Genomic DNA, 56206 nt, shown 5'->3' on the forward strand with positions numbered 1-56206 from the left:
GCCCGCCCCAGCAGACGCAGACGCAGGGGTGTTCCAGCCCAGGCGGCGCAGGGCCATCCAGCCCTTGGACGGCAGCGCCTCGCCCCGCTCGTCCATCCCGGCGGCCAGCACATCCAGCGACGTCTCGTCCCACCGGTCCGCGACCAGCCGGGTCGTCAGGTCCTGGCACAAGGCGGCCAGGAAACCCACTCGTTCGTACAGCACCCGCTGCCCGACAGGCAGGCCGTTGTCCTCCAGGACGGCCCGGAAAGCGGTGCACGTCGCCGTCGCCATCAACGGCAGCACCAAGGTGTTCAGACAGACCGCCCGGCACTTCCTCGACGTCGCTCGCAATGGGCCCGGCTACGTCGGCGACGCGCGAGAGATCCACATCGAGTACTGCGATGAGTGGGACTCATGAACCGACCGACAGGACCACGCCGCCCATGACGTTCCACGACCACCTCCGGCATCTCGCTGAGAGTGCCCTCGCATCCATCCTGGCTGCCCAGGCCCACGACATCCATGTCGTCTCCTTCTTCAGGGAGGGGTGATCCGGCCGGAGGCCGGGGTGGCTCAGAGCTGAGCGAGGGCGGCGGTGGCCACCGGCAGGGCGACGCCCGTGCGGGTCGCGAGAGGGCGTCTGGCTCTGCGCCAGTCGACCGAGCCTGACGGGCCCGCGCTGATCTGCGAGCAAGGGGAGATCGAGGCCTTCATCATCGGGGCCAAGGCAGGGGAGGTAGATTTCCTCCTGGCCTCAGCTCTGGCGGCGCCCGCCATCCAAAGTCACCATAACGACACGAAAAGGACGAAGAAGAGGCGATGACATTAAAGCCCATTGACACCAGTCGGCCGCATCCGGCCCGCATGTACGACTACTACCTCGGCGGCAAGGACAGTTACCTGGTCGATGAGGAGGCTGCCGAGCGGGTCATATCGTTCCTGCCGGCCATTAGGGTTGCCGCCCGAACCAACAGAAGCTTTATGTATCGGGCTTCCCGGCTCCTGGCTGACCGTGGTGTCGATCAGTTCCTCGACATCGGAACCGGAATCCCGACGGAACCCAACCTCCACCAGGTCGTCCAAGCGGTCAACCCGCGATCACGCGTGGTCTACGTGGATAATGACCCCGTCGTTCTCCGTCACGCAGAGGCTCTCCTGCGGAGCACGCCCGAGGGCAGGACGAAGTACATTGAGGCGGATGTCCGCGAGCCTGAGGGGATCATCGAGGGTGCGAAGGAGATCCTCAACTTCGAGGAGCCGATCGCCCTTTCACTCGTCGCCCTGCTGCACTTCGTCTCCGACGAGTACAAGCCCTACGAGCTTGTGAGTAAGCTCTTGGCTCCCCTCCCCTCCGGTAGCTTCCTCATGCTCTCGCACGTGACGGGAGACTTTGATCCTGCTGCCTGGGACAAGGCCGTGGAGATCTACCGCAAGAGCGGCGTGCCCGCGCAAGTGCGCTCACGAGACGAATTTGCCCGGTTCTTCACGGGGCTTGATCTGATCGACCCGGGCATTCAGGTTGTCACCAACTGGCACCCGGAGCCTGATCAGGAGTTCAACGACGAACAGGTTCCCCTCTACGTCGGTGTCGCGCAGAAACCGTAGGTGCTCCGCGGAGCAGCAGGTGATTCGGCTCGGGCTGGAAGCCGTCATGTGCTGCGACTCGACGGCCGAAAGGTCGGTTCGACCCGTCGTGGAACCGGTCTGAGGATCTGCCGAGCGGGTGTGACGGTAGCTGTCGAACGAGATCGCCGGCGCTGGTGGACCTCGTTCCGATAGAGCACAGCGGTGCCCGGGTGGAGGAGCCTTCAGCGGCGAGCGATCGTGGAGAATCCGTCCGCTTTGTCCGCCGTGCTGCGCCGGGTCACCTACGAGTGGCGGACGGTGAGGACGTCACCCGGGAGGGCATCGCCGACCCCCGCTCCGGCGGCGGTCGGCGTCATCCCGGTGCGGCATGAGGGGGAACGGCGGCATAGGCCCTCGTCGGCTGGTTGCTCAGAGCCAGTCCTTCCGCTTGAAGATGAGGTACAAACTGGCGCATACGACCCCCATCAGGGCGACCGCGAAGGGGTATCCGAGTGCCCAGTGCAACTCCGGCATCTTCCTGAAGTTCATGCCGTAGATCGTCCCCACCAGCGTCGGAGCGAACAGGATCGCCGCCCAAGAAGAGATCTTCTTGATCTCCTCGTTCTGTTCGAAGCCGGCCTCCGCCAGCGCCCGCATCTCCGCGTTCTGCTGTTGGGTGACGAGCGTCGCGTTGACCGTCAGGATGTCCGCCAGGGCCTGGCGGAAACCGTCGACGCGTTCACTGGTGTGGGTGACGTGGTCCGCGACATCCCGCAGATAGCGTTGGAGCTCATCGTCCGTGCCGTACTTCGTGAAGCCCGCCATCAGGCCGTGCAGCATGCCCACCAGGGGGCGGGTGGCGCGCTGGAACTCCACCATCTCGCGGGAGAGTTCGTAGATGCGGCGGGAGACCTCGGGGTCGCCGCGGAAGACCTCGGTCTCGATCTCGTCGATGTCGTTCTGCACACCGGTGACCACGGGGGCGTATCCGTCCACGACCGCGTCCAGGATTGCGTACAGCACCGCTTCGGGGCCCAGCTTGAGCAGCTCGGGCGACTCCTCCATGCGGCGACGGACCGCCGACAGGTCCGGGGCCGCGCCATGGCGGACCGTGATCACGAAGTCCGGGCCCACGAACACATGCAGCTCGCCGAAGTCGACCTCCTCCGGCGCGTCCAGATAGCGGGCGGCGTGCAGCACGACGAACAGCGTGTCGCCGTACCGTTCCAGTTTCGGCCGCTGGTGCGCCTCCAGCGCGTCCTCCACCGCGAGCGGGTGCAGATCGAACTCGGCCGCCAGGGAGAGCAGCTCGGACTCGGTCGGACGGGCCATACCGATCCACGCCATGCCGTCCGGGTCGTCGCGCAGCTCGCGGAAGGTGTCGGCCAGCGACGCGGGAGCGGAGATGCGGACGCCGTCCCGGTACAGGACCGCCTGGACGACACTGTCCGTCTCCACGGGTTCCTCGGGCGCCGGGTCGGGCGGCGGCGCCGGGGGGCTCGCGGGCGGTGTCGTCGCCTGGTTCAGGGCGCGGCGCCATACCGGCGTGCGGCCGTTCCTGGCGGCTGGGCGGGCGCGGCTCTCGGACATCGCGGCTGCCTCCCGTGTCGAACGTACGTCTGTGTGATCACGGAGCAGGATATACCGGGCAAACGGAGCGCGGTTGACGAGTGTCCCAGGATCCGGTGAGAGCTGCGGACGGAAGCTGTCCGCAAACCGAACCGATATGCGCGTCATCACGCAGAGGGCGAGCCCCACGTCACGGAAGGTGCCTCTCGGGGCTCATGGCCGGCCGCAGGCCGCGGACGCAGAAAGAGACCGTGGGCCGGGCCCGCTCGGGGCCCGGCCCACGGCCGGAGGGGTGGACAGGGGGCGTTGCGAGCCGCTCGTGGAGGCCCGCAACGCCCCCTGGTATCTACCTGAGTGATACTCAGGAGCCTTCTGGGGCTAGGAGTTGACCTGAGCGGTCACCAGCGAGGAGAAGGTGGTCAACCGGGTGTAGACACCCGGGTAACCGGCCTCGGCACAGCCGTTGCCCCAGGAAGTGATCCCTGCCAGGACGCCCCCGATGAGCAGGGGACCGCCGCTGTCGCCCTGGCAGGTGTCCACGCCGCCGGACGGGTATCCGGCGCACACCATGTCGGACTGGACGAAGTCCGAACCGTAGGAACTCCCGCAGCTGGAGTCCGACACGATCGGAACCGTGGCGGTGCGCAGCTGGTTGGAGGAATTGCCGTTCTCGGAGGTGGTGCCCCAGCCGACGATCCGCGCGGTGGTGCCGGCCGCGTACACGCCCGTCTGGGAGGAGGGGACGTACGACGCCGTCGTGTACGGCATCGAGCTGGACAGGGTCAGCACCGCCACGTCGTCGCCGTTGCTGGTGTCCGTGTAGTCCGGGTTGACCCAGATCTTGCTGACCTTGCTGACCGTCCCGTTCGTGCCGTTGAGATAGGTGCGGCCACCGACCACGCGGACGCTGCCGGCGGTCTCACCGGCCATGCAGTGCGCGGCCGTGACGACCTTCTTGGCCGCGACCAGTGTGCCGCCGCAGAACTGGTTACCGGACGCGTCCGTGATCTGCATCATGAACGGGTACGCGGTCGTCGTGGTCGTCGTGCCGCCGACGATCGGCTGGGGCGCGGCGACCGCGGCGGTGGCGCCGAGCAGCGCGGTCGTGGTGGCGGCGGCGGTCGCGAGGGCGGCGGCGACGGTCTTTCTCGCGCGGGTGAGCCCGAACATGAGTCTCCTCAGGGGGTTGCCGGTGGGGGATCGCGCGGACGGGGGTGATGCACGGCGGCGTCGGCCCGTCCCGCTCGAGTGGGCTTCGAGAGGAGCGGGGGCCGGCCCCGGTGTCCGGCGAGCGGCACGCCCTTACGCTAGAAGGCGGCCCGGTCCCTCCCCAATGAGGGAACCCCCTAAGGGAGTTGGGCAGGGATAACCCTCGGTCTGCGCGCGTAAACGGGCGGCGTCGGCCGGATCCGGTCGAGCGATGGCCCGGGGCGTCGGCGGAATCCGGTCGGCGGTGGCCCGGGTCAGCCGGTTCGGGTCGGGCCGGGCGGTGGTCCCGTGCCTGGCGGGTTCGGGTCGGGCCGGGCGGTGGTCTTGTGCGTGGCCCGGTCCGGCGGGCCACGCGGTCGCCGGCCCCCGGTCAGGCCGAGCGGTGCCCCGCCGCCAGACGCACGATGTCCACGCGCGACCGGATGCCCAGCTTGCGGTACACCCGGGTGAGCGTGGCCTCCACGGTCTTCACGCTGATGAACAGCCGGGCCGCGATCTCGCGGTTGGTCGCGCCCTCCATGACCAGCGAGGCGACCTGCCGCTCCGTCGCGGCCAGGGTGTCCAGGGCCGCCGCGGCCAGGGGCGGCTCGGCGGCTCCCGTGACCGCGGCCGTCTCCACCTGGCGCTGCCACGGCATCGCGCGGCAGCGGCGGAAGAGCCGGGCCGCCTCGTCGTACGACGTGGGCCCGGGCTTCTGGGTGCGCAGACCCGCCAGCGCGAAGGCGGCCCGCGCCTCCTCCAGCCCGTACCCCAGTTTCGCGAGACGGCTCTGAGCCGACGTCAACTGCCGTACGGCCGAATCCGTTTCTCCTCGTGCGGCACGCACCAGCGCCTCTGCCCGGTCCAGCACCGCCAGTACGCTCTCCCGCCCGAGCCGCAGCGCACGGGTGCGGGTGGCGTCGATGACGTCCTGGGCCTCGGCCAGTTCCCCGCTGCGCACCAGCGCCTCGGCGAGGTCGCCCTGCCAGCGCCCCCGGGCCGGATCGGTGACCCCGAGCCCCTCCTCCAGCTCCCGGACCCGGCGCAGCGATCCCACCGTCCCCGCCGCGTCCCCGGCCACCAGCTGGGCATGCCCGAGGGCGGCCAGTGCCCGCGACAGATACAGCACGTCGCCGTCCTCCTCGGCGCGTCTGACGGCCTCCCGGGCCAGTGTCAGCGCCCGCTCCACCTCGCCGCCCGCGGCCTCCGCGAGCGAGGTGAGCATGGCGCTCGCCCCCTCCCCGATGCCCGTGTCACGGGCGAGCCGCAGGCTCTCGCGCGCCAGGTCGAGGGCCCGTCCGCAGTGCCCGGCCCGCAGTTCGGTCTCGGCGAGTCCGCGCAGGAAGTGCACCTCGGCCTCGGCCATCCCGCGCCGACGCACCTCGCGCAGCAGACCGCTGATCGTCTGGCGCGCCTCGGCGAGCTGGTCGCTCATGATCAGCCAGCGGAACCGCGCGGAGCCCGCGCCGTTGTGGTCGCACGCCACCCGCGGGTCCTGCGGCTCCCGCAGGGCGCGTTTGATGGTCACGGGTGCGTCCGGATGCCCCATCAGGGTCTCGGCCTGCGCCTGGAAGGCCAGGGCCAGCAGTTCGCTGCGCCGGTCACCGGCGCGCGCCGCCAGCTCCGCGGCGAGCGCGCCCTCCTCGCGGGCCCGGTCGAAGTCGCCCTCCACGAGCAGTGCCCGCCAGGCGAGCTGGTAGTGCACGAGGGTGAGCAGCCGTGGATCGTCGCCCGCGTCCGTGAGCGCCTGCGGGAAGACCGCGTCGACCTCGGCCATCGCGTGCCCGGCGGCGTCGATCACGACCATCCACGCCCGCACCCGGTCAGCCGGTTCGGTCGCCCGTGCCAGCACCTCGTGGGCGATGTCCCGCGCGAAGTCAGTCTCACCCGCCGTCAACGCGTCCTCGGCCGCCTGCAACCGCCGTTCGTCCGCGGCCGGCACCGTCCCGGCCGGGGTGTGGCGGGCCGCGAGCAGCCCGAGTTCCGCCGCCACCGACGGCGCGCCCCGGTCCCGGGCGGCGGCCGCCGCCTCGCCGAGGCGACCGGCCACCGCGGGGTCGGTGCCGGTGCTCGCGAGCGCGAGGTGCCGGGCCCGCTCGATCGGGTCGCCGGCCGCCGTCGACAGGGCCGCGTGCGCGGCCCGCCGCTCCTGCGCGCTCGCCTGCGCGTACAGCGCGGCCGATATCAGCGGATGCGTGAACCGTACGTACGGCGCGTCCCGCTCCGTCAGCAGCAGCCCGAGCGCGGCGGCCTGCGCCGTCTCCGCCTCCGCGTGGGGCCGTCCCGCGGCGCGCAGCAGGGTCAGCGTGGGCCGGGCCCCGGCGCTCGCCACCAGCAGGGTGCGGCGGGCCTCCGCGGACAGTGCCTCCAGCCGGTTGAGCACCAGCGCGCGCAGCGAGGTCGGCACCGGCAGCGGTTCGCCGGGACTCGGCGGTGTCGAGCTCTCGAACAGGGCGCGGCCGAGCTCCAGCGCGAACAGCGGATTGCCGCCGCTGGTGCGGTGGATGTCCCGCACGGTGGAGCGGGGCAGGCCGCTGTAGCCGCGGTGGTCGAGGAGTTCGGCGACCTGGGCGCGGGGGAGCGGGTCGACCCGGACGGTGAGAGTGTCCGGCGGAGCCGCGCTCAGATAGCGGTCGTGCTCCTGGCCCTGCGGCTCGGTGTGGGTGCGCACCGCGCACAGCATCTGCACCGGCGTGCCGCCGAGGCGCCGCGCGGCGAAGCCGAGGAGTTCGGCGCTGGCCGGATCCAGCCACTGCAGATCGTCGGCGACGATCAGCACCGGGCCGCGAGCCGCCAGCGCCCGCAGGGTGGACAGCACCGCGAGCCGCAGCGCGAGACCGTCCCGTTGCAGCGTGGACTCGCCGCGGCCGGTGAGCGCGGACTCCAGGGCGGTGCGCTGCGGGGCGGGCAGCCGGTCGGCGACCTCGTCCACGACGAGGCCGAGCAGGTCCGCGAGGGCGAGGAAGGGGAGATGGGATTCGGACTCGGTCGCCGAGCAGCGCAACACGGTGCGCACCGCCTCCCCGTAATCCGCGGCCAGCGAGCGCAGGATGGTCGACTTTCCTATTCCGGCCGGGCCGTGCACCAGCACACTTCCCCCGCCGGCGAGTTGCTCGCGCGCTCCCGCGAACAGCTCGTCCCGGCCGATGACCAGGTCGGAGCGGGGTCTGGCAGGCTCCTTGAAGTCCCGTCGCACGGTCACCGCTCCCTCCGTGTGTCGTGTCCCGACCAATATTAGGCAACGGGCCTTTGAATTTCGGACAACCGGTGAGGTGGTGAGGGTCATAACAAGACGTCGGCACAAGGGAATTCACCGGAGTGCCGAATGCATGGGAACCGACAATCGGAGGGTGCGCACAAGGTGCGGGTGGCTGGCAATGCACCCGGAAGCCGTGCAGAGACGGACAGATGGCCGCCACGGCAGCACCCGATACGCCACGGGAGCACCCCCGGCGCGCTACGGCAGCACCCCCACGCGCCGCGCGGCGACCACCGCCTCCCAGCGCGTGTGCGCACCCAACTTCCGCATGGCCGACCGCAGATATCCCTTCACGGTCTCCGGGCGCAGCCCCAGCCGCTCCGCCGCCGCCGCGTTGGTGGAGCCGACCGCCACACACGACAGGACGTCCACCTCCCGTGGCGACAGACCCGCGCTCTGTGCCGGGGAAGCCGGGGGAAGCGAGGACGCCGCGCCCGCGAGACGCCCGCACACGGCGAGCAGCTCCGCCCGCAGCGCCGGGTCCTCCACCCGCTGGGCCAGCGACCGCAGCGTGCCGTGCGCCTCGCGGACCCGCTCCCAGGCCGCGCCGGACGGCGGTCCGGCGGGTTGCCGCACAGCCGCCAGCACCGCCCGCGCCTCGTCCCGCGCGACCAGTTCCTGCTCCACGTCCCGCGCCGCCGCCACGGCCGCGCTCAGCGTGCGGTCGCCCAGCGGCTGGGCCATGCGCAGGGCGCCGTAGAGCACACCGCGCACCCTGCGCCGTACGACGAGCGGCACCGCGAGCACGGACCTGAGGCCCTCCGCCGCCACCGCGCCGTCGTACTCGTGGCTGATCTGCCGCGAGGCCGAGTAGTCGGTCACCGCGCACGGCCGGGCCAGCGCCACCACCTTGCCGCCCAGGCCGTTGCCGGAGACGACGGCGAGCGAGCTGAGCGCCGTCGTCGCGGTCCCGCTGAGTTCGCTGATACGGATCTGCGGCCGTCCGGACTCCACCAGGCCGCCGAAGGCGATCGGCAGCCCCGTGGCGCGCCGCAGCCGCACCAGCGCGCCACGCACCTGAACCGCCTCGGCCGCGTCTGCTGTCACGTGCCCGCCTCCTCGTCGCGGCGTACCCCCGTTCGGGGGTGGTGAGACCTCTATCACGGATTACAGGATGTGAGATGGCTGTCCGGCAATGAGGAGGACACGTGACGGCGAACACCGACCCGACGGACGCGTTCCGGACCGCGCGGGACTTCCTGCTCGCGCACCGGAAGGACTACGCCACGGCGTACGCGGGCTTCCACTGGCCGCGCATGACGCACTTCAACTGGGCGCTCGACTGGTTCGACGTCATCGCGGACGGCAACGGCCGCACCGCGCTGCACATCGTCGAGGAGGACGGCAGCGAGACCCGGCTGTCCTTCGCCGAGCTGTCCGTACGCTCCCACCAGGCCGCGAACTGGCTGCGCGGGCGTGGCGTCCGCGCCGCGGACCGCATCCTCGTCATGCTCGGCAACCAGGCCGAACTGTGGGTCACGGCGCTGGCCGCGATGAAGCTGCGCGCCGTGGTCATCCCGGCCACCCCGCTGCTCGGCCCCGCCGACCTGCGCGACCGCGTCGACCGCGGCCGGGTCCGGCATGTGATCGCGCGCGCCGAGGACACCGGCAAGTTCGACGAGGTGCCCGGCGACTACACCCGTATCGCGACCGGCGGCGCGGGCGCGGGCTGGCAGCCGTTCGAGGACCTGTACGGCGCCTCCGCGCTGTTCGCGCCCGACGGGCCCACACCGGCGGACCACCCGCTGATGCTGTACTTCACCTCGGGCACCACGGCACGCCCCAAGCTGGTGGAGCACACCCATGTCTCGTACCCCGTCGGCCACCTGGCGACCATGTACTGGATCGGGCTGAGGCCCGGGGACGTCCACCTCAACATCTCCTCGCCGGGCTGGGCCAAGCACGCCTGGTCCAACCTGTTCGCCCCGTGGAACGCGGAGGCGACCGTCTACCTCCACAACTACGCGCGCTTCGACGCGGCCCGGCTGATGGCCGAGATGGACCGGGGCGGCGTGACCACCTTCTGCGCCCCGCCGACCGTGTGGCGCATGCTGATCCAGGCCGACCTCACCCAGCTGCGCACCCCGCCGCGCGAGGTCGTCGCCGCCGGTGAGCCCCTCAACCCCGAGGTCATCGAGCAGGTGCGGCGGGCCTGGGGCGTCACCATCCGGGACGGCTTCGGACAGACCGAGACGGCCGTGCAGGTCTCCAACAGTCCCGGCCAGCCCCTGAAGACCGGCTCGATGGGCCGTCCCAGCCCGGGCTTCCGTATCGAACTGCTCGACCCGGTGAGCGGCGCGCCGGGGGCGGCCGAGGGCGAGATCGCCCTGGACCTCTCGGTCCGGCCCGTCGGCCTGATGACCGGCTACCACGGCGACGCCGACCGTACCGCGGAGGTCATGGCGGGCGGCTACTACCGCACCGGGGACATCGGCACCCGGGACGAGGACGGATACATCACCTATGTCGGACGGGCCGACGACGTCTTCAAGGCCTCCGACTACAAGATCTCCCCCTTCGAGCTGGAGAGCGCGCTCCTCGAACACGAGGCGGTCGCGGAGGCGGCCGTGGTGCCCGCGCCGGACGAGCTGCGCCTGGCCGTCCCCAAGGCGTACATCGTGCTCGCCGCGGGCTGGGAGCCCGGGCCGGACACGGCCAAGATCCTCTTCGAACACTCCCGGAACGTCCTCGCCCCCTACAAGCGGATCCGCCGCCTGGAGTTCGGCGACCTGCCCAAGACCGTCTCCGGCAAGATCCGCCGCATCGAACTGCGCGAGGCCACGGCCGCCGGGTCCGGGAGCGAGTACCGCGAGGAGGACTTCCGGTGACCGCGCCGTCGTACGCACACGGGACCAGCACCACGCCGCTGCTCGGCGACACCATCGGCGCCAGCCTCGACCGGGCGGTCGCCGCCCACCCCGAACGCGACGCCCTGGTCGACGTGGCGTCCGGACGCCGCTGGACGTACGCGCGGTTCGGCGCCGCCGTCGACGAGGTGGCGCTCGGGCTGCTCGCCAAGGGGGTGCGCCAGGGCGACCGGGTCGGGATCTGGGCGGTCAACTGCCCGGAGTGGGTGCTGATCCAGTACGCCACCGCCCGCATCGGCGCGATCATGGTGAACATCAACCCGGCCTACCGTGCTCACGAGCTGGAGTACGTGCTCCGGCAGTCCGGGGTCTCGCTCCTGGTCGCCTCCCTCTCCCACCGGACGAGTGACTACCGCGCCCTCGTCGACCAGGTCCGCGGGGCCTGCCCCGAGCTGCGTGAGACCGTCTACATCGGCGACCCCGGCTGGGACGCGCTCATCGAGGGCGGGGCCGCGGTGCCGTACGCACGACTGGCCGCCGCGGCGGCCGAGTTGAGCTGCGACGACCCGGTCAACATCCAGTACACCTCGGGCACCACCGGATTCCCCAAGGGGGCCACGCTCTCCCACCACAACATCCTCAACAACGGCTACTGGGTGGGCCGTACGGTCGGCTACACCGAGCAGGACCGGGTGTGTCTGCCCGTGCCGTTCTACCACTGCTTCGGCATGGTCATGGGAAACCTGGGGGCCACCGCGCACGGCGCCTGCATCGTGATCCCGGCGCCGTCCTTCGATCCCCGGGCGACGCTGGAGGCGGTCCAGCGGGAACGCTGCACCTCCCTGTACGGCGTCCCGACGATGTTCATCGCCGAGCTGAACCTCCCCGACTTCGCCGCGTTCGACCTCTCCTCCTTGCGGACCGGCATCATGGCGGGTTCGCCGTGCCCCGTCGAGGTGATGAAGCGGGTGGTCACCGAGATGCACATGGAGGAGGTGTCCATCTGCTACGGCATGACCGAGACCTCCCCGGTGTCGCTGCAGACCCGCAGGGACGACGACCTGGAACACCGCACCGCGACCGTCGGCCGGGTGCTGCCGCACATCGAGGTGAAGGTCGTCGACCCGGCGACCGGTGTGACCCTGCCGCGCGGCAGGGCCGGTGAGCTGCGCACCCGCGGCTACAGTGTGATGCTCGGCTACTGGAACGAACCGGACAGGACCGCCGAGGCCGTCGACCCCGGCCGCTGGATGCACACCGGCGACCTGGCGGTGATGCGTGAGGACGGCTACGTCGAGATCGTCGGCCGCATCAAGGACATGATCATCCGCGGTGGCGAGAACATCTACCCGCGTGAGATCGAGGAGTTCCTCCACGCGCACCCGAAGATCGCCGATGTCCAGGTGGTCGGGATCCCCCACGAGGGCTACGGCGAGGAGGTCCTCGCCTGCGTGATCCCGCGGGACGCGGCCGATCCGCCGACGCTCGACGAACTCCGGGGCTTCTGCGAGGAGCAGCTCGCGCGCTACAAGATCCCGAGCAGCCTGCGGATCCTCGACTCCTTCCCGATGACGGTCTCGGGGAAGGTGCGCAAGGTGGAGCTGCGGGAGGCCTACGCGGAACGGCCGTAGGGGGTGGATGGCCGGGGGCCGGGAGAGGGGTCAGGCCCGGCCCGCGGCCAGTTCGTCGGCGAGGCTGTCGTGCCCGCCGTCTCCCGCCGTGACCCGGGGCTGTCCGGGTCCTGGCCCGGGCTCCGCGGTGCCGCGGGACCCGGCTGGGGCGGCACCCCGGCCACCGGGACGCGCAGCACCGTCCCGCACGCACAGCCCAGTTCCGGGTGCGGCCACTCGTCCTCGCGCCCGCACGTGCCGCAGCGGACCGTGACCCAGTCGTCGGCCCAGGTGCGGTGGGTGACGACGGAGGGTTCGTCGTGGCGGTCCAGTGGTGGGGCGACCGGGGCGCCGCACACACAGGGATAGCGCGGCGCCACGTAGAGATGTTCGCGCCGGCAGACCGGGCAGCGCATGAGGACGCTCTCGGACATGGCCCTCTCCCCCCTACGTCGGGCACCGGTCCCATCCTGCTCCCGTGGGCCCCTGCCTGTCCTCGGCTTCGCGCGCCGCGCGGCCCGGCGGCGCACTGTCTTGACGGCCTTCTCCACCCCGCCTACATTGCTTCCAGATAGTAGAAATGATTTTCTGTAATGCGGAAATCGAAGAGAGAAGTGCTCTCCGCGGGGCGCGACGGGAGCGCGAGTCCGACAGCCGAAGCAGGAGTACTCCATGGCTCGTATGACCGCTGCCCGCGCGGCAGTCGAGATCCTCAAGCGGGAGGGCGTCAGCCACGCGTTCGGGGTGCCGGGTGCGGCGATCAACCCCTTCTACGCGGCCCTGAAGGCCTCCGGCGGGATCCACCACACCCTCGCCCGCCATGTCGAGGGCGCGTCCCACATGGCGGAGGGCTACACCCGCACCCGTCCCGGGGCCATCGGCGTGTGCGTCGGCACCTCCGGTCCGGCCGGCACCGACATGATCACCGGGCTCTACTCGGCGACCGGTGACTCCATTCCGATCCTCTGCATCACCGGCCAGGCCCCGACCGCGGTGATCCACAAGGAGGACTTCCAGGCCGTCGACATCGCCTCCATCGCGAGGCCGGTCACGAAGATGGCCGTCACCGTGCTGGAGGCCGCCCAGGTCCCGGGCGTCTTCCAGAAGGCCTTCCATCTCATGCGCTCGGGCCGGCCCGGACCGGTCCTCGTCGACCTGCCCGTCGACGTCCAGCTCACCGAGATCGAGTTCGACCCGGAGACATACGCACCGCTGCCCGTCCACCGGCCCGCCGCCACCCGCGCCCAGATCGAGAAGGCGATGGCGCTGCTCAACGCCTCGCAGCGGCCGCTGATCGTCGCCGGCGGCGGAGTCATCACCGCGGACGCCGCCGAACTCCTCGTGGAATTCGCCGAACTGACGGGCATTCCGGTCGTGCCGACCCTGATGGGCTGGGGTGTCATCCCGGACGACCACGAACTGAACGCCGGCATGGTCGGCCTGCAGACCTCGCACCGCTACGGCAACGCGACCTTCCTGGAGTCCGACTTCGTCCTCGGCATCGGCAACCGCTGGGCCAACCGCCACACCGGCAGGCTCGACGTCTACACGGCCGGCCGGACCTTCGTCCACGTCGACATCGAGCCCACCCAGATCGGCAGGATCTTCGCCCCCGACTACGGCATCACCTCCGACGCCAAGGCCGCGCTCGAACTGTTCGTGGAGGTGGCACGGGAGTCGAAGGCGGCCGGACGGCTGCCCGGCCGGGACGACTGGGCCGCCGCCGCCCGGGAGCGAAAGGCCCGCCTCCGGCGCCGTACACACTTCGACGACATCCCGATCAAGCCGCAGCGGGTCTACGAGGAGATGAACAAGGCCTTCGGTCCCGAGACCCGGTATGTCTCCACCATCGGCCTCTCCCAGATCGCCGGCGCCCAGATGCTGCACGTCTTCCGGCCCCGCCACTGGATCAACTGCGGTCAGGCCGGTCCCCTCGGCTGGACCGTCCCGGCCGCACTGGGCGTTGCCACGGCCGATCCGGAGGCGTCCGTCGTCGCCCTCTCCGGCGACTACGACTTCCAGTTCATGATCGAGGAGCTGGCCGTCGGAGCCCAGCACCGGATCCCGTACATCCACGTCCTGGTGAACAACGCCTATCTGGGCCTGATCCGTCAGGCGCAGCGGGCGTTCGACATCGACTTCCAGGTCAATCTGGAGTTCGAGAACATCAACTCGCCCGAGCTGGGCGTCTACGGCGTCGACCACGTCAAGGTCGCCGAGGGCCTCGGCTGCAAGGCGATCCGGGTGACCGACCCGGCCGAGCTGGGCGCCGCCTTCGAGCAGGCCGGGAAGCTCGCCGCCGAGCACCGGGTGCCGGTCGTCGTCGAGGCGATCCTGGAGCGCGTCACCAACATCTCCATGTCGGCCACCAACGACATCAGCGCCGTGGTCGAGTTCGAGGGGAACGATTAGCGGCCGCGCCGGCAGTGGCGTAGTGATCTGGCAAAGGAGCAGGTCAGCGGGGGCCGGCCCCACTCGGGGCCGGCCCCGTCGCGCTCTGCGCGAAGAGTGACGTCGAAGCTCATATGACGCGAGATCAGACGTCGGGTGCTGCTCCGGCGCCCTTGACGCGAATGCCGCTCTCAAGACTGCGCAGCACCGAGTTCAGGGCCTCGTGCCGTGGGAGTCGCCCTTTGTTCACGGCGTCGCAGCCGGCGTAGACGAGGGCCCAGAACACGCTCTCGATCCAGGCGCTGCTCACCTTGGAGTCGAAGACCCCCGCGGCGCAGCCTCGTTCGATCAGCCGGGCCACGGCGTCGGCTCTCGCTCCCGGCTCGCTCAGGTTCTCGAAGGTGGTGCGCACGCCCGGATCGCTGAACAGGAAGAGGAGGTGGTCGCCGACGTCGAACATCGTCGCGACGAGCCGGCGCAGGGTCTGCACCGGCTCGTCGTCGTCCAGCCGGGCCTCCTGGATCGCCTGACTCATCACGCTGGCCGAGTCCTTGATGACCGCGTTGATCAGCGATTCACGGTCCGGGAAGTAGCGGTGCAGGCTCGTCCGTCCCACGTCGGCGGCTTCAGCGATCTCCGCAAGCGTCGCGCCACGGTTCCTGGCCAGAAGCGACGCGGCGGCCGTCAGGATGGCGCGGCGTGTGCGTGCGCGGACTCGTGACTCCGCGGGTGCCGCGTGTGGGGGCACGGTGCTCGGCATGTAGGGCAGCCTAACCAGAGTCTGTGGGAGAGGCCAGCGCTTACCAAAATAGGCCATTGATGTTCCATAATGGAACTCGCAGTACTATTTTGGCGTGGACAGTCCCAGGGAAGGTGCTGCGATGTCCACGTTCGCTCTGACCGCAGAGCTGCTGTGCAAGCGCTTTGGCAAGGTCAACGCCCTCGACGGGTTCTCGCTGGAGGTACCGGAGGGGACCGTGTGCGGTCTGCTCGGACCGAACGGCGCGGGCAAGACCACAGCGGTACGGGTGCTGAGCACCTTGTTACGGGCTGACAGCGGCAGGGCCACCGTCGCCGGGTTCGATGTCCTGGCGCAGCCCGCGCAGGTGCGCTACCGGATCGGGTTGGCCGGGCAGCGGTCGACCGTCGACGAGATCCTCACCGGCCGGGAAAACCTGGAGATGTGGGGCCGGCTGAACCACCTCGGTCCCAGGGGTGCGCGCGAGAGAGCGGGTCAACTGCTCGACCAGTTCGGGCTCGTCGAGGCCGCCGACCGGCGGGCCGGAGGCTACTCGGGCGGCATGCGCCGGCGGCTCGACCTCGCCGCCGCCTTCATGCTGGCGCCTGCGGTCATGTTCCTCGACGAGCCCACGACAGGCCTCGATCCGGCCGGCCGCAACGAGGTCTGGCGATCCGTCCGCGCCCTCGCCGCAGGCGGGACGACCGTCCTGCTGACCACGCAGTACCTGGAGGAGGCGGATCAGTTGGCGTACCAGATCGCCGTGATCGCGCGAGGCAGGGTGATCGCCGACGACACTCCGGAGCGCCTGAAGTCGCTCGTCGGCGGGGACCGGATCGATCTGGTGCTCCGGGACGCCCGGTCGTTACCGGTGGCGACGGCCTTGCTCGACCGGATCGCCGGAACCGAGCCCGAGGTCGACGGGGAGTCCAGGCGGATCAACATCCCGGTGTCCGACCGTACCGCCGCCCTCCTCGAAGTGGTCGGTGCTCTGAACCAGGCCGGGATCGAGATCGAGGACATCTCGCTCCGCCGTCCCACACTCGACGAGGCCTTTCTGCATCTGACGGCCCGTCCCCAGTCCGAGGAGACCCTGGCGTGACGTCCCTGACCGCACTCCCCGCTCCGGCCATCCCCAAGAACCGGATCGCATCGCTCCGCTGGATCGTGACCGATGCCGGCGTCCTGCTCCGGCGGAACCTCGTCCACTGGACCCGCAAGCCCTTCGTCCTGGTGTACAGCCTCTTCTGGCCGATCATGGTCGTGCTGATCTTCGGCTTCATCTTCGGCAGCGCCATGAAGGTGCCGGGGGGCGGCGATTACCGCCAGTTCCTGATGCCGGGCCTGTTCGGACAGACGATGCTCTTCGGCGCGGTGACCACGTTGACGATCGTCACCAACGACGTGGCCAGAGGAGTCACCGACCGGTTCCGCTCCATGCCCATGTCCTCGGCGGCGGTGGTGCTCGGGCGCAACTTCGCCGACATGTTCCACTCGGCGGTGGAACTGTTCCTCCTCGTGCTGTGCGGGCTTGCCATCGGGTGGCGCTGGCACCATGGTCTCGCGCAGGCCCTGGCGGCGGTCGGCCTGCTGCTTCTGCTGCGTTTCTCGCTCATCTGGGTGGGGATCTACCTGGGCCTGCTGGTCCCGCAGGAGGCGGCGGGTGCCGCGTTCATCCCGCTCTACCCGATCTCACTGCTGGCCAACACCTTCGTCTCGCCGTCCCAGATGCCCGTGTGGCTGCGGGTGATCGCCGAGTGGAACCCCCTGTCGGCCACGGTCGGGGCGTGCGGCCGGCTGTTCGGCGATCCCGGGCGCGCGGAGGGTTCGTGGCCGGCGCACCACTCCCTCCTGCTGGCGATCGCCTGGCCGCTGCTGATCATCGTCGTCTTCCTGCCGCTCTCCGTCAGGCGCTGGCGCAACCTCGGCGGCTGACTCCTCGGGGTCCGGCTCCGTCCTCGCGGCGGAGCCGGACCCCGGCGGGTCAGCGGAAGTCGTGGGCGTGATCGCGCGCCCACTGTGCGAACGTCCTGGCCGGCCTGCCGGTGACCGGCTCGGCGGTCGGCATCTCCACGGGCGCCTCGGGCTCCCCCTTCTCGTGTGCGTCGGAGGGGTCCGTCTCGACCCCCGAGTAGTCCTCGAAGCCGAGCAGGAAGTCGGCATTGGCCGCCGCGAATCCACCCTGCTTCCGGTAGATCTCGCGGGCCTGGTCGGGCGTGACCTGCTCGAAGCGGATCTCCTCGCCGATGGCCTCCGCGATGGTGCGCACCTGTTCCCGGGCGTCGATCAGAGCGGGACCGCAGAGCGTGTAGGCCCGGGCCGCGTGCCCGTCCTCCAGCAGGGCGATGGTGGCCACATCGGCGATGTCCCTCTCGTGCGTTAGGTACCCGGCCGCGCTCGGGTAGGGGTCACGCACCACACGTTCCGCCCGGATCGACGGGCCCCACAGCCAGAGCTTGTTGAGCGCGAACTCGCCGGGCCGCACATGGGTCCACTCCAGTCCGGAGGCCTCCACGGCCTGCTCCACCGGGAGGTGGAAGTCGGTGTCGTATCCGGTGGTCACGGCACCGGACGACAGCACGACGATCCGCCGCACTCCGGCGCGCTTGGCCAGGTCGACGACCTCCCGCGCGGTCTCCGCCACGGGGAAGAGGTACATGCGGTCCACGCCGTCGAGCGCCTCCGTCAGACTCGAGGGCCGGGTGAGGTCCCCGGCGGCCACCTCGACGTCCGTGGGGAGGGCCGCGGCGCCGGGATCACGGGTCAGCGCCCGTACGCTCGCCCCCGCCTTGACGAGCTGATCGACCACCAGGCGTCCGACGTTGCCTGTCGCTCCTGTCACGAGGATGGTCACGCCATCCGTCCCTTCCTGGGTCCGGTGGAGCCTCCGCGGAGGAGCGGAGCTCCCAAGGCCAACACTGCCGACATTCTGCTCTCCATAATGGAGTTCCAGTGCTCGATTTTGGAGTTTCGACGTTCCAAAGAGCCGGAACCGACGTTGGTCAAGCGAGGTTTGACCAAGCTGCGAGAGGCCCCGCGCACTGTCGAGAACAGATACTTCGGCACCGTGTCAAGTGCCTTGCTGCGAAAGGGTCTGAGATGCTCGAGGGGCAGCCGCAGGTCAAGGAAGGCGGCAGCGAGGGGCGTCCCCGCGTGATGCGGGTCGCCCCTCGCTCTGTCGGCCCCGGAGGGGTCCGGCGCGTCGCGGTACCCCCGTCCCTCGCCGCGCCCGGGTCGTCGCCGAAGCGCCGTCCCGACCCCTCCGGCGGGGCCCGCCGCCCCCGTTTCGGCGGGCCCCGTGTGTCGATAATCTGCCCGCCAGGCAGGGGAGTTGAAGCCTCTCGGCCGGTGTTCAGAGGATGACTTGAGGGTTGCGTAGACCGCCTACGCATATCGGTGCAGGCGGTCTTTTCGATCGCGTGGTTCTCTTGGTTCTGTTCGGCCCCTGCGGCCTGTGCTCTCTTCGGTCTCTTCGGCTTGCGGTCTCCGCCGTCCGTAGGTCTCTTCGGCTTGCGGTCTCCGCCGCCCGTTAGGCCCGTTCGGCCTGTCCGGCCCGCGAGGTCTATTCCGTCTCTTCGAGGTCGTGCTCCGACAGCCCCGGCCACTCGTCCGGCCCGCCGCCCTGCCACTCGATGAGGTCGCTCTCCTCGACCTCGATCCGGTCCAGGTCGGCCAGGCGAAGGATCTCGACGACGTCGTCGAGGTGGCTGGCGAGTCCGAGGGTGACGTCGCCCTCGGTGACCCGCCGGGATCCGTCCAGGGCCGGGGCGTGCACCACGATGTGCGGATGCTGCGATGACTGTTCCATGTCTTCAGCCTCCTGCCCCCGGGCGCGATCCGCACCCCGGACACGGGGAAAGCGCCGGACGCGGAACGATCCGCGCCCGGCGCCTCCCGGCGTGGGGGACTTCCGGCGCTCTCGGTCTGGGGGCGGGGACCGCGGCGGGTGCGACGGTTCCGGAACGCTCCCCCTCACCTGACGGAATGTCAATATGCGGACACGCGCAGGGGTTGGGTGCAAGAGGAGGTTTCCGGGTGGTGCCGGCGCCTGGGCGCGACAGGACAGGTGTCGGCGACGGCACCACCCGGAGGTCTGGGGTGCGAGGGCTCAGATCCGGGTGCCCGAGAGGCGTTCCACGCCCCGCAGCAGGGCCGAGTGGTCCAGGCCGCCGTCGCCCTGCGCGCGCAGGGAGGTGACCAGTTGGGCGACCACGGCACCGACCGGCAGAGCGGCACCCACGGTGCGGGCGGCGTCCGTGACGATGCCCATGTCCTTGTGGTGCAGATCGATGCGGAATCCGGGGGTGAAGTCGCGGTTCAGGAAGTTGTCCTTCTTGCGGGCCAGCACGGTCGAGCCCGCCAGCCCGCCGCCCAGCACCTCCAGGGCCGCCTTCAGATCCACTCCGGACCTCTCCAGGAAGACCACGGCCTCGGCGCACGCCTGGATGTTCACGGCGACGATGAGCTGGTTCGCGGCCTTCACGGTCTGACCCGAACCGTGCGGGCCGCACAGCACGATGGTCCTGCCCAGTGCCGTCAAGAGCGGCTTCGCCGTCTCGAAATCGGCCTGTTCGCCGCCGACCATGATGGACAGCACGGCCTCGATCGCGCCTGCCTCGCCGCCGGACACCGGCGCGTCGAGGACGCGGATGCCCTTCCTCCGCGCGTTCTCGGCCAGGTCGATCGAGGTCTGCGGGGTGATCGACGACATGTCGATCAGCAGGGCGCCGGACCGCGCGTTCTCCAGGATGCCGTCGGGGCCGTAGGCGACCGCCTCGACCTGGGGGGACGCCGGCACCATGGTGATGATCACGTCGGCGTCGCGTACGGCCTCGGCGACCGAGGCGGCCGCCGTGCCGCCGGCGGCGGTCAGCCGGTCCAGCTTCTCCCGCTCCAGGGTGTATCCGGTGACGTCGTATCCCGCTTTGATCAGGTTCTCGGCCATGGGGGAGCCCATGATGCCGAGGCCGATCCAGGCGACCGCCGGACGGGCCGGGCGGGAGGTGTCTGGGGGCGTGATGCTCATGAGGGTGCCTCTCTGACTGCTCTGCTGCGTCTGCGGGTCGAAGCTCAGCGGGCCGCGCGGGCGGTTGCCGGCAGCCAGGCGAAGGTCTCCTCGCCGGTCCTGTCGCCGGGCTTGTACTCCAGGCCGGTCCAGCCGTCGTAGCCCGCCTTCGCTAGCCGGTCGAGGAGGTCCGCCAGCGGGAGCGAACCCGTCCCCGGCGCTCCGCGTCCCGGGTTGTCGGCGATCTGGACGTGCCCGGTCTTCGGCGTGTACCGCTCGATCACCGACGGCACATCCTCGCCGTTCATCGACAGGTGGTAGAGGTCCATCAGGAACTTCGCGTTGCCGAGGCCGGTCGCCTCGTTCACCTTGTCGACGATGGCTACGGCGGCCGGGGCCGACACCAGCGGGTAGCGCGGGGACTCCGGCCTGTTCAGCGCCTCGACGAGGAGCATCGCGCCGATACGGTCGGCGGCGCGGGCCGCGAGTGCCAGGTTCTGAAGGGCCAGCGCGTCCTGCTCGGCCGGGTCCACGCCGTCGACGCGGTTGCCGTACAGGGCGTTCAGGGCGGTGCAGCCCAGCGACCCGGCGAAGTCCGCCGCCACCTCGATGTTGGCGCGGAACCTCGCCGACTCCTCGCCGGGGACGGACAGGGCGCCGCGGTCCGGGCCCGGCAGCCGGCCGGCGTAGAAGTTCAGTCCCGTCAGCCGCACCCCCGCGGTTTCGACCGCCTTCGCCAGTGCGTCCAGCTCGGACCGCTCCGGGGTGGGCGAGTCGACCCAGGGCCACCACAGCTCGACCGCGGAGAAGCCCGCCGCGGCGGCGGCCGCGGGGCGTTCCAGCAGCGGGAGCTCCGTGAAGAGGATCGACAGATTGACGGTGAAGCGCTGGCCGGCGAATCCCATCGGCGACACCCCTTCTCCTTTCCTTCCGTATTATGGAATTACTTTTTTGCTTAACGGAAGGCTGTCGCGCTGTGGTGCCGCTTGTCAAGGGGGCGGAAGCCGCTTGTCGCACGGAGCTGGAGGGGAGCGGGCGCAACCTCGTGCCGATTGGGGTCACCTCGTGATGGACCGGGCGGCACCGTCCCGGTGGAGGCCTTCGATGTGCCCTCGTACAGGCGTGTAATGCCAGGTCAGGGCCTCACCCGCACAGGTCGCGTCGTGCGGCGCACGTCCCGCCCCTCAAGGGCAGCGAACAGTGCCGGCGTGGGTGGTTGGTGACGTGGGCGGCCCGCGGAGTCGGCGTCCGCAGGGGTGTCCAGGCGTTCCTGGTGAGGGCGGCTCCCGGCGTGCTGAAGGCGGACGACGGCGTCGAGCCCACCGCCGGGGGCTGTCTCCAGCGTGACCTCGCCACCGCCGGCACGGGAGAGTTGCCGGACCATCGGCAGGCCGAGGCCCGTGCCGTCGTGGTCGGCATCAGCGGCCCGCCAGAACCGGTCGAAGGCTCTGTGCCGTTCGGCTTCGGACATGCCGGGCCCTTGGTCGATCACATGGAGTTCGGCCACGGGTGGGATGCGGCTGCCTGCTCTCGGGGCGGTGGCGGTTGCCAGCGTGATGGCGGTTCCCGGCGGGGACACGCGCAGCGCGTTGGACAGCAGATTGTCGATGATCTGCTCCAGTGCCCCCGGGACCGCCCACACGTGTACGGCTGTGGCCCCGGAGACGATGATGTCGACCTGCTGCTCGTCGGCGAATGCCGCCCAGATGGCCGCGCGATCGGCGACGACGGCGTTGAGATCGACCGCCTCCGGCCTGATCGCGGAGTTCTCCAGTCGGGCGAGCGCGAGCAGCCCCTGCACCATACGACTGAGCCGCTCCAGCTCCCCCACGGCCTCCTCGAGGCTGTCGTGGGCACAGGGGGCGAGGTACGGCTCGAAATTCTCCAGGCGCAGGCGCAGTGAGGTCAGGGGAGTCTTCAACTGGTGGGATGCCTCGGAGGCGAACGCCTGCTGAGCTTGGAGCAGGTGCTGGAGCCGGGTCGCGGTTCTCGTGAACGACGCGGCGAGCCGGCGTAGTTCCGGCGGCCCGTGATCCGCGGCCGGCGGATCGGTGATCCGGCCTTCGGCGAGTTGTGCCGTGGCGCGTTCCAGGGCTCGGACGGGACGGGTGATCGAGCGGGCGAGCACGAAGCCGATCAGGGAGACGGCGGCCAGCACCCCGAGCCCTACCGCGGCGAGGACCAGCCAGGTGGCGTGGACCTTTGCCCTGAGCGTGCCCAGCGCATACACCGTTCGCACCACACAGGCGACGGTGGCGTTGGAGCCACCCGGCACGGTGACGGTGAGGACTTCGCCGCCTGTGGACGGGTCGCTGCGGGTGCCGACGGCGGGCTGATCGCGCAGTGCGGTAGAGATGTCCGGCTCGGCGGACAGGTCCCTGCCGACCGGGGCACGGGCAGCGGTGTCGGTGAGGACGGTGCCCTTGTGGCCGGCGACGAGCACGCGACTGCCGGTGCGCTGCCCGTACGCGCGGGCCAGTTCGGGCAGGTCGGCCGTCAGCCCGTGCTCCATCTTGTCCTCGCAGACCTCGGCGAGCGTCATCGCCCCCTGCTGCGCCGCATCGGAGAAGCGGGACAGCTCGCTGCGGGCGTAGAGGATGCCGAACGGCACTTCGAGCGCGAGCAGGACGAACAGCATCAGGCTCAGATGGCTGAGCAGAAGGCGACGCGTCACCGGGGCCCTCCGCCGTGCCCCGAATCCGCGCCGGCCGTGGTGTCGATGTGCGCCGGGGGGACCAGGCGGAAGCCGATTCCGCGGATGTTCTCGATCCAGGAGGAGTCACCGAGTTTGCGGCGCAACGCGGCGATGTGGACGTCCAGGGTCTTGGTGGGGCCGAAGAAGTTCGGTTCCCAGGCCGTGTCGAGAATCTGCCGGCGGGGGCAGACGGCTCCGGGGTCTTCGGCGAGACAGACGAGGAGGTCGAACTCCTTGGGCGCGAGGGTGATGGGCATCCGGTGCAGGTGTACCTGCCGGGTGCGATGGTCGATGGTCAGCGGGCCGATCCGCTGGAGGTGGGACGTACCGGGTTGTTGTGCCAGGTCATCCGAGGTCTGCGGCTCTTCATGGCGGGTGTCCGGCACGGGAGGGCGGGCGCGGCGGGTGACGGCACGGATCCGGGCGACGAGCTCCCGCACCCCGAACGGTTTGGAGACGTAGTCGTCCGCGCCCAGCTCAAGACCGAGCACCCGGTCCACCTCGTCGTCTCTGGCAGTGATCATGATGATCGGCACGGACGAGCGGGAGCGGAGGGCACGGCAGACGTCGATACCGTCCATGTCGGGCAGCCCCAGGTCCAGCAGCACCATCTCCGCCTCCGGCGCGGCGAGGCCGTCGGCCCCGTTTCCGGCGTGTTCGACGGTGAATCCGAAACGGCGCAGTCCCTCCGTCAACGGTCCGGCCACCCGGTCGTCGTCCTCGATCAGCAAGACACGCATGCAGAAAGGCTCACAGACCTCGGCCGAAAGGTGTGGCGCAAACGCCGTAACCTCCCCCGAGCCGGTGATCCTCCACGGTCGGCGTAGCCGCTCAAGCGCGGCGCGATGACGACATCCAGGACATGGACAGCGGGGAGTAAGCCGCGGGTTAAGGTCGCGGACGGCGGTGTCCGATCCCGCAGGTGACAGCCGAAAACCGAGGTGAGGCCGGACCGCGTGACATGAAGGCCCTCTCGGTGGAATCGGCCGGAGGTGAGGAAGGAAAAGCGCTTCATCGGAGGAATTCGGGATCCACGCTGTATGTGCTCTGGCATTCCGCTTGATCGTCTTCCCGTAGCGTCGGTTGCCCGGCCGGTGCCGCTGGAGCACCGCGCGGTAAGCGCCCCCAACGAGCACCTGGGATGCCCCATGCCCATTGATGAACTACGCCGCACGCGCCCGGACCTGGCGGAGCCCTTCACGACCGCGCTGCCGGGAGCACGCGCCACCGTGCTGGGCCGGCTGTGGGGCGCTCTGGTACGAGAACCCCTGCCCGGCGTGACCGGGCATCGCCGGGAGTCCGACGCCGTGGTGGTCGAGTTGCGGCGGGGCGGTTCACTCGCGGCGGCCGAGTCCAGTGCGCGGCCGTTCGCCGAGGTGCCCGACGACTTCGCCGTGTCCGGGCCAAAGGGGCCGATCAGGGGGCCGGCGGAGCTGCTGGCTCAGTTGGGCCTGCGTACCCCTGCGGCGGAGCGACTGGCGGCCGAGCTGGACAACAGCGTGGTCAACCTGGCCCTGGCCCGGGCCGCGAACGCCGGCGCAAGGGTCCCGCCGAAGGACTCGGCAGATGCCGAGCAGGCGGTCGTCGACGGTCACCCGCAGCATCCCTGCTGCCGGACACGTACCGGCATGTCGATCGCCGACGTGCTCGCGTACGCCCCCGAGCACCACCCCGTCGTCCGGCTGGCGCTGCTCCGTGTCCCGGCCGACCGCTGGCAGGGCGCCGGCACGTGGCCGCGAGTACTGCGTGACGGCGACACGATCCTCCTCCCGCTGCACCCCTGGCAGCGGAACCACATGCTCGTGCACCAGCCCGACCTGGCCGTCGTGGAGGAGACGATCCCGGCCCGGCCGCTGCTGTCGCTGCGCACCCTCGCCCCGCTGGACGTCCTGCCGGGCTGCCACTTCAAGACGGCGCTCGACGTGCAGGTCACCAATTACCGACGCACCATCTCCCCGGCCGAGGTCGCCGACGGGCCCCCTCTGTCCGACCTGGTCGCGGCCGTCATCGACAAGGCCGGGTACGGCGGCAGCCTGCGCATCCTGCGGGAGCTGGGCGGCGGCGCGGTGCGCGTGGACGGGCTGCCCTCCGAGAGCCTGGCGGCAATGATCCGGGAGTCGACCGAGCGCCACCTCGACGCCGGAGAGATCGCGGTTCCGCTCACGGCCGTCCACGCGACCGGGGCCGCCATGGTGTCGGGTGACCCGGTGCGCTGGCTGGCGGACTTCGCCGGGCTCGTGCTGCCGCCCGCTCTGACGCTGCTGTCCATGGGGGTGGCGCTGGAGGCGCACGGCCAGAACACCCTGGTCGTGCTGCGAGACGGGCGGCCGGTGCGGGTGCTGTACCGGGATCTGGACGGCGTACGGGTCAGCCCACGCCGCCTGGCCCGGTGTGGTTTCACGCTGCCGCCGCTGCTCGGCACCCGCGCGGGCGATGACGCGGCCGCGCTGCACACCAAGCTGTTCGGCGGCCTGATCAGCGGAGTCTTCAGCGAGCTGGTCGCCGTCCTCAGCCGGACGCGGGCGGCCGATCCCCGGGCGCTGTGGGGCGCGGTGGCCGAGGCCGGCCGCCGGGTGTACGCCGGTCTGCCGGACCAGGAGGATGCGGCGGCGTTCTTCGGCGACACGATGCCGCTGAAGGCGACCATCGCCATGCGCCTGGCCGAGAACCCGGGCAAGGCGCAGTGGACGTCCGTCCCCAACCCCCTGGCGCTGTGCCGTTGATGCCCTGCACCGACCGCTGTCCCCCTGGAGCGACCGTATGAACACCGGAACTGCCACCCACGCCACCACGACCGGCGCCAGCACGCCCGTGACGACAGCCGACACCGTCACCGCCCACACGCTGCTCAACTGCCTGATGCGCGAGGTGTCAGCCCCCGAACATCAGGTGACGGTCGACGACGACGACCACCTCCTGCTGCGTCTGCCCCGCCGGGGCATCCTGCTGCGTTCCCCGCTGCGCAGGGTCTCACTGATCGGAGCCCACCGCTTCCAGGGCCCGGTGCAGCGGCTCGACGACGACTCCTGGGTGACGGTCGGCTGGAAAGAGCTGGCCGGATACATCCAGGACGAACTGGAACTGCGCACGGGGGCCGCCAACGAGGAGTTCCTGAGCCAGGTCGCCGACAGCCGCGAGACGATCCGTACCGCGCTGGAGGAGCGGGCGGGCGCCTCGCCGCACCCCGATCCGTACGTCGCGTCGGAGCAGTCCCTCGTGTTCGGCCATCGCTTCCACCCCACTCCCAAGTCTCGCACCGGTGACCCGGCGGACTGGCTGGCGTACGGCCCGGAGACCGGCGCGCGCTTCCGCCTGCGCTACCTGGCCGTGCGCCGCCATCTCGTACGTGAGGAGGGTGAGTTGCGGGAGATGGACGCGCTGCACCCGGCGTGCGATCCGGGATTCGTGATACTGCCGGTGCATCCCTGGCAGTACCGGCTGCTTCAGGGCCACGACCGGCTACGGGAGGCAGCGGCCGTCGGCGATGTCGTCGACACCGGAGTGAGCGGACCGGAGCTGGTGCCGACCGCATCGGTGCGCACGCTGTACGACCCCGACAGCGACACCTTCCTCAAGTTCAGCCTGAACGTCCGCCTGACCAACTGCGTCCGCAAGCACGCCAGTTACGAGCTGTCCGGTGCCGTGACCCTCAACCGCCTGCTCCAGCCCGTCTTCGCCGAACTCGCCGGCCGATTCCCCGGGTGTGCGCTCCTGGCCGAGCCCGGCTACCGCACCCTCGACACCGCCGGCGACACCGCTCTCCTGGAGGGCCTCGGCGTCATCGTCCGCTCCGGCCTGCGCCACCATCTGCGTCCCGGGGTGACACCCCTGCTCGCCGCCGCGGTGGCGGACGAGTACCCGATCAGTACAGCCCACGTCTCCCATCTGCTCGCCCGCGGCGACGGGGACGTCCTGGCCTGGTGGGACGCGTACCTACGACTGCTGCTGCCACCGGTGCTGGCCGCTTACTTCGAACACGGCGTCGTCCTGGAACCCCACCTGCAGAACGTCGTCGTCGGGGTGAACGCCGACGGCACTCCGGCGCAGATGCTCTTCCGCGACCTGGAAGGCACAAAGCTCCTGCCCGGCCATCACCGGCTCAGCCTCGCCGACCTGCCGAAGGACGTGCGGGGTCCCCTCACCTACGACCCCGAACGCGGCTGGAACCGGGTCGCCTACTGCCTCCTGGTCAACCATGCCGCCGAAGTGCTCGGCGCCCTGGCCGACCTCGACCCGACGCTGGAACCCGTCCTCTGGGGCCTGGTCCGCGACCACCTCGACGCCTACGCCCGCACCGCCGCCGAACCGCCACGCCTGCGCGCCCTGCTGTCCGGCGTACCGCTGCCCGCCAAGGCCAACCTGCTGCTGCGCTGGGGCCGCCAGGCCGACCGGCATGCCACCTACGTCCCGCTACCCAGCCCGCTCGGCGCGGACTTTCCCCGGGAGGTGATCCGGTGAGGCCCGCGCTGCTCGACCACTTCGGCCGGCTGACCGACGACGACCTGCCCGCGTACGTCTACGACCTCCCGGCCCTGCGCGAGCACGTTCACGCGATCCGGGCCGCACTGCCGGAACGCGTCGAGCTGCTGTACGCGGCCAAGGCCAACTCCGATCCCCGAATCCTGCAGACCCTGGCCGCGCACATCGACGGACTCGAGGTGGCCTCCGGCGGCGAACTGAACCACGTCCGCGGGCTCGTCCCCGCTATGCCGCTCGCCTTCGGAGGCCCCGGCAAGACGCGGGCAGAGCTGGTCCAGGCACTGGAAGCCGGAGTGGAACGTCTGCACATCGAGAGCGCACACGAACTACGTCTCCTCACCACCCTGCTGGGCGACCGGAGCGCCGACATCGTCCTGCGCGTCAACCTACCTGTCGACTTGGGCCATGTCGCCCTCGCCATGGGCGGTCACCCGAGCCCCTTCGGCATGGATCCGGCGCACCTGGACGGCTGCCTGGAGCTGATCGCCTCCGACCCGCGCATCCGTCTGCGCGGCCTGCATCTCCACCTGGCCAGCGGATTTCAGGCCCAGGCCCAACTGGCCCTGATCGACAAGATCCTGACCTGGGCCGAGGGCTGGGCTCACGAACGCGCGGTAGACCTGGCCGAGGTGAACGTCGGAGGGGGAATGGGCGTCGACTACACCCACCCCCACGAGGTGTTCGACTGGTCCGCGTTCGGCGCGGGACTGGTCCGGATCCTGACCCGCCATCCGCGCCTCACGCTGCGGATCGAACCCGGCCGCTCGGTCACCGCGTACTGCGGCTGGTACGTCGCCCAGGTCCTGGACGTCAAGTTCAGCCGCGGGGAGGCGTTCGCCGTGCTGCGCGGAGGCACCCACCATCTGCGCACCCCTGCCGCGAAACAGCACGACCAGCCCTTCGAGGTGATCCCCGACGATGTCTGGCTCCGGCCCTGGGACCGACCGGAGGTCCGTAACGAGCCGGTGACGCTGGTCGGACAGCTGTGCACGCCCAAGGACGTCCTTGCCCGCCGTGTCACGGTCGAACGGCTGCGCGTCGGCGACCGCGTCGCCTTCGCCCTGGCCGGCGCCTACGCCTGGAACATCTCCCACCACGCGTTCCTCATGCACCCGCACCCGACCTTCCATCACGTCGACGATGTGGAGGTGTCCGTCCCGGGCGCATACGCCCATCAGATGTCATGAGCGCGGGCTCCCGCACGCCGGTGACGGCCACACTCGCCGTCCGGAACTTCCGTCGCTACCTGCTCGGGCAGCTGACCTCCACCATCGGTACGTGGATGCAGCGCGCCGCCCAGGACCTGCTCGTCCTCCACCTCACCGGCAACAGCGGAAGTGCGGTCGGCGTCCTGACCGCACTGCAGTTCCTGCCGCAGACCCTGTTCGGCCTGACCGGAGGCATCCTCGCCGACCGGTACCCCAAACGACGGATCCTGTTTCTGACCCAGACGGCCATGGGAGTGCAGTCACTCCTGCTCGGACTGCTGACCGTCACCGGCGCGGTGAACCTGCTGTCCGTCTACGTGCTGGCCTTCGTCCTCGGCACCGCCACCGCCGTGGACAGTCCTGCCCGCAACGCCTACATCTCCGAACTGGTCGACCGGGAGTGCGTGGCCACCGCGGTCAGCCTGAACTCCGCTCAGTTCAACGTGGCCCGCACTCTCGGCCCCGCCCTCGCCGGCCTGACCGTCGCCGCCTTCGGCACGGGCTCGGTGTTCCTCGTGAACGCGGCCTCGTACCTGGCCGTCCTCTACGGCCTGGTCACCATCCGTACGGACGACCCGCCGGGCCCCGGCCGCCCCCGACCACCCGGCCGTACCCGACTGCGTGACGCCTTCCGCCACATCACCTCGACCCCGGAACTGCTCCTGCCGATCAGTCTCATCGCCTTCGTCGGCACCTTCGGCCTCAACTTCCAGGTCACCCTCTCGCTCGTCGCCGTCGCGGCCTTCCATACGGGACCAGCCGCGTTCGGTTGCCTCTCCGCCGCATACGCCGTGGGCAGCCTCATCGGCGCGATCTACGGGGCACGCTGCTCCAACCCCCCCACCGCACGCCGTCTCATCTCCACCACGATCGTCTTCGGGGTACTGGAAGCAGCGCAGTGCCTGATGCCGGACTACGGCTCGTTCATGGTCCTGCTGATCCCCACTGGTATCGCCGCGGTGACCGTGACCACCACCGCCAACGCACTGATCCAGCTCCACGCCGACCCACATCTGCGGGGCCGCGTCATGTCCGTCTACTTCCTCGTCCTCCTCGGCGGCACCCCCATCGGCGCCCCGCTGGTCGGCCTGGTGTCGGACTCCCTGGGCGTCCGCTCCACCCTGGTCCTGGGCGGCGTCATCTCGGCGTCCTCGGCGCTCGCGCTCTCCGCCCTGATCACAGGCCGAATTCAACGGCGGATCCGCATCACAGGAACGGCCTCCGTCACCAGCTCACCCTTCGCCTCAGCCCAGCCGACAGGGGACCGGCAGCCCGACGCCTGACGCATCCACGGGGGCCGGTGTCAGTCATCTGTCGAGACCCTGCCCGTTCTCCCCTCCCCACGCCGCCGACTCGGACGAGGCCGGCGTCGCGGCGGCCCGATATGGGATGTATGTGGCTGTATGGCGCCATGGCGCCATGGCGCCCGTACGGGACGGGCGGGGTGGGTGAAGCGCGCCAGTAGTCAGGATGCGTTCAGGTGCCCCGTGGCATGGTCGGGCGGTATGACCGATGAAACGTCTGGGAGCCCTGTGGTTCCAGAGGCGGACACCCGGCCACGAGACCAGCAGCGAGCCGACGAGCAACTCGAATTGGTTCCACGCATCCTTTGGGCTGGCTGGGGGCGAGGAAAGAGCAAAAGCGGAGGCAATTCCGAGAATGTGAATCGTGTCACGGATATCGCCCCGGCGGCGCGGCCCGAATGGGCTCGACGGGCAATTGAAGTCGTCCCGCCGCCCTGCGGATCCGAGGTCACATTTGTCTACACATGTGTAGACAGTTACCGTTCCGCAGACGTGAGGGGCGCCCCTCTGTGCTGCCGCCCGTTCTATGTGAGGCTTACATGACAACTACGACGACAACCGAGAGTCTTCGGACGCCTGCCAAGCAGATGCTGAACAAGGTTCCCGAGGTCACGATCTGGTTCTGGATCATCAAGATCCTGTGCACCACGGTCGGCGAAAGCTTCGCCGACTGGATCAACATGAACCTCGGCGTCGGCCTGATCAACACCGCCTTGATCTTCACCGTCGTTCTGGCTGGCGTCCTGGGCTGGCAACTCACCACCAAGCGCTATGTCCCGTTCGTGTACTGGCTCACCGTCGTGGTGGTGAGCGTGACCGGTACCCTCTACACCGACATCCTCACCGACAGCCAGGGCGTTCCCCTCGCGCTGAGCAGTAGCGTGTTCGCCGCTGTCCTCGCCGTTGTCTTCGGGATCTGGTACGCCCGCGAGCGGACCCTGTCGGTGCACACCATCACCACCCGTCCCCGTGAACTCTTCTACTGGCTCGCGGTCCTGGTCACTTTTGCCCTCGGCACCGCGACCGGCGACTGGACCCTGGACCTGACCGGCTGGACCCCGGGCGTCTCCGTGCTCCTGCCTCTCGGGTTGATCGTCGCGATCGTCCTCGCATGGCGCCTCGGCGCCAACGCGGTGCTCTCCTTCTGGCTGGCCTACATCCTCACTCGCCCGCTCGGTGCCAACCTCGGTGACTGGCTCGGCTCGCCCGGCGGCGACGGCGGCCTGGGCCTCGGCACCGCGGTGACCAGTGTGATCTTCCTGGCTGCGATCCTCGCTACGGTCCTGTACCTCACGCTCAGCCGCAGCGATGTCATCGAGACCCACGACCTGACCCATACCCCACGGACGCTGAACCCGGCGCGTGAGCGGATCATGCTCGGTTACTACGCCGTCGTGGCGGTCGCCACCGCGGCGCTTCTCGTCTGGGCGCACCAGCAGCCCCACGCGGCCGCGGCCAGCGAGGCTGACACCCCCGCACCAGTAACCGCCCACCTCACCCCGAAGCAGGCGACGTCCCCGTTCCCTCCGGCTGAGATCGCGAAGTTCCGCACCATCGCAGCTGACACCCTGGCAAGGGTCAATGCGGGCAACCAGTCAGCCGCGACCACCCGCGTGACCGACCTCGAGACGGCTTGGGACGACGACCAGCCCACCCTTGAGCCCAAGAGCGAGCAGTCCTGGCACTTCCTCGACAGCGAAATCGACCACGTCCTGAAGGCGCTACGCGCCCCGAACCCCGACAAGGCCACCGAGGTCAAGGCACTCAACACCCTCCTCACCTCACTCGGCTGATCCACCACGATGACGGACCGCCTCGACGCACCTCCTGCGCCGGGGCAGTCGACAGGTCGAATGGTTGAGCGCGGGGGCATGTGCTGGTCGGTTAGGGTCGCCTCGTGACGGGCGAACCGGCTCCGTCGCCGTGGAACTGATCGGCCTGCGGCGCATCGTGGCTGTGGTGCGGTGGACCGATGCCTCCACGTTGTGCCCTGATGTGCCCTCGCGATGGGTACTCGGGGTAAAGGTGCAGGTCAGAGGGTTTTTTGGGGGCGCGATGCGACTGAGAGTGGAGTTCACGACCGAGCCCTTCGATCTCGACGAGGCGCCCGCGCACGCGCTGGTCGCCCGGGAGGTCGTCGAGGCGGCCGAACTGGACACCGTGGACGTCGGTCCGTTCGGCAACACCGCCGAGGGCCGCGCCGACACGGTGCTCACCGCCGTGGACGCGCTGCTGCGCAAGGCCTTGGAGGCCGGTGCCACCCGGATCTCGTTGCAGGTCAACGTGGTCGCGGAGGCCGGCAGGTGACCGGGGCGGGGGACGAACCCTTCATCACGGCCGTGAAGCCGCTGGTCGACGCCATGGGCGGGGAGATGCTGCCGCCGGACCAGGCCGGACCCGACGACGTGGTGCTCGCCTGGGAGGGCGCCGACGTCGTCGCCGTGCGTCTGCCGCAGCTCGCCGACTCGCTCGATCACATCCTCGCCGCGATGGAGCGGGGGCGCGGCAGGCCGCTGGCCGGACTGGACCGCAAGGCCAAGCAGGAGATCGTACGGACCCTGGAGGCGCGCGGCGCCTTCTCCGTGCGCCACGGCGTGGAGACCGTCGCGAGCGCCCTCGGCGTGAGCCGCTTCACCGTCTACAACTACCTCAACCGCGAGAAGGGGTCCTGACCAGGGCCGTTGTGCTCTGTGCGGAGCCCTGTCCGACGCGTCGCCGCCCGTGATCCGGGCGGCGTTTTTTGTTACTCCGAATTTTCAACAGAGTGTTGACGCTGTCGAGTGGAGGGCGTTAGCTGTTCGCAGCCCGTTCAGCCCCAAGGCCACGGAGGCACCCGTGACGTCGACTTCCACGCCGCCGGGCCTGGCCCGGTTCAACGCCCTTGAGGAGCCTGCGGCCTTGGCCGCCCTCCACGAGGCGTGCGCCTCCACGGCATGGGCCGCTCGGCTGCTCGCCGCACGCCCCTACCGCACCCCCGACGACCTCTACGCCGCAGGTGACGCGGCCATGGCCGAACTGACCACCGCGGACCTCGAGGAGGCGATGGCCGGGCACCCGCCGATCGGCCGCCCCAAGCCGGGCGACCCCGCATCGGCCCGGGAGCAGCGTGGCATGGCCGGCGCCTCGGAGGGGCTCAGGGCGGAGATGCTCGAACTCAACCTCGCGTACCAGGAGAAGTTCGGGCATGTCTTCCTGATCTGCGCCACCGGGAAGACCGGAGAGCAGATGCGGGACGCGGTCAAGGAGCGGATCGGCAACACGCCGGAACAGGAACGGGAGATCGTCCGCACCGAGCTGGGGAAGATCAACCGTATCCGGCTCGCCCGACTGCTCGACACCGTCTGACGAGAACCCGCCGGACGCCAGGACACCGTCCGACAAGAACCCGCCGGACTCCTCGACACCGCCTGAAGAGGAAAGCGCATGAACACCGAGACCACCGCCTCCGTGTCCACGCACATCCTGGACACCAGCGTCGGCCGCCCCGCCCCGGGCGTCGCCGTCCACCTCCTCGCCCGCTCGGGCCGGGACGCGGACTGGCAGGCACTCGGCGGCTCCGCGACCGACGCGGACGGCCGGTGCAAGGACCTCCCGGCCCCGCCGGAGGGGACCACCCACGTACGGCTCGACTTCGCCGTCGAGGCGTATTTCGCAAGGTTTGAGAAGAAGCAAGCCGAGGCGCAGCAGGACGCCCCCGCGAATCGGGACAGCGGTGTCCCGGGAGCGTTCTTCCCGGAGGTGACGATCACGTTCGCCGTCATGCCGGGGGAGCACTACCACGTACCGCTGCTGCTCAACCCGTTCGGCTACTCCGTTTACCGAGGGAGCTAGCAGAGAATGGCAGACGTTTCCCGTCCCACCCGCCCGGTGGTCCTGGGACAGAACCAGTACGGCAAGGCCGAGAACCGAGTCGTCAGGATCACGCGGGACGGCACCACCCACCACATCAGGGACCTCAACGTGTCCGTCTCGCTCTCCGGCGACATGGACGAGGTCCACCACTCCGGCTCCAACGCCCACGTCCTGCCGACCGACACCACCAAGAACACGGTGTACGCGTTCGCCAAGGAGCACGGCATCGACTCCGCCGAACAGTTCGGCATCCACCTCGCCCGCCACTTCGTGACGTCCCAGGACCCCATCCACCGCGCCCGGATCCGGATCGAGGAGTACGCCTGGGACCGGATCGAGCACGCGGGGCGGGGCGCGCACTCCTTCGTCCGCAGGGGCCAGGAGACCCGTCTGACACAGATCACCTACGACGGCTCGTCCTGGGAGGTGGTCTCGGGCCTGACGGACCTGACGGTGATGAACTCGACCGACTCCGAGTTCTGGGGCTACGTCAAGGACAAGTACACGACCCTGCCCGAGGCGTACGACCGCATCCTGGCCACGTCCGTCACCGGCCGCTGGCGCTTCGGCTGGAGCGACGACGCCCAGAAGACGCCGGACTGGGAGAAGTCCTACGAGGAGACGAAGAAGCACCTGCTCCAGGCCTTCGCCGAGACCTACTCCCTGTCGCTCCAGCAGACCCTGTACCAGATGGGCACGCGCATCATCGAGCACCGCGGCGAGATCGACGAGGTCCGCTTCTCCCTCCCGAACAAGCACCACTTCCTGGTGGACCTCGAGCCGTTCGGGCTGAAGAACGACACCGCCGAGGGAGCCGTGTACTACGCCGCCGACCGGCCGTACGGCCTGATCGAGGCCACCGTGCTGCGCGACGGCTGCGAGGCGAGAATCCCGGTGGACCTCACCAACCTGTAGGCCTGCGTCGGTGCCCCCGGCAGCCCCGGGGGCACCCCTCCTTCGGCACCCGCGGCCGACCGGGCCGGTCCCCGACCGGCGCCGGGCCGCGGCACTCAAACTCCCGGGGTCCTGCCGTGCCCTCTCCACAGAGCGAAAAGGACGAACCATGGCAGCAGCCCAGCGCATCGTCATCGAGAACTGTGCGATCGCGACCGTGGACGCAGACGACACCGAGTACGCCGTGGGCCATGTCGTCGTCGCCGGCAACCGCATCGAGGCGGTCGGCGCGGGCCGGGCCCCCGAGGGCCTGGAGGGCGTCGCACGCCGGATCGACGCCTCCGGCCACCTCGTCACACCGGGCCTGGTCAACACGCACCACCACTTCTACCAGTGGATCACCCGGGGCCTGGCCACGGACCACAACCTCTTCGACTGGCTCGTCGCGCTCTACCCGGTCTGGGCCCGCATCGACGAGCCGATGGTCCGCGCGGCCGCGCAGGGATCGCTCGCCATGATGGCCCGCGGCGGGGTGACCACCGCCATGGACCACCACTACGTCTACCCGCGGGGCTGCGGCGACCTGTCCGGCGCCCTCATCCGCGCCGCCCGCGAGACGGGCATCCGCTTCACCCTCGCCCGCGGCTCCATGGACCGCGGCGAGACGGACGGCGGTCTGCCGCCGGACTTCGCCGTCGAGTCCCTCGACGGCGCGCTGGCCGCCACCGAGGCGACCATCGACGAGCATCACGACCCCTCCTTCGACGCCATGACCCAGGTGGCGGTGGCGCCCTGTTCCCCCTTCTCCGTCTCGACCGAACTCATGAGGCAGGGCGCCGAGCTGGCGCGGCGCAAGGGCGTACGGCTGCACACCCACGGCTCGGAGACGGTCGAGGAGGAGAAGTTCTGCCACGAGTTGTTCGGCATGGGCCCCACCGACTACTTCGCGTCGACGGGCTGGCTCGGTGAGGACGTGTGGATGGCGCACTGCGTCCATATGAACGACTCCGACATCGCGGCCTTCGCCCGGACGAGGACGGGCGTCGCCCACTGCCCGTCCTCCAACGCCCGTCTGGGCGCGGGCATCGCCCGGGTCCCCGACCTGCTCGCGGCGGGCGTCCCGGTCGGCCTCGGCGTCGACGGCACGGCGTCCAACGAGTCCGGCGAGCTCCACACCGAACTGCGCAACGCGCTCCTGATCAACCGCCTGGGCGCGCACCGCGAAGCGGCCCTGAACGCGCGCCAGGCGCTGCGCCTGGGCACCTACGGCGGTGCCCAGGTCCTCGGCCGTGCCACGCAGATCGGTTCCCTGGAGCCGGGCAAGCTCGCCGACCTCGTGCTGTGGAGGCTCGACACGCTGGCCCATGCCTCCATCGCCGACCCGGTGACCGCGCTGGTCTTCGGCGCGGCGGCCCCGGTCACGCTCTCCCTCGTGAACGGTGAGCCTGTCGTCGAGAACGGACGGCTGCTGCACGCCGACGAGGACGCCATCGCCCGCTCCACGCGGGCAGAGGCCCAGCGCCTCGCGCGGATCGCCGCGCAGGGCTGAGCAGCCGAAGACTCCGGCCGGGAGGGACGGCTCCCGGCCGGGAGCCGTGGACCCGAGCGGGGTCCACGGCGGCCGTCGCCGGGGCACGCGAGAACGTGCGTGCCCCGGAACGGTCCCCGTCCCCCGGGGGCCCTGCCCCCTCGCGCGGCCCCGCCGCGCGGGAGCCCCCTCATGACCGCCGCACCACCTCCTTGACACCCACGTCACAGCCGACGTGCCACCGACCGGAGGAGCCACCGTGGCAGCCCACCCCGTAGACGAGAAACTCCCCGCCCTCAAGATGGCGACCAGCGGTCTGCAACACGTGGCCGCCATGTACGCGGGAGTCGTCGCCCCGCCCCTGATCGTCGGCGCGGCCATCGGCCTGTCCGGCGCCGACCTCACCTTCCTCACCGGCGCCTGCCTGTTCACCGCGGGCCTCGCCACCTTTCTGCAGACCCTCGGCATCTGGAAGATCGGCGCCCGGCTGCCGTTCGTCAACGGCGTCACGTTCGCCGGCGTCGCGCCCATGACCGCCATCGTGGCCTCCGCCAAGGACAAGTCCGACGCACTGCCGGTGATCTTCGGCGCGGTGATCGTCGCCGGGCTCCTCGGCTTCCTGGCGGCCCCCTTCTTCTGCAAGGCGGTCCGCTTCTTCCCGCCGGTCGTCACCGGCACCGTGATCACCCTCATCGGCGTGTCGCTGCTCCCGGTCGCCTTCGGCTGGGCACAGGGCCCCGACCCCGCGGCGTCCGACTACGGTTCGTCGACCCACCTCACCCTCGCGGGCATCACCCTCGCCCTCGTCCTCCTCCTGCGCCGGTTCACCCGGGGCTTCGTCAAGCAGATCGCCGTCCTGCTCGGCCTGATCGCCGGTACGGTCGTCGCGATCCCCTTCGGCGCCACGGACTTCGGCCCGGTCGCGGACGCGGCCGTGATCGGCTTCCCGACGCCGTTCCACTTCGGTGCCCCCCGGTTCCACCTGGCCGCGATCCTGTCGATGTGCGTGGTGATGGCGGTCTCGATGACCGAGTCGACCGCGGACATGCTGGCGCTGGGCGAGATCGTCGAACGCCCGGCGGACGAGAAGACCATCGCGGCGGGTCTGCGCGCCGACACCCTCGGCTCGGCCCTCAGCCCCCTCTTCAACGGCTTCATGTGCAGCGCCTTCGCCCAGAACATCGGCCTGGTCGCCATGACCCGCATCCGCAGCCGGTACGTCGTCGCCACGGGCGGCGGATTCCTCGTCCTGATGGGCCTGTGCCCGATGGCCGCCTCCCTCATCGCCGTCGTACCGCGTCCGGTGCTCGGCGGCGCGGGCGTGGTCCTGTTCGGCTCGGTGGCCGCGAGCGGCATCCAGACCCTGATCCGGGCCGGCCTGGACCAGGACGGCAACGCCCTGATCGTGGCCGTCTCGCTGGCCGTCGGCATCATCCCGATCACAGCGCCGCACTTCTACCACGCGCTCCCGCAGACGGCCCGGATCGTCCTGGACTCGGGCATCTCGACGGGCTGTGTGGCGGCGGTCCTGCTGAACCTCGTCTTCAACCACCTCGGCAGGGGCCGGGGCACCCGGGAGACGACCCGCCCGAGGGAGACGGGCGAGGAGATAGCCGGGACACGGACGGCCACCGCGCACTGAACGGCCGCGGAGGACGCGGCGCGACGCGCCCGGCACAGCCGCGGGGGCAGGGCAGCCACCACCGCCCTACCCCCGCGGCGGCCGTCGACGCACGCGGGCGTACGACGAGACGGCCTACGCGCCACACCCTCCCGGGACGCGCGGTCGGCAGCCCGCGTTCCCCCGCTCCCACGGGACGCTCACGGCCGCCCGTCCCGGCACGCCGCTCACACCCGTCGCGGGGACGCCAGCAGATATCGGGCCCGCGTCCGCGGCTCCGTGTGCTCGCTGACCTGCCAGCCCGCCTCCTCCAGCGTGGCCGCGCAGGCGCGCAGTGCCGTGAGGTCCGGCTCGTGCACGGCGACCGCCTCCGGCTGGGGGGTCGCCCGCACCCGGTAGCCCGCCCCCCGCTCCCCGGTCGCGGGCCGGTGCCCGGCCGCCTCCAGGGCGAGCGCGGCGGCCTGCACCAGATGGGTCCGCTCCCAGCCGCACGGGCGGTCCGTGGCCCCGTGCGGATGGGTCATCCGGCGCAGCTCCAGCAGCCCCTGCCAGGCGCCGCGCACCTCCCGCAGCCGGGCCGGCCCGCTGTCCGCGGACACCTCGCCACCGACGCGCGCGGCGAACACGCCGGAGTCGGCGGGAGCCGGGGCGGCCACCGGTGTCCGCTCGACGGGCGTCTCCCGTATGCGGTGACCCGCAGGGGTCAGGAAGTGGTCGTGCGGCGGACGCGGATGCCGGAAGGCCAGTCCCCGCTTCACCAGCGCGGCGAGCTGGGCGTCCGTCCCCTTCAGCCGCCCCGTGACGGGGTCGGCGGCCTCGATCAGGCGCTGCTGCACGGCGGTAGGCGGTCGGGTCACGGGGTGCTTCCTTCCCGCGGGGGAGAGGGCACGGGCGCCGTGTCCCTCGTGGGGTACGGGCGCCCGTGTTCCCGTCAGTGCTCCTCGGAGGGCCCCGCTTCCCCCGCGGAGAGGGACCCATGGGAACAGTACGCGTCGGGTCTGACATTCCAGCCGGCCATCACATGCCGGCGGTGCTCCGTGCTCAGCCGGCTCATCGTCCCCGTGGAGAGCTGGAACAGGGCACCTCCCGCGGCCGGCAGGCCGAGCCGCCGCGCGGTCAGCACCCGCAGGAAGTGGCCGTGGGAGACGACGACCACGCTGCCCTCCGCCTCGGCGAGCGCCGCGTCGATCTTGGCGATCATCCGGTCCGCGCGCGCCCCGACCTCCTCCGGGCTCTCCCCGGGATGCTCCGGGGGACCGGGCGCGACACCGTCGGTGAACAGGAACCAGTCCGGCTGCGTCCGGTGGATGTCGACGGTCGTGACCCCCTCGTACCCGCCGTAGTCCCACTCGGACAGGTCCGCGTCGACGCGCGCGCCCCCGATCCCCGCCAGCCGGGCCGTCTCCCGGGCCCGCTGCATCGGGCTGACGAACGCCGACGCGATGGGGTGCCGGGCGATCAGCGGTGCCAGCCGGCGCGCCTGCTCCCGGCCGTGCTCGGTCAGCGGGACATCCGTCCGCCCGGTGTGCCGCCCGGAGAGCGACCACTCGGTCTCACCGTGCCGGACGAGAATGAGGTCGCCCACGCCGTGCCCTTCCTGTCCGCCTCTCGGCACCGTGTCACACGTGTGCGGCGGCGTGCAGGACGGATTGGGCCAGACGGCCGTTCTCCGGGAGGCCCCCTGCCCCCGGGGGAAGGCGAACGGGCGCCGGGTGGACGCGTACGCCACCCCGCTCGGGGAAGACCCGTCGAGTCCCTTGCCGCAGAGGGCCCGGTGCCGCGCATTCCCTACTGGCGGTAGCCGCTCAGGAATCGGCCGATCCGTCCGATCGCCGCCTCCAGCTCGTCCGCGTGGGGCAGGGTGAGGATGCGGAAGTGGTCGGGAGCCGGCCAGTTGAAGCCCGTGCCCTGGACCACCTGGATCTTCTCCCGCAGCAGCAGGTCCAGGACGAACTGCTCGTCGTCGTGGATCCTGTGCACCTTGGGGTCGAGGCGCGGGAACGCGTACAGCGCGCCCTTCGGCTTCACACAGCTCACGCCGGGGATCTCGGTGAGCTTGCGCCATGCCACCTCGCGCTGTTCGTGGAGACGGCCGCCGGGCGCGGTCAGCTCGCCGATGGACTGCCGGCCGCCGAGCGCGGCCTGGATGGCGTACTGGGCGGGGGCGTTGGCGCACAGCCGCATGGAGGCCAGCATCGTCAGGCCCTCCAGGTAGTCGCGGGCGTGCTGCCGCGGGCCGGTCACGACCAGCCAGCCGGAGCGGAAGCCCGCCACCCGGTAGGTCTTCGACAGTCCGCAGAAGGTGAGCACCACCAGGTCCGGGGCGAGGGCGGCGGCCGAGTGGTGCACGGCGTCGTCGTACAGGATCTGGTCGTAGATCTCGTCCGCGAAGACCATCAGGCCATGCCGGCGGGCCAGGTCGAGGATGCCCTCGACGATCTCCTTCGGATAGACCGCGCCCGTCGGGTTGTTGGGGTTGATGATCACGACGGCCTTCGTACGGTCCGTGATCTTCGCGGCCATGTCCGTCAGGTCCGGGTACCAGTCGGCCTGTTCGTCGCACAGGTAGTGCACCGCCTTGCCGCCCGCGAGGGTGGTCACGGCCGTCCAGAGGGGGAAGTCCGGTGCCGGGATGAGGATTTCGTCGCCGTCCTCGACCAGGGCCTGCACGGCCATCGAGATCAGCTCGGAGACGCCGTTGCCGAGGAAGACGTCGTCCACGCCGACCTCCAGGCCCTTGGCCTGGTAGCGCTGGGCCACGGCGCGGCGGGCGGAGAGAATGCCGCGGGAGTCCGTGTAGCCGTGCGCCCGCGGCAGCATCCGGATCATGTCCTGGAGGATCTCCTCCGGCGCCTCGAAGCCGAAGAGCGCGGGGTTGCCGGTGTTCAGGCGCAGCACGCTGTGGCCCGCCTCCTCCAGCGCGTCGGCGTGCTCGATCACCGGACCGCGGATCTCGTAACAGACCTCGCTGAGTTTGCTCGACTGCCGGAATTCCATGCGCCGCTTCCCTCCGCCATCCGTGGTTGCTTGGTTTTACCAAGTGGCAGCTTGGAAAGTCCAACAACATGTCTAGACTGCGTCGCATGTCACCTCGCCGAAGCTACGACCAGTACTGCTCCACGGCCCGGGCCCTCGATGCCGTCGGCGACCGCTGGACCCTTCTGATCGTCCGCGAGCTGCTCGCCGGTCCGCGTCGCTACACCGATCTGCACGCGGACCTGCCCGGCGTGAGCACCGACGTCCTGGCGTCCCGGCTGAAGGACATGGAGCGCGACGGGCTGGCCACCCGCCGCAGGCTGCCGCCGCCCGGAGCCGCGAATGTGTACGAACTCACCCCGCGCGGCCGGGAGTTGCTCCCGGTGATCCAGGCGCTCGGGGTCTGGGGAGCGCCCGCGCTGGCGGAGCGCCGGCCGACGGACGCGGTGCGCGCCCACTGGTTCGCCCTGCCGCTGCTGCGCGCGCTGCCGGGCGAGGGGCTGGTCGAGGTCCGGCTCGACGAGGGGGAGTTCCACCTGTGGCTCGGCGCTCAGGACGGCCCGGCCTACGGCGACGGGGCCGCCCCCGAGGAGCCCGACGCCCGGCTGACCCTCGACGCGCAGACCTGCGCCGCCCTGGGCCAGGGCACCCTGACGCTCCATCAGGCAGTGGCGGAGGAACGCGTCGCGGTGTCGGGTGACGGCACGCTCGCCGCGATGCTGCGCGGGCACTGACGGAGCCTTGGGCCAGGGCGCAGCACGGGACCCGCGAGGAGCCCCCGAACACGGCTGAGGCCCGCCGCGCCCCTCGGACGCGGCGGGCCTCACACCCACGGGTGACCGGGTGTCAGACGCCCGGCGGCACCCGGGACGGCCGCCCCGAACCACGCGTCAGCGCATAGCCGCCGATGCCCGCGAGCGCCGCGAGTACGCCGCCGATCCCGGTCCACACCCAGCGGTCGGACCACCAGCCGGAGGCGTCGGGCCTCAGCGACGAGAGAGTGGGCGCGTCCGAGGAGGTGTCCGAGGACTTCTGCGCGATTCCCGGCACCAGCGGCTCGGCCAGCGAGCCATCCACCGCCGCCGCGCCGCCGATGTCCTTGGAGTCCACCCGGACCTCGGCGTTCACCGGCAGCCCGAGGCCGGCCGCGCCGAGTTCCACGGCGGTCAGACGGACGTAGTACGTGCCCGGCAGCGGGTCGTCGGCCCAGGGCTCCGACCAGGCGCGGACCGTGCGCAGCGTGCACGCGAGGTCGACGGAGGACGCTCCCTGGGCCGCCGTGCGCGTCTGCGTGCCGTACTGGCACGCCTGACGGCGCCGCAGCCCGTCGTACACGTCGAGCTGCCAGGTCTGCGCCCCGCCCCGGGACGACGCGGGCAGCTTCACCGTCGCCTTCACGGTGGGCCGCTGCTCCGCGTCCGCGGGGAACTGCCAGTACAGGTAGTCGCCCGTGGAGGCGCTCGCCGTGGCCTGCTGCCCCTGCTGGATCTCCGTCGCCGTACGGAACGACGTGCCCGCCGAGGTGGGCGCGGCACTGTCGTCCGACGGGCTCGCCGAGGGCGAGGCGTCCGCGAGGGCGGGGGCGGCGGCGATGCCCAGCAGCAGGGCCGCCGTGCTCAACACTCTTACGATACGCATCAGTTGGTCCTCCAGACCGCGACCCGCCAGCGCGACAGCCAGCCCCACAGCACACCCGCGAGGAAGCCGGCCAGAACGAGGGCGCCCAGCAGCCACCAGCCGCGCCCGAGACCGAAGGAGGCCACATCGCTCGCCTGGCCGGGACCGCCGACGACGTCGACCGTCAGCTCCAGCGGAAGACCGGGCGTGGTCTTCACGCCCGCCGCCGGGGAGAAGGAGTTGGCGACCTGGAGGCACACCGTCTCGGCGGGCGCGTTCTCGTCGTCGCTCGCCGCCTTCGGGTAGCGCAGACCCGTCGACATCACGTCCGTACGGCCCGAGCCGGTCGCCTCACCGCGTACGATCTCCCGGCCGTGCACGGTGATCGCCCGCAGCGTCACCCCGTAGTCCGGGTTCACCTGGCGGTCGTCGGAGACGCTCACCGAGGCGCGCAGCTCCTGGCCCGGCTTCACGTCCACCCGGTAGGAGCGGTGCTGCCCGAACTCCTCGCGGTCCGTGTACAGGCCGGACTTCAGCGCGGGCGCCGTGGCGCACTGCTCGGTGCCGTCCACGGCGACCGGAGTGACCACCTTGTCCGCCGTCCGGTCCACCAACTGGTTGACCTTGCCGGAGAGTTCCGCCTTGTGCTGCACCGATGTGTAGGTGCCGCCGGTGGCCTCGGCGATGCAGCTCAGCTGCCTGCTCAGCTTGGTGTCCGGGACGAGCCCCAGCGTGTCGATGGTCAGCCCGACCCCCTTGGCCGCGATCTCCCGGGCCACCTCGCACGGGTCGAGCGGGGCACAGGTGTCCTCGCCGTCGGTGATGAGGACGATACGCCGGGTGCCGTTGCCGCCGTTGAGGTCGTCCGCCGCCTTCAGCAGGGCCGGGCCGATCGGCGTCCACCCGGTGGGCTGCAGCGTCGCCACGGCCGTCTTGGCATCGGTCCGGTTCAGCGGCCCCACCGGGTAGAGCTGGGCGGTGTCCTTGCAGCCCGTCACGCGGTCGTTGCCCGGGTAGTTGGCGCCCAGCGTCCGGATGCCGAGCTGCACCTCCTCCGGCGTCGCGTCGAGGACCTCGTTGAAGGCCTGCTTCGCCGCGGCCATCCGCGAGCCGCCGTCGATGTCCCGCGCCCGCATCGAGCCGCTGACGTCGAGAACGAGATCGACCTTGGGCGCGTCCTGGGCTGTCGTCTCGTCGGCGACGGCGCCGGCCGGGACGGCGATCCCGGCCGCCAGGACGGTGAGCAGGGCGCAGACTCCCGCCGCCAGCCGTTGTCTTGTGATCATCGGCGGATCTTATTGATCAATGGGGGTGCGCTCCAAAACGATCTCATTGATCCCAGGGGACGGGCGTGCGAACGAGCGGGTTGGGCAGCCCTGTCCACTGGTCCCCGGAACGCCCGGGGGACAGCCGCATCAGCGTCAACGCCTTGGCGGGCAGCGGCTCCTCGCGCAGCGCCGCCAGATCGGACGTGGCCGGCAGCTCCCCTACGACGGCCTCCAGCGCCGCCCCCAGAGCCGGCGCCGAACCCGCCGTGGAGGCCAGCGCACCCCCGACGAGCGACCCGAACAGCTTGCGGCGCAGGACCGTTTCGTCGTCGGTGACCATCCGGTCGGCCACCTCCGGGGCCTTGATGCCGTGCCGGGCCAGCCGGGCCGGGCTCACCCGGATGTCCGCGAGATCGCGGTAGACGAGCCGCCGCGGTTCCCCCGTGGGCGAGAGCACCACCAGCAGGTTCTGACCGTGCGCCTCCAGGGCCACGCCCAGATCGAGCAGGCGCAGCCCCACGGTGAGCGCGAGCCGCGCGAACGCGGCGAGCCAGGCCGGGGACGCCGCATGGCCGGTGGCCGGCAGGGCGGCCACCGGGACCACCCGCTCGCCCGCCGCCAGCTCCGCGCAGCTCTCGGGCGACTCGCGCACCACCGCGGCGAGATCGGGCGAGTGGGCGCTGAACGCCCCCAGCGTGCGGGTGACACGCAGCAGGCCGTCGGTGCGCGCGGCGACGGATTCCACGAACTCGGAGACGATGAGCGAGGTCTCCACGGACGAGACCGAGATGTCCCGCACGGACGACGTCAGCCGGGCACTGACCGCCGTCTTCACATGCGGGCCGGCGTCGGACAGGGCCAGGGTGCGCAGGGACATCAGCGGATGCGCGAGGGGACCGTCCTGCGCCGGCCGGCCGAGCACATGCGCCGTCTGCCAGGGATGCACCGGCACCAGCGGGCGCCCCCCGTCCCACAGCCACGCCGGCCACTCGCCCCGCAGCACGCCGTCGTCCACCGGAACCAGGCCGAGGCGCACCAGGGGCCGGTGCTCGGGCCCGTAGGCGAGCTGCTCGGCGACCGAGAAGCCGGGCCGGGCACGGCAGTTGGGGTGGTACGGGTGCCCGTCCACCACCCGCTGCTCCCACTCCCAGCCGGCCACCGGTTCGGGCGCCGTGCGCGGCTGATCGGCCCGCGACAGCGCCAACGAGGCCGTGCTGTGGTCGAGCTCCGCGGCGAACGCGCCGGCGCCCGGCACACCGAGGGCCGTGACCAGCTCCGCCGCACGGTCGTAACCGCGCCCGTCCAGCAGCACCTCCGTGACGTACGTGTCCGTGGCGTACGGATCTGCGGGCGGCCCGTACAGCCGGCGCCCGCCCGCCAGGTGCAGGACCAGCCCCTCGCGCGTCGCCTCCCGGCGGACGATCCACGGCAGCGGCTCATGGAGCAGAGCCCGCCACAGACGCGACAGGACGGCGGCCCGGGCGCCGGGGAGCGCGGCCGCGTACGCCGCCGACAGACCGGGCCGTACGTCCTCCAGCTCGCGGGCGAGCAGGGTCTCGGCGGACGGGGAAGCGGAGGGGGAAGGGGACACGGGCGAGCTCCTCGGGGAACGGGCGGCACGTTCGGCATTGCTGGACTACTACATACATACTGATCGTCAATGCACCGTATGGAACGAATGGATCGCATGGACCACGTGCACCCCGGCGACCGGGTCCCCGAGCGCGCCGACGCCTACGCGGCGGCGCCGTTGCTCAACTGCCTGCTCCGGGAAGCCGCGGAGCCGGCCGGCGAGCAGGGCCTTCACCGGCTGCGGGCGGACGGACGGCTGCTGCGGGTCCGCGGCACACGGCGCCCCCGCGACCCCGAGGTGCTCGCCGACGGGACCTGGCATCCGCTCACCCACGCCGAGCTGGTCAAACTCACCGCCGAGGAGCTGCGCCAGGCCACCGGGCTGTCCAACCCCGAACTGCCCGGGGAGATGGTCGACAGCCGGGACGCGGTGGCCGCGATCCTGGCCGCACGCGCCCGCGCGGTCCCGCCGGGCGACCCGTATGTGCGCTCCGAGCAGTCCTTGATCACCGGGCACCCCCACCATCCGGCGCCCAAGGCGCGCGGCGGGGGTCCGGTCACGAGCTGGCTGCCGTACGCGCCCGAGGCGTACGCCCGCTTCCCGCTCGGCCTTCTGGGCGTGCGCGAGGACACCGTCGTCGAGGAGGGCGACACGACGGCGCTCGACGCGCTGGGCGCCGCCCCGCCCGGCTACCGGCTGCTGCCCGCGCACCCCTGGCAGCTCGACCTGATCGACGGCCGCCCGGAGATCCGTGAGGCGTTCGAGGACGGGCGTCTGGTGCGGCTCGACGGCACCCCCGGCACCGTGTGGCCCACAGCCGCGATCCGCACGGTGTACGCCCCCGACGCCGACCACTTCCTCAAGTTCAGCCTGGACGTGCGGATCACCAACGACATCCGCCGGCTGTGGCGCCACGACCTGCTCGAACTGCGTCGCACCGACGCGGCGGCGACGGCCGCGTTCGCCGCCCACGCGGGCCCGGCGGCCTGGCTGAGCGACCGCGGCTACCGCACGGCCGACTTCGCCTTCGAGGAACTGGCCGTCCTGGTCCGCGACGGTCTGCGCCTCCATCTGCTGCCCGGCGCCACCCCGCTGCTCGCCGCGGCCCTCGTGGAGGGCTTCGACGGCAGCCCGCTGGACCGGCTCACCGACCCGGCGTCCTGGTGGACGGCGTATCTGCGCCAGGTTGTGCCCCCGGCCCTGGAGGCGTTCGACCGCCACGGGGTCGTCCTGGAGGCGCATCTGCAGAACACGCTGATCGCGGTGGACGCCGCGGGCCTGCCCGTACAGGCGCTGTTCCGGGACGCTGAGGGTGTGAAGCTCCTCACGGACGTGTCCCGGGAGGCTGGCTGGGAGCGGCTGGTGTACTGCCTGGTCGTGAACAACCTCACCGAGGTGGCCGCGCTGCTGTCGGAGCGCCACCCCGGCTGGAACCCCTGGCCCGCCGCCCGCGCGGAACTGGCCCGGCACCCCGTCCCGGAGATCCCCGCCCTGCTGGCCTCACCCACCCTCCCCGGCAAGACGAACCTGCTGCTGCGCTGGACGGGCGCGGACGGCGCGTCCGCGCGCTATCTGCCCCTGCCGAATCCCCTGGCCTGCCGCTGACCGCCGCTCGCTGACCCCTGACCGCTGCCCGTCACCCGTCGCCCACCGTTCGCCGCCGCGTGGTGTGGTGCAACGTGGTCCGCAGCACCCCGGCACTGGCCGGTGAGTGGGGCCGTCGCCGTTGCCGGCAAGGCAGCTACCCTTCCCAGAGTGGTACGCTATCCGGTACCACTCTTGAGAGGTGTTCTCATGTCGGTCACAGCCTCCGAAGCCCGTAAGAACCTGTTCCCACTGATCAAGAAGGTCAATGAGGACCACGACTCCATTGAGATCGTCTCCAAGCACGGCAATGCGGTCCTGGTGTCGGCGGATGACTATGCCGCCCTGCGTGAGGGGGCCTATCTGCTGCGTTCCCCTGCCAACGCGCGTCGCCTGTTGAAGGCGTATGAGAACGCGCTCAAGGGCGCGAGCCTCTCCGAACGCGAGCTCATCGATGCGGATGCGGACGAGCCCTCCCCGGGGAATGGCGGGAGCAGCGCGGCGTGAGGCTTGTCTTTGAGGACGAGGGCTGGGAGGACTACACCTCCTGGCTCACTATCGACCGCAAGATGCTGGCTCGGATCAACAAGCTCATCGAAGCGGTCCGCCGGGATCCCTTCCAGGGAATCGGCAAACCCGAGCCGCTGAAGTACCACCTGCCCGGCGCATGGTCGCGACGGATCGACGACGAACACCGCCTTGTCTACGTGGTAACGGACGAGGAGATCATCATCATCGCCGCTCGGTACCACTACTGACAGCGCCGGGGATGCCCGCGCCGCCCATCTGTCACGGACGGGCACCGCGGACTGCGTCTATCGGGCGGTGGAGCCGTAGACGGGATTACCTGTTGCATGGCGAGGAGCTGGATGCCGGCGCGGGTGAGGGCGTCGCGGGCGGCGGTGGCTTCGCGGAGCTTGGGGTTGGGGGTCCGGGGCGGGTGCGAGGCCGGGTCGGCGTTCGGGGTCGGGGTCGGGATCGACATGGGGTGGTCCTCCGTGGGGGCGGGTGCGACGCATGGTGCGGTTTCGCTGCCGTGACTGCGCGGCGTGAATTGCGTTGCGTAGTGAGGGCGTTACGAGAATGCCGTCGGGGGGGTGGCCTCAAGGGTGAGGAGTTGGAGCAGCAGGTCGAGGCGCGGACGGGGCGGCGGGAGCTGTTGGAGGGGGAGGAGGCGCCGCCGTTTCGGTCAATTCTCTCGGAGGCCGCTTTGCTGACGCCGCTGCGGGATGCTGGGGCGTGGCGGGCGCAATTGGAATACCTCCTGGAGATGGCACAGCGTGAGAACGTGACAGTTCACGTGCTGCCGAATAGCGCCGGGATGCACGCGCTGATGGGCTTCGACCTGTGGTACTTGCTACGGCCGGACGGCCGGACGGTGGCGTACACGGAGAACGGCTACAGGGGCGAACTGATCGAGGAATCCACGGTAGTTGTGCGCTTGCAGAAGGCGTACGATTCAGTGCGCGACCCGGCGTTGTCCCCGGCCGAGTCGCGGCATTACATTCTGCGCAAGTTGGAGGAAGCGCCTTGCGAATCGTCGACCTGAACGCTGCTTCGTGGCGCAAGAGCAGCTACAGCAATCAGGACGGTGGCGCGTGCGTTGAGGTGTCCGACGACTTCGCCGCTGTCGTCCCGGTGCGCGACAGCAAGAACCCGGACGGTCCCTTGATCACGTTCGCGGCGGAGGAGTGGTCGTCCTTTGTCTCCGCTGTGAAGGGCGAGAAGCTGAGCGCTTGACGGGCGCACCCTCAGTTCGACCCACGACGGCCCCACGCCCGGCACCGGCTGGTGAGTGGGGCTGTCGCCGTTGCCGGGAGCCGCCGCCGGGGCGATGGGCGCGGTGTGCCACCCGATTCCCGTTCCGGACCGTCTCCACCTGCCTTCGGATACATTGCACACTTCAGGTGTCTCAACCCTTTCCATCGGCAGGCGGAACATGACCCCACGACCGAGTTCCTCACGCCGACGGTTGGGGCTGACAAGTCTCACGGCCGTGGCGAGCGGCCTGCTCGCCCTGCTGATAGGTGGCGCGTTCGCCGTACTGCTGCTGGCGATCTCCGACGCGAACAACTCGATTTCGGCCATGCTCACCTCCCGGACGGCTCTTCTCGAGGCCGGTGACATGGAGGAGCTGCTCCTCGACCTGGAGACGGGACAGCGCGGCTTCGTGATCACCAAGCAGGAGACGTTTCTCCAGCCGTGGCAGGCGGCGCGCACGGCGTTCCCGGCGACGGCGCGCCGGTTCAACGAGAGCGCCACCTCCCCGAAGCAGCGGCGCGCCGCCGAACAGATCACGCGGGATGCCGAGTCCTACCTGAACGACTACTCGGTCCCGCTGGTCGACATGGTCCGCCGAGACGATCCGGCCGCGTCCGGTCTCCGGGAGGCGGCTGAGGGGAAACAGCGCGTCGACGTCCTGCGGACCCTGTTCGACCGTTACAAGACGGACGAACGCGACCAGCTCGCGGAGCGCACGGACGCCGTCGGGACCAACGGCCACCAGGCGGTGCTCGCCGCCGCTCTGGGGCTGGCGGCGTCGATGGCGCTCGTGGCCGTCTTCACGGCGCTCCAGCACCGTGCGGTGGTACGGCCGGTGCGCGGGGCCGCGGCCGCGGCGCAGGAACTCGCGGGCGGTGACCCGAGTGCGCGGATCCCGCCCAGCAGAGTGGCGGAGATCGACGCCCTGGGCGGTTCCTTCAACACCATGGCGGTCTCGCTCCAGGACAGCCGCAGACGCACCATGGAGAGCGTCGAGGCCGTGCACCGGCGCACGGCCCGGGACCTGCACGACGGCGCGCAGCAGCGTCTTGTGAGTCTGATGATCGGGCTCCGGCTCGCCCGCGAGCTGATACCCGGCACGGAGACGGCCGTCGCCGATCTGCTGGACCAGTCGATCGACAACGCGCAGACGGCGATCAACGAGCTACGGGAGCTCGCGTCGGGGATCTACCCGCTCGTGCTGACCGTGAAGGGGCTGGTGGCGGCGGTACGCGATCTGGCGTCCCGGTGCCCGGTACCCACCGTCGTCGAGAGCAGCGACGAGCGGAGGATCGCCTCGGCCGTCGAGTCGAACGCGTACTTCGTCGTGGCCGAGGCCGTGACCAACGCGGTCAAGCACGCCCGGGCGTCCCGGATCGACGTCTCCCTCGCGTTCGGGGACGTCCTGCGGATCACGGTCGCCGACGACGGCGTCGGCGGCGTGGACAGGGCCACCGCCGGCAGCGGGATGACGGGGCTCGCGGACCGGGTGGCGGCCTTCGGCGGCAAGCTGGTCATCGACTCCCCGCCCGGCGGCGGGACCACCATCCTGGTCCAGATCCCGATTCCGGCCTGAACCGGCCGGTCCCGGCCGTCATCGGCGGGGCCGAGCCGCTCGCGGCGCTCCGGACGACCCCGGGCTGCCCCGTTGTTACCTGGGGTCGGAGGCCGGCTCGCCGGGGTGCGGTGACCGCTCGCCAGGGGTGCCGGGTCGTCCGACCGCGCGGGCGATGGCCTTGGTACGGCGGCGCTGGCCGTCCGACAGGCCGCCCCAGACGCCGTACTCCTCCCCGTGCCGCAGTGCCGTGGCCGCGCAGATCTCCGCGACCTCGCAGTGGCGGCAGATGCGCCGCGCCTGCTCCTCCCGGTCGCGGCGGGCCCTGCCCCGCTCACCTGATGGCGAGAAGAAGACGGAACTGCTCATTCCGCGGCAGGCGGCACTTTGCTGCCACTGCCAGTCGTCCAGGAGGGGGCGCGGTCCGCTTTGCATGTTTCTCGTTCCTCTCTCTCCGGCGGCCGTGTCAGCCCCCGGAGACCGGATGTGGTCCTTCCTCGGGAAACCCCTGTGCGGGGTCGCGGCATGGTGCCGCGCCCGGCGGTGCGCTCCGAAGGCGGAGCGCAGCGCTGCGTCACTCCGCGGGCTGTGCCAGTTCGTTCCAGTCCACGCCGTTCAATTCGCTGCCCCGCGGCACCAGGGCGTACGTTCCGGCGAGCCACCGCGCGACCGGCTCGAAGGGGATCTCGAACAGTGCCGTGCGGGTGCTGCCCAGGTGTAGGCAGAAGCAGGGGGTCGTGCCGTCGGGGCCGATGCGCGCGGGCCACAGCACCACGTCACCCTCGCCCGTACGGGCGGCCATGCCGTCGGCCAGCAGGTCCCGGGAGAAGACCCAGCGCACCGGCTCTGCGTCGTCGATGCCGAAGTCCAGCGAGACGGCGAGAGGGTCGTCGGGGTCGTAGGAGAACTCGCAGTGCCGTTTCACGGCGAAGCAGGAGAGCACCCAGTGTGCGATCTCCAGTGAGAGGTGGTGCTTCGTCATGGTCGTCTCCTGGAGGCTCTGTCGGCCGACCGGCCTCGAAACGTGGGTTGTCGTGCTGAGCGGTCCGGTCCCGTGGCCGCCCGACGGGGTGGGGGATCTCGTCCCCCCGGGGCCGGATCCAGATACCAGTCTCCGAGCGGGCTGCCTCCGGATCTGTCATGCGTTCCCTCGCCCTTCCTCGGGCTCCCCGCTAAGTCGGTGTAGGGCCTGCCCTACAAGAATTTCGGTGATCTTCTAGGATTTCGGCCATGAGCCAACGACTACGGGCGGTGCTCGGAGAAGACCAGCCGATTGTGCGTGAGGGCATCGCGGCCATCCTGAGCAAGGCGGGCGTCGACGTGGTCGCGTCCGTCGACAACGCCGAGGACGTCGTCCGCGCCGCCCGGGAGCACCGGCCCGACGTGGTGATCACCGACATCCGGATGCCGCCCGGCCTGACGGACGACGGCCTGCGCGCCGTGCAGCGGATCCGCGCCGCGCGGCCGGAGACCGCCGTGATCGTCCTCTCCCAGTTCCTCGACGCCTCTTACGCCCTCGATCTGGTGGGAGACGACCCGAGCGGGGTGGGCTACCTCCTCAAGGAGAAGGTGGCCAGCCCTCAGATCCTCATCGACGCCGTCGAGCGGGTGGTCGTCCGGGACTCGGCCCTCGACCCGGACGTGATCGCGGCGCTGCTGGGCCGCAAGCGTCCGCAGGACCCCCTGGCCACGCTGACCCCGAAGGAGCGGGAGGTCCTGGCACTGATGGCCGAGGGCCGCTCGAACACCGGGATCTCCGAACGGCTCTTCGTGAGCGTCGCCGCCGTCGAGCGGCATGTGACCGGCATCTTCATGAAGCTGGGACTCAGCCAGACGGCCTCCGGACAGCACCGCCGGGTGCTGGCGGTGCTGCGCTACCTCGGCCAGTAGCGCACAGGTCCACGGCCTGGCCCGCCGTCAGGACGCGGAGGGGGTGAACAGGCCTCGCAGGTCGGCGTCGAACAGCCGGTCCTTGGCGACAAAGCACTCGATTCCCGCTCCGCTCAGTTCCTCCTGCGACCAGAGCGACCTGTCGGTGGACGTCAGCACGATCCGCGGCGGATGCTCCTCCTCGGTCAGCAACCGGGCAACGGCCAGCCCGTTCATGCCGGGCAGGTGCAGGTCGAGCAGCAGCCCGTCGGGGCGATGTGCCCGCACCGCGGCCAGGGCCGAGGCGCCGTCCCAGGACTCCGCCACCACACGCAGGCCTCGTGCCGTCAGCAGCGTCGTGGCGATGCGGCGGAACCCTGGGTCGTCGTCGACGACGACGATGTCGATGCACATGTTCCCAGCATGCACAACCGTGGCGCGGCCGGACCATGGGGGGAGCCCTACGGTTTGTGTGTCACGGCGGTTCGGGTGTCCGCCGGTGCCCGGTGTCTCCCGGCCCGTGCAGATGCCGTGCACCGATACGGATTCCGGTGGAACAGGTGCTGGTGTCGAGTGCGGCGCTCACGGCCGTCACTCCTGGTTATTATGCTCACTTCACGCCGCAGGCCGGAAGCGAGGGCCGCACCGCCATCGACGGACTGCCGGGGGAGACAGGGAGGCGCGCGTGCCGGTCGGAACTCCCCGGATTCACCCCATGACTGTTCGGGGACGATTCCCCGGATTGCACCGCCTTGGAGCTGACTGTGGAATGTAGGGCAAATAAGTCTTGGGGCCTTGGAAGATGCTGAGAGAGGTCACCGCCACCCGCTATATCGAGCCCCTCCACTCCGGCGGCTCGGTTCCCGGGATCGTCGAGGCCGACGACCTCGGGACCTACGTCGTGAAGTTCACCGGCTCCGCTCAGGGCGTGAAGGCGCTGGTCGCCGAGGTGATCGTGGGGGAGCTGGGCCGCAGGCTCGGGCTGCGCGTCCCCGAGCTGGTGCTCACCCACTTCGACCCCGCCGTCGCCGCGCACGAACCCCATCAGGAGGTGCGCGACCTGCTGAACGCGAGCCCCGGTCTCAATCTCGGCATGGACTATCTGCCGGGCGCCCGGGACTTCACCCCCGAGGTCGCGCGGGTCTGCACGGTCGACCCGGTGGAGGCGGGCCGGATCATCTGGCTCGACGCCCTGACCGTGAACGTCGACCGCACGGTCCACAGCTCCAACCTCATGGTCTGGCCCACCTTCGGCACGGCACCCCCACGGCTGTGGCTGATCGACCACGGTGCCGCCCTCGTCTTCCACCACCGCTGGGACGCCTCCGCGCCGGAGAAGGCGTACGACTTCCGGCACCATGCCCTCGGCCACTTCGCCCCGGACATGCGCGCCGCCGAGGCCGACCTCGCGCCCCGGGTGACCGAGGAACTGCTGCGCGAGATCACCGAGGAGGTGCCGGACGCGTGGCTGAGCGGCGAACCGGGCTTCGCCACGCCCGCCGAGGTCCGCGACGCCTACGTGGACTACCTCTCCGCGCGGGTGAAGGCCTCCGAGTCCTGGCTGCCCACCGACTTCCCCACCCGGGAGGAACTCGCCGCCGAGGAGGCCCTGCGCGCGGCACGGACACAGCAGGGCCGGCCGGACTGGCTCAAGCGGGTCCCCGACCTGCACGGCAAACCGGCGGCGCACCAGGATTGGTCGGTGCATCTGGGATGACGGACACCCCCGCGGACGGCACGTACCGCGTCCAGATCGAGTACTGCACCCAGTGCCGCTGGCTGCCCCGCGCGGCCTGGCTGGCACAGGAGCTGCTGACGACGTTCGAGACCGAGCTGACGGAACTCGCGCTCAAGCCGGGCACGGGCGGGGTCTTCGTCGTCCGGGTGAACGACGAGGTGGTCTGGGACCGCCGGGAGCAGGGCTTCCCCGAGCCCACGGCGGTCAAGCGCCTCGTACGTGACCGAGTGGCCCCGGGAAAGCCCCTGGGTCACTCGGAGAAGCCCGCGGAGTGAGCCGGCCGGCGAGCCGCGGCGGAGCGGGTCAGCCGGCGAGCTGCTCGTACGCCGGCAGGGTGAGGAAGTCCGCGTAGTCCTCGTCCAGCGCCACCTTCAGCAGCAGGTCGTGGGCCTGCTGCCAGTGGCCGGCCGCGAAGGCCTCGTCGCCGATCTCGGCCCGGATGTGCGCGAGTTCCCCGGCGGCGACCTTGCGGGCCAGGCCGGCGGTCGCCTTCTCGCCGTTCTCGAACTCGACGCCCGCGTTGATCCACTGCCAGATCTGGGAGCGCGAGATCTCCGCGGTCGCCGCGTCCTCCATCAGGTTGAAGATGGCGACCGCGCCGAGGCCGCGCAGCCAGGCCTCGATGTAGCGGATGCCGACCTGGACGGCGTTGACCAGGCCCGCGTACGTCGGCTTGGCGGCCAGGGAGTCGACGGCGATCAGGTCGGCCGCCTTGACGTCGACGTCCTCGCGCAGCCGGTCCTTCTGGTTCGGCCGGTCGCCGAGGACCCGGTCGAAGGACGCCATGGCGATCGGGACCAGGTCGGGGTGGGCGACCCAGGAGCCGTCGAAGCCGTCGTCCGCCTCACGGTCCTTGTCCGCCTTGACCTTCTCGAAGGCGACCCTGTTGATCTCTTCGTCGCGCCGGGAGGGGATGAACGCCGCCATGCCGCCGATCGCGTGCGCGCCGCGCTTGTGGCAGGTGCGGACGAGGAGTTCGGTGTACGCGCGCATGAACGGCGCCGTCATCGTGACCGCGTTGCGGTCCGGCAGGACGAACCTCGGCCCGCCGTCACGGAAGTTCTTGACGATGGAGAAGAGGTAGTCCCAGCGGCCCGCGTTCAACCCGGAGGCGTGGTCGCGGAGTTCGTAGAGGATCTCCTCCATCTCGTACGCCGCCGTGATCGTCTCGATCAGGACGGTGGCGCGGATGGTGCCCTGCGGGATGCCGAGACGGTCCTGGGCGAAGACGAAGACGTCGTTCCAGAGGCGGGCCTCCAGGTGCGACTCCGTCTTCGGCAGATAGAAGTAGGGGCCCTTGCCGAGGTCGAGCAGGCGCCGGGCGTTGTGGAAGAAGTACAGGCCGAAGTCGACGAAGGCGCCCGGCACCTGCTCTCCGTCGACCAGGAGGTGACGCTCCCGCAGATGCCAGCCGCGCGGCCGCATGACGACCGTCGCCAGTTCCGCGTCGGGGCGCAGGGCGTACGACTTGCCCGTGGCCGGGTCGGTGAAGTCGATGGCGCGGGCGTAGGCGTCGATCAGGTTGAGCTGGCCGAGGACCACGTTCTCCCAGGTGGGCGCGGAGGCGTCCTCGAAGTCCGCGAGCCAGACCCGGGCCCCCGAGTTGAGGGCGTTGATGGTCATCTTGCGGTCGGTGGGGCCGGTGATCTCGACTCGGCGGTCGTTCAGGGCCTCGGGCGCGGGGGCCACCTGCCAGGTGTCGTCCGCGCGGATCGCGGCGGTCTCCGGGAGGAAGTCGAGGGTCGAGGTGCGGGCGATCTCGGCGCGGCGTCCGGCCCGGCGGGCGAGCAGGTCGTCGCGCCGGGGCGTGAACCGGCGGTGCAGCTCGGCCACGAAGGCGAGGGCCGCCTCGGTGAGGACCTCGTCCTGCCGCGGCAGGGGCTCGGCGTCGATGACGACCGGCGGCGACGCTGGTGCGGACATGAGCTGTCACTTCCTTCGGCGAGCTGATGTGAGGACGCCGTGGCACGGGGTACGGCACCGGGTGCCAGGGGGGTCCGGATGCGGCTGACCACGCCTGTGAGCAGTCAGGCGCTTCTGATCAGTGGATGCTAGTTTCCTCATGGTGGAAGTTCAATGATTTGTTGACGTCGAGATTCTCCGCTTCGAGGCAAGGTGGCGCTCCGTGCCACCGCGTTCACCCGAGGTGGCGCGCAGGGTCATGCCAAATGGACCAGGTCGCCCTCGGTGTCGATGTCGTACGGCCGTGCCACGTCCCCGCACTCGACGAGCCGGATCGCGTCCTCGTGCTCCTTCAGATAGGCGCGGGCTCCCCGGTCCCCGGTGGCGGACTGCGCGATCCCGGCCCAGTGGGCGGTCCCGAAGAGGACCGGATGGCCCCGGACGCCCTCGTACGCCGCCGAGACCAGCGAGGTCTCGTCCTCGTACGCGGCGAGGACCCGGGCCGCCGCCGCCGGGCCGATGCCGGGCTGGTCGACGAGCGAGACCAGGGCGGCCCGCGCGCCCGTCCCGGCCAGCGAGCCGAGTCCGGCGCGCAGGGAGGAGCCCATGCCCTCCTCCCAGTCCGGGTTGTCCACCAGGACGCAGCCGGACAGGTCCGCGCGCTCC

Annotated in this window: 51 protein-coding genes and 3 pseudogenes (1 of these 54 cut by a window edge); 30 read left to right on the forward strand and 24 right to left on the reverse strand. The window is 70.8% G+C overall.

Going from position 1 to position 56206, the window contains the following annotated elements; genetic code table 11:
* Positions 1-273, reverse strand: a pseudogene (locus ACWD5Q_RS13675) (hypothetical protein); the annotation flags it as partial.
* Here ACWD5Q_RS13675 and ACWD5Q_RS13680 point away from each other — a divergent pair.
* The 3 genes and pseudogenes from ACWD5Q_RS13680 (at position 254) to ACWD5Q_RS13690 (ending at position 1587) form a co-directional block, all read left to right on the forward strand.
* On the forward strand, positions 254-400 hold the full coding sequence (locus ACWD5Q_RS13680; RefSeq protein ID WP_451427163.1) for a hypothetical protein: 147 nt from the start codon (positions 254-256) through the stop codon (positions 398-400). The pseudogene ACWD5Q_RS13675 and the gene ACWD5Q_RS13680 overlap by 20 nt on opposite strands.
* A 201-nt stretch (positions 401-601) precedes the next feature.
* Positions 602-805: pseudogene (locus ACWD5Q_RS13685) on the forward strand (DUF397 domain-containing protein); the annotation flags it as partial.
* Entirely contained in the window at positions 802-1587 is a 786-nt protein-coding gene (locus ACWD5Q_RS13690) for an SAM-dependent methyltransferase (protein ID WP_451427164.1), read from the forward strand. The pseudogene ACWD5Q_RS13685 and the gene ACWD5Q_RS13690, both read left to right, overlap by 4 nt.
* Before the next feature lie 390 nt (positions 1588-1977).
* Here ACWD5Q_RS13690 and ACWD5Q_RS13695 read toward each other — a convergent pair whose 3' ends face one another.
* The 4 genes from ACWD5Q_RS13695 to ACWD5Q_RS13710 all read right to left on the reverse strand — a co-directional run bounded on the left by ACWD5Q_RS13695 (position 1978) and on the right by ACWD5Q_RS13710 (position 8611).
* Entirely contained in the window at positions 1978-3138 is a 1161-nt protein-coding gene (locus ACWD5Q_RS13695; protein WP_451427165.1) for a magnesium and cobalt transport protein CorA, read from the reverse strand.
* A 357-nt stretch (positions 3139-3495) separates the two neighbouring features.
* Positions 3496-4287 carry a S1 family peptidase gene (locus ACWD5Q_RS13700; protein ID WP_451427166.1) on the reverse strand — a complete coding sequence of 264 codons (792 nt, stop codon included), beginning with the start codon at positions 4285-4287 and terminating at the stop codon, positions 3496-3498.
* 409 nt (positions 4288-4696) lie between these two features.
* The gene (locus ACWD5Q_RS13705) at positions 4697-7507 is read right to left on the reverse strand and encodes a helix-turn-helix transcriptional regulator (protein ID WP_451427167.1); all 2811 of its coding nucleotides are present in this window, start codon (positions 7505-7507) and stop codon (positions 4697-4699) included.
* 255 nt (positions 7508-7762) lie between these two features.
* The gene (locus ACWD5Q_RS13710; RefSeq protein WP_451427168.1) at positions 7763-8611 is read right to left on the reverse strand and encodes a response regulator transcription factor; all 849 of its coding nucleotides are present in this window, start codon (positions 8609-8611) and stop codon (positions 7763-7765) included.
* Positions 8612-8712: 101 nt separating this feature from the next.
* On the opposite strand from ACWD5Q_RS13710, the gene ACWD5Q_RS13715 reads away from it, so the two are divergent.
* Both ACWD5Q_RS13715 and ACWD5Q_RS13720 read left to right on the forward strand, forming a co-directional pair.
* On the forward strand, positions 8713-10392 hold the full coding sequence (locus tag ACWD5Q_RS13715; RefSeq protein ID WP_451427169.1) for an AMP-binding protein: 1680 nt from the start codon (positions 8713-8715) through the stop codon (positions 10390-10392).
* Positions 10389-12002 (forward strand): AMP-binding protein, encoded by a 1614-nt coding sequence (locus ACWD5Q_RS13720; RefSeq protein WP_451427170.1) that lies wholly within the window; start codon positions 10389-10391, stop codon positions 12000-12002. The genes ACWD5Q_RS13715 and ACWD5Q_RS13720 overlap by 4 nt, the downstream gene beginning before the upstream one ends.
* A gap of 92 nt (positions 12003-12094) precedes the next feature.
* Here ACWD5Q_RS13720 and ACWD5Q_RS13725 read toward each other — a convergent pair.
* Positions 12095-12415 (reverse strand): annotated as a pseudogene (locus ACWD5Q_RS13725) (hypothetical protein); the annotation flags it as partial.
* A 238-nt stretch (positions 12416-12653) separates the two neighbouring features.
* On the opposite strand from ACWD5Q_RS13725, the gene gcl reads away from it, so the two are divergent.
* Positions 12654-14393 carry a glyoxylate carboligase gene (gene gcl / locus ACWD5Q_RS13730; RefSeq protein ID WP_451427171.1) on the forward strand — a complete coding sequence of 580 codons (1740 nt, stop codon included), beginning with the start codon at positions 12654-12656 and terminating at the stop codon, positions 14391-14393.
* A gap of 124 nt (positions 14394-14517) precedes the next feature.
* Here gcl and ACWD5Q_RS13735 read toward each other — a convergent pair whose 3' ends face one another.
* A complete protein-coding gene (locus ACWD5Q_RS13735; RefSeq protein WP_451427172.1) occupies positions 14518-15132 on the reverse strand; it encodes a TetR/AcrR family transcriptional regulator in 615 nt (204 codons plus the stop codon).
* A gap of 121 nt (positions 15133-15253) precedes the next feature.
* Between ACWD5Q_RS13735 and ACWD5Q_RS13740 the strand changes: the two genes are divergently transcribed.
* Complete coding sequence (locus ACWD5Q_RS13740) at positions 15254-16213, forward strand: ATP-binding cassette domain-containing protein (protein ID WP_451427173.1); 960 nt, start codon at positions 15254-15256, stop codon at positions 16211-16213.
* Positions 16214-16218: 5 nt separating this feature from the next.
* Entirely contained in the window at positions 16219-17046 is an 828-nt protein-coding gene (locus ACWD5Q_RS13745; protein ID WP_451427266.1) for an ABC transporter permease, read from the forward strand.
* A 49-nt stretch (positions 17047-17095) separates the two neighbouring features.
* Here ACWD5Q_RS13745 and ACWD5Q_RS13750 read toward each other — a convergent pair whose 3' ends face one another.
* The 6 genes from ACWD5Q_RS13750 to ACWD5Q_RS13775 all read right to left on the reverse strand — a co-directional run bounded on the left by ACWD5Q_RS13750 (position 17096) and on the right by ACWD5Q_RS13775 (position 23551).
* A complete protein-coding gene (locus ACWD5Q_RS13750; RefSeq protein ID WP_451427174.1) occupies positions 17096-17965 on the reverse strand; it encodes an NAD(P)H-binding protein in 870 nt (289 codons plus the stop codon).
* Between the two features lie 708 nt (positions 17966-18673).
* A complete protein-coding gene (locus ACWD5Q_RS13755) occupies positions 18674-18919 on the reverse strand; it encodes a hypothetical protein (RefSeq protein WP_451427175.1) in 246 nt (81 codons plus the stop codon).
* 300 nt (positions 18920-19219) lie between these two features.
* Positions 19220-20137 (reverse strand): 2-hydroxy-3-oxopropionate reductase, encoded by a 918-nt coding sequence (locus tag ACWD5Q_RS13760; RefSeq protein WP_451427176.1) that lies wholly within the window; start codon positions 20135-20137, stop codon positions 19220-19222.
* Positions 20138-20181: 44 nt separating this feature from the next.
* Entirely contained in the window at positions 20182-21021 is an 840-nt protein-coding gene (locus tag ACWD5Q_RS13765) for a TIM barrel protein (RefSeq protein WP_451427177.1), read from the reverse strand.
* Positions 21022-21251: 230 nt separating this feature from the next.
* Positions 21252-22790, reverse strand: a complete 1539-nt coding sequence (locus ACWD5Q_RS13770; RefSeq protein ID WP_451427178.1) for a sensor histidine kinase — start codon at positions 22788-22790, stop codon at positions 21252-21254.
* Entirely contained in the window at positions 22787-23551 is a 765-nt protein-coding gene (locus ACWD5Q_RS13775; RefSeq protein ID WP_451427179.1) for a response regulator transcription factor, read from the reverse strand. The genes ACWD5Q_RS13770 and ACWD5Q_RS13775 overlap by 4 nt, the downstream gene beginning before the upstream one ends.
* Positions 23552-23959: 408 nt before the next feature.
* Here ACWD5Q_RS13775 and ACWD5Q_RS13780 point away from each other — a divergent pair, with 408 nt between their 5' ends.
* From ACWD5Q_RS13780 to ACWD5Q_RS13835, 12 genes are all read left to right on the forward strand, one after another.
* The gene (locus ACWD5Q_RS13780; protein WP_451427180.1) at positions 23960-25534 is read left to right on the forward strand and encodes an IucA/IucC family protein; all 1575 of its coding nucleotides are present in this window, start codon (positions 23960-23962) and stop codon (positions 25532-25534) included.
* 37 nt (positions 25535-25571) lie between these two features.
* Positions 25572-27269: an IucA/IucC family protein gene (locus ACWD5Q_RS13785; RefSeq protein ID WP_451427181.1), complete on the forward strand. Its 1698-nt coding sequence runs from the start codon at positions 25572-25574 to the stop codon at positions 27267-27269.
* Complete coding sequence (locus ACWD5Q_RS13790) at positions 27266-28477, forward strand: type III PLP-dependent enzyme (RefSeq protein WP_451427182.1); 1212 nt, start codon at positions 27266-27268, stop codon at positions 28475-28477. Before ACWD5Q_RS13785 ends, ACWD5Q_RS13790 begins: the two co-directional genes overlap by 4 nt.
* Complete coding sequence (locus tag ACWD5Q_RS13795; RefSeq protein WP_451427183.1) at positions 28474-29781, forward strand: MFS transporter; 1308 nt, start codon at positions 28474-28476, stop codon at positions 29779-29781. Before ACWD5Q_RS13790 ends, ACWD5Q_RS13795 begins: the two co-directional genes overlap by 4 nt.
* Before the next feature lie 608 nt (positions 29782-30389).
* Complete coding sequence (locus ACWD5Q_RS13800) at positions 30390-31595, forward strand: COG4705 family protein (protein WP_451427184.1); 1206 nt, start codon at positions 30390-30392, stop codon at positions 31593-31595.
* Positions 31596-31857: 262 nt separating this feature from the next.
* Positions 31858-32109 (forward strand): hypothetical protein, encoded by a 252-nt coding sequence (locus ACWD5Q_RS13805; RefSeq protein ID WP_451427185.1) that lies wholly within the window; start codon positions 31858-31860, stop codon positions 32107-32109.
* Complete coding sequence (locus tag ACWD5Q_RS13810) at positions 32106-32474, forward strand: helix-turn-helix domain-containing protein (protein ID WP_451427186.1); 369 nt, start codon at positions 32106-32108, stop codon at positions 32472-32474. Before ACWD5Q_RS13805 ends, ACWD5Q_RS13810 begins: the two co-directional genes overlap by 4 nt.
* A 163-nt stretch (positions 32475-32637) precedes the next feature.
* The gene (gene uraD / locus ACWD5Q_RS13815) at positions 32638-33147 is read left to right on the forward strand and encodes a 2-oxo-4-hydroxy-4-carboxy-5-ureidoimidazoline decarboxylase (RefSeq protein WP_451427187.1); all 510 of its coding nucleotides are present in this window, start codon (positions 32638-32640) and stop codon (positions 33145-33147) included.
* 78 nt (positions 33148-33225) lie between these two features.
* Complete coding sequence (uraH, locus tag ACWD5Q_RS13820) at positions 33226-33633, forward strand: hydroxyisourate hydrolase (protein ID WP_451427188.1); 408 nt, start codon at positions 33226-33228, stop codon at positions 33631-33633.
* Positions 33634-33639: 6 nt separating this feature from the next.
* Positions 33640-34569, forward strand: a complete 930-nt coding sequence (gene pucL / locus ACWD5Q_RS13825) for a factor-independent urate hydroxylase (RefSeq protein ID WP_451427189.1) — start codon at positions 33640-33642, stop codon at positions 34567-34569.
* Positions 34570-34717: 148 nt separating this feature from the next.
* Entirely contained in the window at positions 34718-36097 is a 1380-nt protein-coding gene (locus ACWD5Q_RS13830) for an 8-oxoguanine deaminase (protein WP_451427190.1), read from the forward strand.
* A 238-nt stretch (positions 36098-36335) separates the two neighbouring features.
* A complete protein-coding gene (locus tag ACWD5Q_RS13835; RefSeq protein ID WP_451427191.1) occupies positions 36336-37718 on the forward strand; it encodes a nucleobase:cation symporter-2 family protein in 1383 nt (460 codons plus the stop codon).
* Positions 37719-37924: 206 nt separating this feature from the next.
* On the opposite strand, the gene ACWD5Q_RS13840 is transcribed toward ACWD5Q_RS13835, so the two are convergent.
* From ACWD5Q_RS13840 to ACWD5Q_RS13850, 3 genes are all read right to left on the reverse strand, one after another.
* On the reverse strand, positions 37925-38554 hold the full coding sequence (locus ACWD5Q_RS13840; RefSeq protein WP_451427192.1) for a hypothetical protein: 630 nt from the start codon (positions 38552-38554) through the stop codon (positions 37925-37927).
* Positions 38555-38628: 74 nt separating this feature from the next.
* Positions 38629-39282 carry a histidine phosphatase family protein gene (locus ACWD5Q_RS13845; protein ID WP_451427193.1) on the reverse strand — a complete coding sequence of 218 codons (654 nt, stop codon included), beginning with the start codon at positions 39280-39282 and terminating at the stop codon, positions 38629-38631.
* A 203-nt stretch (positions 39283-39485) separates the two neighbouring features.
* On the reverse strand, positions 39486-40694 hold the full coding sequence (locus ACWD5Q_RS13850) for a pyridoxal phosphate-dependent aminotransferase (protein ID WP_451427194.1): 1209 nt from the start codon (positions 40692-40694) through the stop codon (positions 39486-39488).
* Between the two features lie 68 nt (positions 40695-40762).
* On the opposite strand from ACWD5Q_RS13850, the gene ACWD5Q_RS13855 reads away from it, so the two are divergent.
* The gene (locus tag ACWD5Q_RS13855) at positions 40763-41407 is read left to right on the forward strand and encodes a winged helix-turn-helix transcriptional regulator (RefSeq protein WP_451427195.1); all 645 of its coding nucleotides are present in this window, start codon (positions 40763-40765) and stop codon (positions 41405-41407) included.
* Positions 41408-41519: 112 nt separating this feature from the next.
* On the opposite strand, the gene ACWD5Q_RS13860 is transcribed toward ACWD5Q_RS13855, so the two are convergent.
* The 3 genes from ACWD5Q_RS13860 to ACWD5Q_RS13870 are packed head-to-tail and all read right to left on the reverse strand — an operon-like array spanning position 41520 to position 45149.
* The gene (locus tag ACWD5Q_RS13860; RefSeq protein WP_451427196.1) at positions 41520-42311 is read right to left on the reverse strand and encodes a hypothetical protein; all 792 of its coding nucleotides are present in this window, start codon (positions 42309-42311) and stop codon (positions 41520-41522) included.
* Positions 42311-43576 (reverse strand): VWA domain-containing protein, encoded by a 1266-nt coding sequence (locus ACWD5Q_RS13865; RefSeq protein ID WP_451427197.1) that lies wholly within the window; start codon positions 43574-43576, stop codon positions 42311-42313. The genes ACWD5Q_RS13860 and ACWD5Q_RS13865 overlap by 1 nt, the downstream gene beginning before the upstream one ends.
* Positions 43577-43619: 43 nt before the next feature.
* Positions 43620-45149 carry an IucA/IucC family protein gene (locus ACWD5Q_RS13870; protein ID WP_451427198.1) on the reverse strand — a complete coding sequence of 510 codons (1530 nt, stop codon included), beginning with the start codon at positions 45147-45149 and terminating at the stop codon, positions 43620-43622.
* An 87-nt stretch (positions 45150-45236) separates the two neighbouring features.
* Here ACWD5Q_RS13870 and ACWD5Q_RS13875 point away from each other — a divergent pair, with 87 nt between their 5' ends.
* From ACWD5Q_RS13875 to ACWD5Q_RS13900, 6 genes are all read left to right on the forward strand, one after another.
* Positions 45237-46736 carry an IucA/IucC family protein gene (locus ACWD5Q_RS13875; RefSeq protein WP_451427267.1) on the forward strand — a complete coding sequence of 500 codons (1500 nt, stop codon included), beginning with the start codon at positions 45237-45239 and terminating at the stop codon, positions 46734-46736.
* A gap of 189 nt (positions 46737-46925) precedes the next feature.
* Positions 46926-47222: a type II toxin-antitoxin system Phd/YefM family antitoxin gene (locus tag ACWD5Q_RS13880; RefSeq protein WP_451427199.1), complete on the forward strand. Its 297-nt coding sequence runs from the start codon at positions 46926-46928 to the stop codon at positions 47220-47222.
* Entirely contained in the window at positions 47219-47473 is a 255-nt protein-coding gene (locus tag ACWD5Q_RS13885; protein WP_451427200.1) for a Txe/YoeB family addiction module toxin, read from the forward strand. The genes ACWD5Q_RS13880 and ACWD5Q_RS13885 overlap by 4 nt, the downstream gene beginning before the upstream one ends.
* Positions 47474-47832: 359 nt before the next feature.
* Positions 47833-48264 (forward strand): DUF5753 domain-containing protein, encoded by a 432-nt coding sequence (locus ACWD5Q_RS13890; protein ID WP_451427201.1) that lies wholly within the window; start codon positions 47833-47835, stop codon positions 48262-48264.
* Positions 48246-48455: a DUF397 domain-containing protein gene (locus ACWD5Q_RS13895; protein ID WP_451427202.1), complete on the forward strand. Its 210-nt coding sequence runs from the start codon at positions 48246-48248 to the stop codon at positions 48453-48455. Before ACWD5Q_RS13890 ends, ACWD5Q_RS13895 begins: the two co-directional genes overlap by 19 nt.
* Before the next feature lie 256 nt (positions 48456-48711).
* Positions 48712-50052 carry a CHASE3 domain-containing protein gene (locus ACWD5Q_RS13900; RefSeq protein ID WP_451427203.1) on the forward strand — a complete coding sequence of 447 codons (1341 nt, stop codon included), beginning with the start codon at positions 48712-48714 and terminating at the stop codon, positions 50050-50052.
* 75 nt (positions 50053-50127) lie between these two features.
* Here ACWD5Q_RS13900 and ACWD5Q_RS13905 read toward each other — a convergent pair whose 3' ends face one another.
* A complete protein-coding gene (locus ACWD5Q_RS13905) occupies positions 50128-50466 on the reverse strand; it encodes a WhiB family transcriptional regulator (protein ID WP_451427204.1) in 339 nt (112 codons plus the stop codon).
* Positions 50467-50605: 139 nt separating this feature from the next.
* Positions 50606-51013, reverse strand: a complete 408-nt coding sequence (locus ACWD5Q_RS13910) for an SsgA family sporulation/cell division regulator (RefSeq protein ID WP_451427205.1) — start codon at positions 51011-51013, stop codon at positions 50606-50608.
* Between the two features lie 248 nt (positions 51014-51261).
* Here ACWD5Q_RS13910 and ACWD5Q_RS13915 point away from each other — a divergent pair, with 248 nt between their 5' ends.
* Positions 51262-51921, forward strand: coding sequence for a response regulator transcription factor (locus ACWD5Q_RS13915; protein ID WP_451427206.1), 660 nt, complete (start codon positions 51262-51264; stop codon positions 51919-51921).
* A 27-nt stretch (positions 51922-51948) separates the two neighbouring features.
* On the opposite strand, the gene ACWD5Q_RS13920 is transcribed toward ACWD5Q_RS13915, so the two are convergent.
* Positions 51949-52314: a response regulator gene (locus ACWD5Q_RS13920; RefSeq protein ID WP_451427207.1), complete on the reverse strand. Its 366-nt coding sequence runs from the start codon at positions 52312-52314 to the stop codon at positions 51949-51951.
* 388 nt (positions 52315-52702) lie between these two features.
* Here ACWD5Q_RS13920 and ACWD5Q_RS13925 point away from each other — a divergent pair, with 388 nt between their 5' ends.
* The gene (locus ACWD5Q_RS13925) at positions 52703-53617 is read left to right on the forward strand and encodes a HipA family kinase (RefSeq protein WP_451427208.1); all 915 of its coding nucleotides are present in this window, start codon (positions 52703-52705) and stop codon (positions 53615-53617) included.
* Entirely contained in the window at positions 53614-53913 is a 300-nt protein-coding gene (locus ACWD5Q_RS13930; RefSeq protein WP_451427209.1) for a SelT/SelW/SelH family protein, read from the forward strand. Before ACWD5Q_RS13925 ends, ACWD5Q_RS13930 begins: the two co-directional genes overlap by 4 nt.
* Positions 53914-53941: 28 nt before the next feature.
* Here the strand turns inward: ACWD5Q_RS13930 and aceB are convergent, their stop codons facing one another.
* Complete coding sequence (aceB, locus tag ACWD5Q_RS13935; RefSeq protein WP_451427210.1) at positions 53942-55561, reverse strand: malate synthase A; 1620 nt, start codon at positions 55559-55561, stop codon at positions 53942-53944.
* Positions 55562-55797: 236 nt separating this feature from the next.
* On the reverse strand, positions 55798-56206 hold the 3' portion of the coding sequence (locus ACWD5Q_RS13940) for a nucleotidyltransferase family protein (protein WP_451427211.1). Its footprint extends 200 nt past the window's final position; only the last 409 of its 609 coding nucleotides appear in the window; its start codon lies off the right edge, out of view; it ends in the stop codon at positions 55798-55800.

The organism is Streptomyces sp. NPDC002513, from assembly GCF_053595355.1.

What these genes read in the sequence shown, in the direction of transcription:
- ACWD5Q_RS13690 (WP_451427164.1), top strand. Translation starts at nt 802, where the DNA reads ATGACATTAAAGCCCATTGACACCAGTCGGCCGCATCCGGCCCGCATG.
- ACWD5Q_RS13695 (WP_451427165.1), bottom strand. Translation starts at nt 3,138, where the DNA reads ATGTCCGAGAGCCGCGCCCGCCCAGCCGCCAGGAACGGCCGCACGCCG.
- ACWD5Q_RS13700 (WP_451427166.1), bottom strand. Translation starts at nt 4,287, where the DNA reads ATGTTCGGGCTCACCCGCGCGAGAAAGACCGTCGCCGCCGCCCTCGCG.
- gcl (WP_451427171.1), top strand. Translation starts at nt 12,654, where the DNA reads ATGGCTCGTATGACCGCTGCCCGCGCGGCAGTCGAGATCCTCAAGCGG.
- ACWD5Q_RS13735 (WP_451427172.1), bottom strand. Translation starts at nt 15,132, where the DNA reads ATGCCGAGCACCGTGCCCCCACACGCGGCACCCGCGGAGTCACGAGTC.
- ACWD5Q_RS13740 (WP_451427173.1), top strand. Translation starts at nt 15,254, where the DNA reads ATGTCCACGTTCGCTCTGACCGCAGAGCTGCTGTGCAAGCGCTTTGGC.
- ACWD5Q_RS13755 (WP_451427175.1), bottom strand. Translation starts at nt 18,919, where the DNA reads ATGGAACAGTCATCGCAGCATCCGCACATCGTGGTGCACGCCCCGGCC.
- ACWD5Q_RS13760 (WP_451427176.1), bottom strand. Translation starts at nt 20,137, where the DNA reads ATGAGCATCACGCCCCCAGACACCTCCCGCCCGGCCCGTCCGGCGGTC.
- ACWD5Q_RS13765 (WP_451427177.1), bottom strand. Translation starts at nt 21,021, where the DNA reads ATGGGATTCGCCGGCCAGCGCTTCACCGTCAATCTGTCGATCCTCTTC.
- ACWD5Q_RS13775 (WP_451427179.1), bottom strand. Translation starts at nt 23,551, where the DNA reads ATGCGTGTCTTGCTGATCGAGGACGACGACCGGGTGGCCGGACCGTTG.
- ACWD5Q_RS13780 (WP_451427180.1), top strand. Translation starts at nt 23,960, where the DNA reads ATGCCCATTGATGAACTACGCCGCACGCGCCCGGACCTGGCGGAGCCC.
- ACWD5Q_RS13785 (WP_451427181.1), top strand. Translation starts at nt 25,572, where the DNA reads ATGAACACCGGAACTGCCACCCACGCCACCACGACCGGCGCCAGCACG.
- ACWD5Q_RS13795 (WP_451427183.1), top strand. Translation starts at nt 28,474, where the DNA reads ATGAGCGCGGGCTCCCGCACGCCGGTGACGGCCACACTCGCCGTCCGG.
- ACWD5Q_RS13800 (WP_451427184.1), top strand. Translation starts at nt 30,390, where the DNA reads ATGCTGAACAAGGTTCCCGAGGTCACGATCTGGTTCTGGATCATCAAG.
- ACWD5Q_RS13805 (WP_451427185.1), top strand. Translation starts at nt 31,858, where the DNA reads ATGCGACTGAGAGTGGAGTTCACGACCGAGCCCTTCGATCTCGACGAG.
- uraH (WP_451427188.1), top strand. Translation starts at nt 33,226, where the DNA reads ATGAACACCGAGACCACCGCCTCCGTGTCCACGCACATCCTGGACACC.
- pucL (WP_451427189.1), top strand. Translation starts at nt 33,640, where the DNA reads ATGGCAGACGTTTCCCGTCCCACCCGCCCGGTGGTCCTGGGACAGAAC.
- ACWD5Q_RS13830 (WP_451427190.1), top strand. Translation starts at nt 34,718, where the DNA reads ATGGCAGCAGCCCAGCGCATCGTCATCGAGAACTGTGCGATCGCGACC.
- ACWD5Q_RS13850 (WP_451427194.1), bottom strand. Translation starts at nt 40,694, where the DNA reads ATGGAATTCCGGCAGTCGAGCAAACTCAGCGAGGTCTGTTACGAGATC.
- ACWD5Q_RS13855 (WP_451427195.1), top strand. Translation starts at nt 40,763, where the DNA reads ATGTCTAGACTGCGTCGCATGTCACCTCGCCGAAGCTACGACCAGTAC.
- ACWD5Q_RS13860 (WP_451427196.1), bottom strand. Translation starts at nt 42,311, where the DNA reads ATGCGTATCGTAAGAGTGTTGAGCACGGCGGCCCTGCTGCTGGGCATC.
- ACWD5Q_RS13865 (WP_451427197.1), bottom strand. Translation starts at nt 43,576, where the DNA reads ATGATCACAAGACAACGGCTGGCGGCGGGAGTCTGCGCCCTGCTCACC.
- ACWD5Q_RS13875 (WP_451427267.1), top strand. Translation starts at nt 45,237, where the DNA reads ATGGATCGCATGGACCACGTGCACCCCGGCGACCGGGTCCCCGAGCGC.
- ACWD5Q_RS13880 (WP_451427199.1), top strand. Translation starts at nt 46,926, where the DNA reads ATGTCGGTCACAGCCTCCGAAGCCCGTAAGAACCTGTTCCCACTGATC.
- ACWD5Q_RS13905 (WP_451427204.1), bottom strand. Translation starts at nt 50,466, where the DNA reads ATGCAAAGCGGACCGCGCCCCCTCCTGGACGACTGGCAGTGGCAGCAA.
- ACWD5Q_RS13910 (WP_451427205.1), bottom strand. Translation starts at nt 51,013, where the DNA reads ATGACGAAGCACCACCTCTCACTGGAGATCGCACACTGGGTGCTCTCC.
- ACWD5Q_RS13915 (WP_451427206.1), top strand. Translation starts at nt 51,262, where the DNA reads ATGAGCCAACGACTACGGGCGGTGCTCGGAGAAGACCAGCCGATTGTG.
- ACWD5Q_RS13920 (WP_451427207.1), bottom strand. Translation starts at nt 52,314, where the DNA reads ATGTGCATCGACATCGTCGTCGTCGACGACGACCCAGGGTTCCGCCGC.
- ACWD5Q_RS13925 (WP_451427208.1), top strand. Translation starts at nt 52,703, where the DNA reads ATGCTGAGAGAGGTCACCGCCACCCGCTATATCGAGCCCCTCCACTCC.
- ACWD5Q_RS13930 (WP_451427209.1), top strand. Translation starts at nt 53,614, where the DNA reads ATGACGGACACCCCCGCGGACGGCACGTACCGCGTCCAGATCGAGTAC.
- aceB (WP_451427210.1), bottom strand. Translation starts at nt 55,561, where the DNA reads ATGTCCGCACCAGCGTCGCCGCCGGTCGTCATCGACGCCGAGCCCCTG.